The following is a 57,671-nucleotide window of genomic DNA, read 5'->3' on the forward strand; positions in this document are numbered from 1 at the left end:
GCAGAAGGGATCGATTTCACCGCCCATGTCGTCGGCTTTGACATGACGGATGCCGAACAGCGGCAGGTGGCCTGTCTTGCCACCGAAACCGGAGGAGTGTTCGTCGCGGCCGACGATGCACAAGGGCTTGGTCAGGCGTTGCGCGACACGATCCTGCGCGACACCGCAGGGCCTGCGGTCGTCGTCACACCGCCACCCCCGCCAGCGCCGGAACCGCAAGCAACGGCGCGTATGGTGGAATTCTACATCCGCGATGCTGTCGGAGCCGCCGTGCTGCAGGCCAATGCCTTTCGCGACATCCGCTTTGCCGCATTGGACGAGGGCGGGGCGGTCCCTGCCGCAGTCGCTTTGCGGTTGGGTGACAAGCCGTGGACGCTGGACGGTGCTTTCCTGCCCGGTCGCTATGAAATCCAGTTGGACAGAATTGACAGCCGGAACAATCTGATCCGCGTCGCGCTGATATTCGAGGTGCCCGAAGGGACGGGTTCGCATCAGGTCGACCTTGTGATTGCGGCGCGTCTGCGGCTGACCGCCATGGCTCATGCCGGCCTGCCGATGCCGGCGGGGACAGGCAACCTGCCGTCGGCAACCTACGGGTCTGCGTCGGGGCGCGCTGTGTTCCGCATCCATCCGATCATCGGTGGCGCAATTGATCCCAGCGTCGATTATGGTGGTGTGAACTCTCTGGATATCGCCTTGCCGCCCGGCAATTACTTCATTCGTGGCGAACTTGCGCAAACTTTCGCGCGCGAAAAGCTGGTTGATATTCCGGCAGGCGAGATTGTCGATCTGGCATTCGACTTCGCCGCCGGCCGGGTCTTTGTCGCTATGACAGATATGCAATCCGTGCAGGTGCCACGCCAGATCGCCAGCTTTTTCGACGGGATGCGGCGCGACTGGTTCATGTATGGCGGGGGCGGGCCACAAAACGGCAACTGGACCCCGTTCTACCTGCCGCAAGGCACATGGCGGATCGAGGCGCGCAACGACCAGCGTCAGGAAAATGCTGTGGCTGTCGCGACTGTGCCAGGGCCGGGGCAGGATGTCACCGTGACGCTGCGTGATGGCGATACCTTGTCCGAGGCACGCATCGCCGAACTGTCCGACGCTGCGACCGGCAATTGCCACGCGGTCGGCCCGCAGGGACGGATCTGCTATGTCGAAACCGTGTCACCGGCACGGATCGCCCGCGAACTGCCGTCGGCAGCCTTTGGCGGCGACGCGCTGGCGCCGCGCTTTACCGGCACATGGGATGTCGAGACCAGCATGATGACGCTGGTGCAAGACGGCCGCCGCGTCTGGGGAGAGGTGCGCCCGCTGGCAAACCAGTCTGTGCGTCGACTATATGGCGAGGTTGCTGCGGATGGTTTGACGATGCGCGGAACGATCACCGGCACCGGCATATTCGAATTCCGTCTGTCGCCGGACGGTCTGGGTTTCAGCGGCGGAGGGGCGCATTTCGGCGGCGGCGACACCGGCACGCGGGTCAGCCTGAGCCTGAACAACACTCGGTATGCCGCGCGCAAACTCAGCGCCGCGCCGCCGCCTCTTTCGGTCGCAGATGGCAGCGAAGCGGATCTGCATCCCGCCTTTCAGGGTGCGGCCGTTGCCGCGTTCGAGGATTTCATGGCTCCTGTCAGAACCCCGGCCCCCGCCGGAACCGCGGGTGATCTGGACGCCATGCAGTCGATGTCTCCTTTTGTTACATTCGGTGGTGCATGGAACACAGAACGGGGCTTTATCCAGTTTCAACAGGACGGCCGGCGGATCTGGGGAGAGCGCGACCAGGGTGTGCTGGAAGGCGAGCTATCGCCGGACGGGCTTTTAATGCGGGGGACATGGACCAATACCAACGGGCGCTGGGGGCTGTTTGAATTCGTGCTGGACCCCCTGATGCACAGTTTTTCGGGCAGATGGGGCTATGCGGTCGATCCCGCGCTTGCCGGCGGCGCATGGACCGGTGATCGCGCGAGCTGGCTTGCAGCGCAGCCGCAGCGCGCAACCCGCGACGGAACCCGCAACCCCGATGCGTCCGGACCGGATTTTGCGGCATTCATGACTGCCGTGCGCGCGCCCGACCTTGTACCCGCTGCGGAACCGGCAGAGCCGACGCAACCCCAGGCGATGGCACCGGACGGTGCTTTTGTCCCGCAGGTGCGCTATGATTATACCCATGCAGACGGCCGTGCAGCGATCAGTTTCGTGTTTGGCCCGCCGGAATCCATGCCGGGTCAGTTTGACAGCTACACGCGGGGTTTCGCGCTGATGCATCCGGGCTGGTGTGGCGGGACCGAATGTTCCGAACCCGAGGTCTATCCGATCGGCGGCCCGACATTGGAAGAGGTGCCTAACGCCTTCGATCGGCTGACCAAGGGCGGCGTCTTTCCGGCATTGGACCTGTTCGCGCAAGGTATTGCGGTGTTTGAAGGCGATGCCAATACAGGACCGGATTTGCAGGTCTTTGTCCATATCCTGTCAGAACCGTTCGAAGAAGCCGTCCAACTTGGCGCCGGCCGCGCGCTGGTGTCGCGCAGTTACGGACCTTTTCAGGGGGCCGTGACCATGCCGCCAACATTGCGCGGCTTTGGCGACCTGACGGGTTCGGGTCCGGCATTGCCGCTTTCCGAACCAGCCCCACCCATTGGCCGGATCGACGTGCTGCCCAGTGGTGTCTTTGCGATGCTGGATGTCGCGCCCGGGCAGATGCTACAGGACGCAATGCAAAGTCTGCTGGTCGCGCCGCTGGACATGATGGTGCAGGCACAATGCGCGACGCAGCCGACAGTGATCCACGATGACGGGCTGATCGCGGAACGAGACCTGCGGATCGGCCAGCGGGCCGATATCAACGCCTTGTTCGAAACCACAGCCTATCGCATCTGCGAACAGTCCGGACCACTCTTGTTTTGTGATGATTTTCAGGCACCTCTCGGGACTTCGCCGCACGCGCCCGCGCACAGCTTCTTGGGCACTATAGAGGTTGGACCGCAAGGTACCTTTGCGCTTGGCTCTGACAACCCGGCCGTTCCTGCGCGTGTCTACCGCAGTTGCCTTGCGCCGGTCGATCTGGCCGGTGCGGACCAGCCGGCGGGCGATGGCCGGACGCGGTTGCAACATATGCTGGACCGCGAGGACCAGCCGGCCCGGTCCGGCGCGCTTGCGCCAGCGCAAGACCCTCTTGGTGGGGACGGCCTGATCGATTTTGCGCGGTTGCAGGGGATCTGGGGTGAAACGCAGGGCGGTATTCCGGGATTGTCCTGTCAGACTTCGCCCATTGTGATCCGCGCGGATGGCCGGATCGGTGTGTGGGACGGTGACGGCAACGGCGGACTGGCCCTGATCGCCCGCTTTTCCTGCACACCCACAGGCGGCTGCGACGTGCTGGCGACCAACCTACCGCCCGAGAGAATGCCGCAGGCGGTGACGCTGGCAGATGCGGGAACGATGCTTGATCTGTGCGGTGACGGCAATTGTACGCGCCTTGCCAGCTGCCCTCTTGCGGCTTTGCCAGACAATCTCGAACCATACTTGCTGGCCGAACTGGACGCCGCCGACCAAGGTGCGACACCCGTAGCAGAAACGGCAGCGACACGCTTGCCGCCCGGTATCTGGCTGGCGGATTTCGAGACCGAGGGTCAGGGGATCACGCCCGGTAGCGCCGCGTTCGTCGAAGCCTGTTTCGATACACCTTCTGTGTCCTATCCTGACGGCTCGATTATCAGTCTTGAATTGCGTGAAGAAGCGAACGGGCCGGTCTATTCCGTCATTGCCGCCGAAACCTGCGCCGCGTCGGGTGATGCGCGCTGGCCGCTGACCTGCACGCTGGAGGATGCCAATGTGGGGGACCCTGCCGCCGCCGTGTTCGAGGTGCCGACCCAGCTATACAGCCGCAGCGCCGACACCTTCCGGCAGGTGGGCGACTATGGCGGCGGCTATGTGCAGTCGTTTTTCTGGCGCGCCTGCCAGCAGGGGGCAGGCATGAGGATCGATCTCGACACACATCCTTTGGGTCCGCTTCTGGCATCCACGCTGCGGGAACTGAACCAAGGCATTGCCCCCACCGTTATTCCTTCGCCGGACCCCGTACAAGGCGGCCAGCTCGCGCCGCCCCCCGACATGCGGCTTGCCTTGGCCGGTCTATGGTTTCCGCGGCTTGACGGGCGCGAGCTGTCGGCATGGTCAGACGCCGAAAAGCGGCACGCCTGCCGCACCACGCCCGGCTATATGCACGAGGATGGCCTGTTCGTCGCCTTCGAGACAAAGGCAGGCGATTATAGCCCCACGCCGAATGCCCATTTGCGCTGCGGGACCGATCTGACTTGCGACTTTTATCCGGGCGCGCCTTCGGCGGGGCTGGCGGCGACGTTGGTCGGCAATATCGCGCTATTGCCTGATGGCGATGGCCGGATCTGTCTGGATGGCATCTGTGTCGGACTGTCGCGCTGCGCCATTCCCGATTGGACGGCACAGGACAGGGCGATCGGGCTTGACCGCGAATGGGAAGCGACCGTGCTGGGGCGGAACTGACAGGACGTCACGGACCATGTCGCGCCGGTCGGGGATGCGTCGATTGTCTGGGGCGTGCGAGGGTCGCAAATGCGAGGTCAGTCGGGCAGTTGAAAACTGCCGCTGACTGACCTGTTGCCCCATCGGGCGCTGAAACTTGCATGCAGGCCCTGATGATCCCGCATGATTTGCACCACACCATCCGCGTTCTCAGGGCCGCCATAGCGCAACACCAGATCACGGCGGCTTTGGCCTTGCGCGACAGATACCAGACCGGACACCGCGTCTTGTGCCGTTTCGATCAGAACACCCAGACCGTTAAATTGCAAAAGATAGCCTGTCTCCGTCATGCTGACTTGTCCAAGAAGGGTCTGATCGGCACCACCACCGGTCAGGGTCAGCCGCGCCTCGTTCACCATGACTTGCGCGCAATCTTCGCCGCCTGTTGCGAAAGTCCAGTCCACCCGCCCTGACAGCGCTGTTCCGATCACATCGCGCAGGACACCCTCCGCGACCACCGGATAGCTGGCACAGGTCGGCAGGTCGGCAGACGCGGTCAGAACCAACTGGTCGTCAAGGACGGTGGCAAAAAGCGCAATCGGTCCCTCTGCAGTCAGCAGGCTGAAGGACGGCAGATCCTCTGACAGGGGGCGGTTGAACGTCACGATCATTTCCGGGTTGCCACTATCGGACATCAGCGTCTCGCTGACCCGCAGAACGGATGGCAGAGTGACCGGTACGATCGACTGCCAGCGTCCTGCCACCGTTTCCAGTGTCACGATCAAATCACCAGTCCCAACCAGCCCGGCAGCGGCTGTATCGATCACGGCCCCGTGGTGTGATGCCATGCCCAAAGGCACCGGTGTCATCTGTCCGGCAGGCAGAAAGGCAAGTTCCGGCGCTTGTGGCAAACCCGTATCCCATGCCAGCGTCAGCAGACCGCGCGGATCTATCGCCTGCGTGATCTGGATCGGCTCTTCCGGCAAGGTTGCAATGTCGAGCGAGGTCACCAATTCACCCTCATGATCCAGCAGCGCGATCCTGCGCAGCGTCCTGCGCTCTGCGTCATCCAGTGGCAGGAACAGGTCCAGATCAACAGCGACAAGTCGGTCCCCCTGCGTTGCCATCGCGCGCGCAAAGGAAGGCGCTGCAAATGGCACATCCCTATCGGCGCGATCCGCAAAAGACAGTCGCATCACCCCCACCGGCACACCCGTCGAAAGGTCCGTCGCTCTCTGTGTGCCCGCGCCGATGATGCGAAACGCCAATGGCAAGGCGGTCTCTTCTGTTTGCAACAGAACGAGCGACAGCGCGATCCCGTCGGCCTCTGGTTCGTCCAGCAGCGGCAAGCGCTGCGTCAGACGTGGCACGGATGGCAGCTCATCATCCTCGAACATGCTGATTTCGCGCGGATATGATAAGCGGTTCTGGATCTCGGCATACGGCAGCCGTTCCCAGCGATGCGAATAGACCTGCTCTGGTCCGAACACCGAGCCGCCGATCCCGTAGATGCTGTCCATCAACTGCGTGAACTGCGACGTCGGCATGAAGGCGACTGTCTCTCCGATGACATTGGGAAACATGACTGGTGCCAGAAAGCGCGGGTTGTCCGCATTGCCCGTTTCAGAGCTTTTCATCGCACCGTCGCGGCCTGACAAAGCCATCAAGATGCCGTCGATATCGGGAAACACCCCGCCGACCCGGGTGTAGGCCATGAAATCAAAATCATCACTCTGGCGGAGTGGCAGGTGGTTCAGTCCAAAACTATGCGCAATTTCATGCGTCAGTGCTTGCCCGTCTGTTGCAATCGGACTCACCCTGCCGACTGTCCGCTTCTCTGAATCGATCAGGCGCGCGGACACTTCGATCTGGCGCCGGCCCGGTGCGGAGCTGTCCCGCACCTTGCCGAATGTTGGCGGTGCCATCAGAAAACAGACTTGATGCGACGACTGGCAATACCTGTCGCCGAACGCCGCTGCTGCCATCGGGACGGTCATGTCGCGATGAAAGAAAGACGCCCTGCATTCTGGTTGGATCACATTGCGCCCGGGGTTGCTGCGGCTGTCGTCGCATCCGTTGATCCAGTCTTCGCGCTGCAACTTTGCGAAGTCGTCTTCGTCCGCCTCCGAGAAGCTGACGCCAAGTTCCTCCGGAGTAAAACCGCCGACATAACGGACAGTGACAGAGTTGATGGGCATCACCTGCCAGGCATAGCGACGCACACTGTTGAAGTTCTGCCGCCAGACCGCCATGTCGCCCTGCCAGCCCGCATCGGCGTAATCGTCGAACTCGACAAAGCCGACGATCAGTTCCAGATTGGCGGGCTGCTGTTCCAGAAACCGCACTGCGTGATCGACCGTGATCTCGGGCACATCATCGGGGTCGGCATCCAGACTGCGCCAATAGACCTGCGGCTTGACGGTGACAGTCACGCTGCCGATCGGATCTGCGGGACGCCAGTTGAAGAAATTCACCGTATGGCGCCCCATGCGCCGGTCGGTCTGCGTATAGTGATGGTCCGGCCGCAAGACCGTGTCGCGCGGCGGATAAAGTAACTCGTCCTGCTTTCCTGTCTCTGTCACCTCGACCGACATGCACAGGGCATTATTGACATAGGGCACGTTGTCCCCATAGCCGGGCCAGTCAAACCAGAGGCGCAGCGCCGTGGGCCGGTTGCGCAGCAATCTTTCGTCGCGCACGATCTGGTAAACACCGGCGCGGAACCTGTCCTCAATCCGCGTCAATGCCGGATTTTGCGACACCGGAGACACATGGAACCGCAGGACGGTGGTGAAATCTTCTTCGTCCGGCGGGCCTGGCACGATCAGGCTGACGGCGGGTGGTGCATCAAGGATGGCACCGGTTGCGCTTTTGATGCCGTTCTCTCCGCTTTTGACATCGAGCCAGTACAGACTGCCTGCAATCAGGGTTTCGGTCGGCTGCACCCGGATATGCCCGTTCTCCACCTGTGTAAACGTGAGCGGTATCGTCCAGACGCCCCCATTCCAGACGTTCACACGCAGGCGGATCAGGTCGGACAGCCTTTTCTCGTCAACCTCGCGGTTGAAGAAAAGATCGAAGGTCGGTTCTTCCGGCTCGACAAGCAGGCAGGATGACGTTGTGGGCAGGGCGGAAACAAAGGCAAAATCATCCGTGACGTTGAAACGCAGTTGGACGGTGTAGCCCTTGCAATCCGCGCGTTGATATTGGCCGCTATAGATGGCGCTGAACGTATAGGGCGTAGGGTCAAGAATCATCAGGCTGCCGCTGCCTCCGGCGCTGGCGATACAAGTGCCGAGTGTAGCATCGGCCTGTTGCGCCATGCCGCGCAGAAAACCGGCGCAGGCACTATCGACTTGCCGGTCACTGCCGTTGGCTGCGGCGATCTGCGGCGCGCATTCCTGCAATCTTGCAAGGGACTCTGGCGCAAGACCCAGGGAGCCAGCATAGTCGCGCTGCATGGCCACCAGCATGATGCAGGCCGGCGGCATCGGCACATCAGGATTCAAGGCCTGTACGCCCAGATCCTCGATTGCATAGACACAGGCGGCGTTCTGGCGCTGGATACGCGCGATGATTGCAGGCTCGGCAAGAGCGGGGTCTGCGAGCGGGCCGGGCCCGCAAGCCGCATTGATGAAACCGTCACCTGTGACAAACGGGGCCGGTTCGTCGCCCATGGCGGTTTCGACAAAATGCGCAATCTGCACGGCAGCGTCGCCGGATTGCAGATAGGCCGCGTCAAGCCCGGCCTCCACGACACCGAAGGCCACCTGCCAGCTGTCATTGCCCGTCCGCGTGCGGTCAAAGCGCAAGGTCACATAACAGGTGACGTCGTGATTTCCCCAATCGCCAGAGACGCTGACCTGCACAGGTACATGATTGAGGGTAATCCATTCCGTATCGCCAAACCGGATGGTTGTGCTTTTTGCATCACGGTTGCCGGTCGCCAATGTTACCAGTTCCTCGACTGCGGCGGCCCGTCTGGGGCCAGAGGCGCGCGAAAGGCGCTCCGTCGCGTCGATCACCACATGGTCAGGCTGCGCCTGTGCGCGGATTGCAGACGGCGAGACGGTCAGCCAGATCAGCGCAAGCAGAAGACGGAACATGTCGATCAGCCTCAGAACAGTTTGGGCAGGCGCGTCATGTCACCCGACAGGACGCGGTCGATGGTGAACCCGCCCGATATCGCGATGGCATCCGGGCTTTTGTCCATGTCCGGCAGGCCGAGACTATCGAGAAAAGTTGAACCGGCGCTTTCTTGTGCTGCCTTGGGTGCCATCCCGAAAACCGCGCCCGAAAACTGTCCTGTGACCCGATAGGCCCCGTCAGGCTGCGATGCGATTTCCGTGACCGTCAGGCCAAACGGTGCCGACGCCATGTCGGAGGTGTCCCAACTCCGGCTTTCGGCAAGAAAAGGCGGACCATCGGCCCCAAAAAGATGGGCCTCCATGATTTCCATCGGGCAAGGGCAGGTTATTGCTCCGGGATCTGTCGGGCCCGGAGAGCGGCCGAGCATCAATGCTTCCAGACGACGGTTCATTTCCGCAGGGTCGAGGGAGGGATCGGATACGATCGCCGCCATCTGCGCCTCTATCGCGCGGGCATCGCGCAGATTCGGGGCCGGCAGCCTGAAGTTCACAAGGAACACCCCGTCGCGCGGGGGCAAACGGCTTTCGAAGGCTGCAAGTTGCGCACGCGCGGCGGTCTCGGCAGCCAGCCGGTCAGGGTCGGTTTTGCCAGCCCTGCCAAACTGCAGATACCCTTGAATGACGGATTGCGACGGCGACAGGCTCACCATCGCCCCCGCCAGAGGGTCGCCATCGACGGACAAGACCCGCTGGGCGTCGATCGCATCAAGAATATCCTCACCGCACAGCTGTTGGCGCAATTCCGTCACCCAGCCTTCTGGATAGGCGGTGATCGACCATATCTGATAGGGTCCGCCCGCTGCATTTTCGCCCGACAGGACGGCAGCCGAGGATATGCTTTCCGCACCGTCGAACAACAGGTCATCGACCGTGACGGCAATGAAAACCAGCCGGTCCGTGCGGTCGTCGAGCGTGATCCACATCTCGCCTGTTTCGACAACTTCGACCGGGGTCAGGCATGCAGCCGATTGTGCGATGGCGGGCGCAACATGACCCGCAGCGAAAAGCGGACTCAGGGTGATTGCAGTGACCCACGGGCGACACATAGCGAAAGGACTGGGCATGGTGATCCGACGTTCTCCAAAAGCGCGGGGTATGTCCCCAAGGCTAGATTGGCGGCACCGGTCGTCGCATCCCCCATTTGAGGGACGCGGACTCCCAGCTTGGCAATCACTCTGGTTTTTGCACGACAGTTTGCGACAGGATTGCCCCCATGGTGCTTGATATCTTTCTTTACACGTCGATTGGCCTTCTGGTGGGTGCGGGCATTCTGGTGCCGATCCGGGAAAAGTCCCGGCGCCGGAAACGGCAGAACGCGCTGGTCGCCGATGTCGCCGCGGCAGGCGGCCTGACCATCGTAACCGACTTCGGATACAGAAAAGACCACGAGGCTTGGGTTTTGCGTTGTCGCAATGCGGGGCTGCAGGTGGAATTTGTGCCAAGCCGGTCTGCATCAAGGCGCCGCTATGATGTATCCGACGGTACCGTGGCCATCCATCTGCCGCAACTGCGCTTTAGCGGCGGGCTGCTGGTCGTTTTCCCCCGGCTCGCAGATCGTATGGGCGAGGCGCTGCAGACCATTGCCGGGGCGCTGGACAACCCTGTCGGCGCGCGGATTGCACGTGATCTGGTCGGGCTGGACATCGGCCACCAGATTGGCAGTTTGCGCGACTGTTCCGGTCCAGACGCTCCTGACGTCACAATCCTGTCAGTGGTCGATCCGCGGCCGTTCTTTGACATTCCGGCACTTGCGCAATGCGTCGGCGCTTTGCCTTGGCGTGAAAAGTCGACACCTGTGCCGTGCCTTGTCGTGTCCGAAAGCGGAAGCATCATCAAGACCGCGGGCTTTGCATGGGAACTGGACGTCATCCTGCAATTGATCGGCACTGCGCGCGCTGGCACGAAACGGAGCAGTCGCGGGCCGGATGCCTGGCGATTTGGCGTCAACCGTCACCTGAGGCGGGTGGCGAGCGCGCAAAAAGCCAAGATCGCGCAAGGCAACAAGACTTGGAGTCAGGGCGGCAACCAGCAGAACCTTCCGTAAAGCGGCGCCCCTCATGCGACAGGGTTGGCGCGCGCCGTCTGCCAGAGGTGTTGCGAGACCAGCGCCAGCGCCGGATAGAAACGCACAAGCCCGATAAACGTGCCAGCCCCGCAGCTCCCGACACCGTCATACCTGACAGCAAAGCGACCGTGCGGCTGGCAAGGATGCCGAACAACACCAGCCTACGCCAGAATTGCCGGCACAGGATCGCCGCGTGCGGCATGCCTTGTGGCATCCCCCAAATGCGGGATGCGGCGCAGGCCGGTCACCTGTCTGTTCGACTTTGACAGGTGCAAAAGCAACGAAGGGATACCGATGATAAAGCGATACATGCCGGCACTTGGCGTGACACTGGCAGCGGGCAGTCTGTTGATGCTGGCGCTCTTCGGACTGAAATCGCCACCTGCGGAAGCGGCCGATGGACTGCAGGTCCGTCTGGTCTTTGGGCCAGAACAGGACGACGTCACCGATCAGGTAGACTGGTTCGCGTCCCGCACGGGGCTTGTCGCGGCGGAACGGCGCAGTTCTGTTACGAATGCCCTGACCGGATACGACTTTGCCGAACGGATCAGAGGCGAGGAAAACTATCTGGGTCCGGTGTCCGGCGATCTGGGGCTGGAATTGCAGATTGGTCCCGTCATGCTGTTTTTCCGCGCCGACGTGACCGCCGACATGACCGAGCTGACCCTGCCGCTGGATGATTACGCAAGGATCGTGCTGGCATCGGACAGTATGACGGCTGATGATATCGTTTCGGTCAGCTTCGCCAATGAAACAACGGTGATCGACGTGCAATCGGCGTGGCTTCAGGCGCAGGGACCCTATTACCTGCCACCTGCGACCTACCGCATCGATGTACGCCGCGCGGATGGTGGCACCGGCGAACGCCATGACCTCGCTGTCGCCGCTGGCGATGATGTCGTCATCACCCTCGGAATGAACTAGGCCAGCATCGCCGGTGATGGATCGCAGGTCTGCTTTTGCAGGCTTGCCGGATCGACCGAACCTCGGCAAGATCGTCGTGCAAGACGCTTTGTGTGGGGCTTGCAGTGGTGCTGGTTGAGGTCTTGCATGAAGATCGAAAGGACAACCGTGGTGTCGGCGGACGGATGTCCTTTGATGCTGCAACGGGCGACTGGAAACCATCGAACGGGTGTCGTCGTGCTGCTTGGCCATGGACCTTCGGTCAATACGCGTCTGATGGCCCCCTGTGTCGCGACGCTCTGCGCGCAAGGCGCTGTCGTCTGGGCGGGTGATCTGCGCGGGCATGGCATGTCGATCTCTGGCAAGGCGCCCAAGGCGCATCTGGACCCCGAGCGCGGATGGGACCAGCTGCGCGACGATATGCGCTGTTTCGCGCGTCATGCCTTTGAGGATGTGCCACGTGACCAGCGCCTTCTTCTGGGCGGAAGCCTGTCAGGTCATGTGATGCTGGACCTCTTGCGCGACGATCATGATCTCGCGCGGCATCTGGTGCTTGCCGGACCAACATTGCCGCAGAAGGGTGTCGCGAAGGTGATGGACGGTTTCTTGCGTGTGCGGCGGCTGACACGGCCCATCGATTCACCGGACCCGCAGCTGCTGCATCATATTTACCGCTTTTTGCGGGCTCATATCCCGGGGCATCCCGACAGCGACCCTTGGACGATGCTGCAGACCGTGACTGCCGACCCTGACCAGATCGCGCGGATACGCGCTGACCCGACCGGATTTCCGACGCCGACACTGGGCTATTGGCTGGCGACGTTGCGCGGGATCCAGGGGTCATGGGTCAAAGCGGCAAACGGGCCCGATCTGGCACCGGATCTAAGGGTGATGGTCTTGACCGGGCCAGAGGATCCGCAAACCCGTGGCGGCAAGCAGGTGCCGACCATCACGGCAGCGATCAGCGGTCGCGGGGTGGCCGATGTGTCGGTCAGGTACCTGCCCAAGGTCAGAGCGAATATCCTGATCGATGCCGAACAGGTGCCGGTGGCTGACGTCTGTCTGGGCTGGATGCAGGACGGCGCTTCTGCCGCTGACAGCCCGCCGCCCGTATCCCGGCCCGCGCATCCCGCGCCTGTCGTGGTGCAGGAACCGGTCTCTGCGGCGGTTGGCGAACACAGGCCGCACCCTCTCGACCTGACTGCGATGATCGCGAAATGCTATGCGGCGATCGAAGATGACACCCACTGGATCGATCTCATCATCAGCATTGCCCATGCCGCCGAGACCGATGACCCCACGATCGACGCCTTGATCGAGACCCTGCACCCGCATTGGCACCGCGCCTTTGAGCTGCGCGAGGAATTGCGCTGGGCAGCCCATATGGGGCGGGTCTATCATGACGTGATCGACCGGCTGGACCTTGGTGTCGCTTTGCTAGATTCGGATTTGCAGCTTGGCCATGCCAATCCCGCCTTCAAGCGCATCATGGCACGCCTGATGTGTGCGGCCGAGGGCAATCTGGCCCGCATGACGGCGCGGCTTTTGGCCGAACAACCTGCCGGAACAGCTTTTCCCGCGCGCGTCGATCAGCCCTGCGAAACGCCGCTGGTGCTCGACGGCCGGATCATCGGGTTATGGATGCACCCCGGCCCTGCCCGGGTCGAGGCCGGATCGGGAGATCTCGTCGGCGGGTTGTTGGTGCTCCGCGACCCCGAGCTGGCGCATGATCTTGCGGAGAGCAAGGCAAGCTTGCTGATGATGGCCTACGGGTTGACTCACAAGGAAGGCACGGTCGCTTTGCTGCTGGCCGAAGGTATTTCAACCAGTGCTGCCGCAGAACGTCTGGGCATTTCCGAGCACACGGTGCGCAGCCATGTGAAACAGGTTTTTGACAAGATGCATATCACCAGCAGATCGGAATTGTCGCACCGGATATTGACGGGTCCGCTCGGGTGGTTGACGCGGCAGCAACCAACAGCACCTTCGCTCTTGCAGGATCGTCAGTTGTCCTGACCCTGATGACACCTCTGACAATCATTCTGTTCCTTGCCATTCCACTGGTGCATGCCTTGCTGCTGGCACCTCGCCAGACCGCAGAACTCTATCTGTTTAACGGCGGTAAAACCGGTTTTGCGCCGACGCTCGGCTCTGCCATCGCGGGCAATATCGGGATCGGGACATTTGTGCCGCTGTATCTTTTTGCCTCCGAAGCGCCACTGATCGCCTATGCCCTGTCGCTGACCTATGCAGCGGGTCTGTTGCTCTGCGCATGGCTTGCACCACGGATCCACCGGGAAACCCGGCAGGCGGGACATTACGGGTTGATCGACTATCTGCGCGAACGGCACGGCATTTCCAATCGCCTGCTCATCTGGCTCCCGTTCGGCATTGTGTTCGGTTTGCGGTCACTTGTGCAGATACTGGCGTTGAGCCTGATCCTGCAAATGGTGCTGGACCTGTCAGCCGCCGCCGCGATGGTCCTGGCTGTAGCTTCGGTCGCGGGATATGCCGTTTGCGGCGGATATCAGGCTGCGACGCAGACGGATATGGTTCAGGCCCTTATCCTCGTGGCCGGCATTGCGCTGATCGCTGGTGTTCTGATCTTCAATCCGGGCGAAGGGCGCGTCGATGCACCATCGGCCCTGTCGACCGGATCTTATGGCATTGTCTTTCTTGTTGCTGTCCTATTGCTGTTTCCGTTCTCGACTGTCTTGAGCGTGGACAACTGGCAGCGTATCGCCACAGCCGACAGCGCCAAAAACGCACGGCTGGCCTATGTGCTGGCGGCCATCATTTGCGGGCTTGTCAACCTGACGATTGCTTATCTGGGACATTACAACATCCAACCGGCGGATGCTGCACCTGTGACCGTCATGCGGGGTTTGCGCGATGCAATGCCGTCCGGCTGGGGCTGGTTGAGCGATGCCGTTCTGCTGGTGGCGGTGATGTCGTCCATCGACACATTCACCATGCCTGTCATTGGCGGGTTGGTCGGAAAGACAAAAGACCTGCGCAGAGCCCGCCTTGCCACGCTGTGCTATTTCCTGTCGCTCGGCGTTCTGGCGCTGGTGATGGGTGACTTGCTGTTGAATGTGATCGCGGCGTTTTCATCGCTGGTCGTATTTCTGCCTGCGGTCTTCGGGGCCTTGTTCCTGCGGGATCGCGCACCAAAGGCCGTTTTGTGGTCAACGGGCCTGGGGGTCGGCCTGACGCTTTTCCTGACACCCGTCGTGCCGTCACTGGCCGCATTGTCCGGTTTCGGGCTGAGCTTGGCGATTTACCTCGCCTTGCGCGGTCAAAGCGGGAAGGGGCACTAGCCCGCAGGATCGGCAGTTTTCCAGATAGGGTCGTTCCGCCCTCTGGTCGTGACAAGCTGTGCGCTTGCCGTTCATGCCGGCGCAGGGTCAGATGATCGCGTGGCGCACACGCGATGACACCCATTCACTAACCACGACGGTGCCAAGGATCAACAGAAGGATCACGCTGATCTGGCTCCAGGCCAGCGTGTTGAGCGAGGCTTCGAGTTTCAGCCCAAGGCCACCGGCACCGACCAGCCCCAGAATGGCGCTTTCGCGGATGTTGATGTCCCAGCGGAACACGGTGATCCCCCAGAACGTCGGCAGCACCTGCGGCACGATCCCGTAGCTGAGCACCTGCGCGCCGCTTGCACCCGTGGCGGTGATCGCCTCGATCTGCTTGGCATCGGTTTCCTCGATCGCCTCATAAAGCAGCTTGCCGATGAACCCGATGGACCGCAGCGCGATGGCGATGATCCCTGCCAAAAGGCCGGGACCGATGATCGCCACCAGCAAAAGCGCCCAGATCAGCGCGTTGATCGACCGCGAGGCCACGATGATGAACAGCGCGATAGGGCGCAGGACCAGCAAGGACGGCGAGGTGTTGCGCGCCGCCAGAAACGCCACCGGCACGGCCATGATGACCCCGCCCAAGGTGCCTAGCGTGGCAATGTTTATCGTATCCCACAAGGGACCCATCAGCTCGCCCAAGTAGCCCCAGCGCGGCGGCAGCATCCGGCCCCCGATATCGGCGGCCTGCTTGGGCGCGTCCCACACGAAAACCCACATCGTATTGGCCGTCATGACCTGCCAGCAATAGACGAACAGTGCCACCAGCGCGAACCAGCCCCCCCAGAGCATCAGCCGCGCGCGCGGGGTGCGATAGGTCCAGACTTGGGAATGATGCGTCAAATCGGTCATTGCAGAAACTTTCGCAGATAGCTGGAGCTGTATTCTGCCACCATCACGATCCCGATGATGATGAGCAGGATGGCGCCAGCGCTGTCGTATTCATAGCGGCTGATCGCGGTATTCAGCGTCGCCCCGATCCCGCCCGCGCCGACAATGCCGATCACGGCGGATTCGCGGAAATTGATATCAAGCCGGTAAAGCGACAGCCCGATCAGGCGCGGCATGACCTGCGGCTGCACGGCATAGTTCACGACCTGCCACCAAGATGCGCCTGTGGCGCGGATCGCTTCGGCCTGCGCTTCCTCGATCTCCTCGATATCGTCGGCCAGCAGTTTGGCGATGAACCCGATGGTGGCGAAGGACAGCGTCAGGAACCCTGCAAAAGGGCCGAACCCGAACATCGCCACCAGAAAGATCGCGATGATGATTTCCTGAAGCGCGCGGCTGACCGCGATGATCGACCGGCAGATGCGGTAGATCCAGACGGGCGCGATATTGCGTGCCGCCCCGATTCCGATGGGCACCGAGATGGCGACACCGACCACGGTTGATGTCAGCGTCATCGTCAGGCTTTCAATCAATCCGTTGGAGATATCGCGCCAGCGGCTGGTAAAATCGGGTTGCAGAAACCCCATGACAAACCGCTGCCCGCGTTCCAGCCCTTCATAGACACGGGTCCAGTTGACCTCGACCGTGCCAAGCGCCAGCACCAGATAGACGACGATACCGATCTGTAAAGCGACCCGCCAGCGGCGGTCGCGGATGATCTGCGGCGGGCGCTTCCAGCGCGTGGGGTAGGTCGCGCTCATTGCACCAGCGCCGCAATACGCTCGCGTGCGTCGGCTTCGGCGGCGGATTGTTCTTCGTCGCCCTTGCGCATCGCGTTCCAGTCTTCCTCGCCATAGATCGTGGTCAGCGCGTCCTGTGTTAACAGGTCGGGCGGGCCGTCGAACACGACGCGACCCGCGCGCAAGCCCACGATGCGCTGCATGAACTGCTGCGCCAAAGGCACGTCATGGATGTTGACGATGGCAGGCAGGCCGCGTTCGGCGCAAATTTCGATCAAAAGGCGCATGATCTGGCGCGATGTCTTGGGGTCAAGGCTGGCGGTCGGTTCATCGACCAGCAGCAATTCGGGGTCCTGCGCCAGCGCGCGCGCGATGCCGACACGCTGCCGCTGTCCGCCCGACAAAGCATCGGCGCGTTTGTCGGCATGTTGCAACAGCCCGACACGGTCCAGCAGCGCATAGGCACGGGCGATATCCTCGGCCGGAAAGCGGCGCAGATAGCTGCGCCAGAACGGCACATAGCCCAACCTCCCCGACAGGACGTTTTCCATCACGGTCAGCCGTTCGACCAAGGCATATTCCTGAAAGATCATCCCGATCCGGCGGCGTTGCTGGCGCAACTCGCGCTTGCCAAGACCTACAAGGTTCACGTCGTTCAGCAGCACCTTGCCGCCTGTCGGTTCGACCAGCCGGTTGATGCAGCGGATCAGCGTGGATTTACCCGCACCCGACGGTCCGATCAGCCCCATGATCTGCCCTTTGGGCACGGTCAGGGACACGTCGGACAGGGCGGTATCGCCAGTCTTGTAGGTCTTGGAAAGCGATTGGAGGATCAGCATCGGGATATCCTGAAAAAGGAAACGCGGGCGATAACTACCGCCCGCGTTTGCAAGTCGAAAAGGCGTTATTCGCAGGTGTATTGGGTGTTCATCGCCGCATCGATCTGGCGGATGACGGCCCAGTTTTCCTGGAAAGTGATCGGGATGAACTGGGCTTCGCCAGAGGCGCTGAATTCCGCTTCCATGCTGGTGCCGGTCCAGTCGAAGCTGAAGAACGCTTCTTTCACGGCTTCCTGCAGATCGGGGTGCAGGTTGTAGACCGTGCCATAACCCGTCGTCGGGAAAGTGTCCGAGGTATAGATGATCTCGAACTGGTCTGCCTGAACGACATCGCGGGCTTCCATGCGGATCCGGACAGAGTTGGCGATGGCGGCGGCGTCATAATCGCGGTTCGCCACGCCAAGGATCGAATTGTCATGCGCGCCCGAGAATGCGGTCGAGAAGTCGGTGCCCGCGACCAGACCGAATTCTGCTTCGAGCAGCGCGGATGGGGCCTTGAAGCCGGAATTCGATGTTTCCGATGTGAAGGCCAGCGTGCGACCGGCCAGATCGGCGATCTCGGTGATGCCGCTGTCGGGGTAGGTGATGATTTCCATCTCGTAGCCGAACGACCCGTCGGCGGCCGCCATCATGGCGAAAGGACGGAAACCGGCGCAGGCGACAGCCAAGGGGTTCGACCCTGTGTTGAAGCCCGCGACATGCAGACGGCCTGCGCGCATCGCTTCGATCTGGGCGGCGTTGGACTGGACGGGGAAGAACTGCACATTCTTGCCGGTCACTTCGGCCATGTGGTCAAGGAAGGGCTGCCAGACTTCGGCATAGACGGCAGGGTCTTCGACGGGCGTATAGGCAAAGACCAGCGTTGCGGGGTCAAGCCACTGGCTTTCATCGGTCGGAATGTCAGCGATCAGGTCGCCGTCGTTGTCGACAAAGCGGTCAGCGAGGGCGAATTCGGCAAAGCTTGGCGTGGCAAGCACAACGGTCATCGCTGTAAGTGTCGCAGTCAGTTTCATGGCAGGGATCCTTTGCATCGGCAGGGTGATGCCGCCGTCACTGACCGCGCAAAGCAACGTCCAAGTAAAATCAGGATGATGTTTTTGTAAAAAATCCGCGCTGCCGTCCGGCGCGATGCGGCGGGTGACTGGACGATAAGCGATTGGATTTCCAATAAAACAAGGACTTTTCACGGCGCTTGGTTGAAGCTTGGCGATGGATGCGTTAGGTGCAGCCCCTTATCTGCGTGACCCACAGTCAAGCAGAGCCAGAAAAGAAAGGACCGATATGACCGACATAGCTGCGCCCGGCCAAGAGCCGCCGGACATCGAAGCGATCCCCGAACCCGAAGGTGACACTGAAATTATCGAGACCGATTATGACATCGGTCAGGATAATTTCAGTGGTGCTGTCGCGCTGGAACTGGACCTGCACAAGATCGTGTTTTCCGTCTCGGCCATCGCGATCATGCTTTTCACCTTCCTCACGCTGGCCTTCCAGAACGAGGCCGAACCCCTGTTCATCGGCCTGCGCGACTGGCTGACAGGCAACCTTGACTGGTTTTTCCTCAGCGCGGGCAACATCTTTGTGCTGGTCTGTCTGGGGCTGGTCGTCTCGCCTTTGGGCAAGGTGCGCCTTGGCGGGCCGGATGCAACACCCGATTACGGCTATGTCGGCTGGTTTTCGATGCTGTTTGCCGCAGGCATGGGCATCGGGCTGATGTTCTTTGGCGTCTCCGAACCGATGGGCCATTTCGATGCGGCCTTGGGCGGGATCGTTGTGGGCGAAGACGGGCTGCGCACCGATTGGGCGCCGCTGGGCGGTGCCGAAGGCAATGTCGAGGACGCGCGCCGTCTGGGCATGGCGGCCACGATCTTTCACTGGGGTCTGCACCCTTGGGCGATCTATGCGGTCGTCGCCCTGGCGCTGGCGCTGTTCAGCTACAACAAGGGTCTGCCACTGACGCTGCGGTCCTGCTTTTACCCGATCTTCGGTGAACGGGTCTGGGGCTGGCCGGGTCATATCATCGACATTCTGGCGGTGCTGGCCACGGTGTTCGGTCTGGCCACATCACTGGGGATCGGCGCGCAGCAAGCCTCTGCGGGGCTGAATTTCCTGTTCGGCTTCGGCACCGGCAATTCGATGCTGATCCTGCTCATTATCGTGATCACGCTGATCGCCATCGGGTCGATCATTCGCGGCCTCGATGGCGGGGTGAAGGTGCTGTCCGAGGTCAACATGGGCCTTGCGATCCTGCTGTTGCTGTTCATCATCATCGCCGGACCAACGGTCGCGATCCTGACAGGGTTTTTCGACAATCTGCTGGCTTACGGGCAATACCTGCCTGCGCTGTCGATGCCTTTCGGGCGCGAGGATGCGAACTTTTCCCAAGGCTGGACCGCGTTCTATTGGGCGTGGTGGATCAGTTGGTCACCTTTCGTGGGCATGTTCATCGCCCGCGTCAGCCGTGGCCGGACAGTGCGTGAATTCCTGATCGGCGTGCTGATCGTGCCGACGCTGCTGTCGGTGCTGTGGATGACTGCGCTGGGCGGCACGGCCATCGGGCAGGTCGTGAATGACGGCTATACCGCAGTGCAGGATGCAGCACTTGAACTGAAACTGTTTGAGATGCTGACCCAATTGCCGCTGACGGCGATCACATCTTTTGTCGGGATCATCTTGGTCGTGGTGTTCTTCATCACCTCGTCGGATTCCGGCAGCCTTGTGATCGACACGATCGCAGCGGGTGGCAAGACCAACGCGCCGGTGATCCAGCGCGTGTTCTGGGCGAGCTTCGAAGGCGCGGTGGCTGTCGCATTGCTGCTGGGAGGTGGCTTGGCGGCCTTGCAGGCGATGGCGGTGTCGGCGGGTCTGCCGTTTACCATCGTGCTGCTGGCGGCCTGTTATGCCGTTGTGCGCGGGTTGATGAACGAACCGCGCTGACGGGGCGTTGCCCATAGCAAGATCCCAAAAGGGGCCGGAGCCGATCCGGCCCTTTTCTTTTGCCGTAGCGGCGCATTTGCGGTCTGCCACGGCGTGCCCCATATAAGCCTTCTCAGCCAGCGGTTGCGGCCGCCTGCGGCCTGATGTGAAAGTTGCCCCATGACTACAGCCCAAATCCTGATCATCGCCATTCTGACAGCCACGATGGCGATGTTCCTCTGGGGCCGGTTCAGGCACGATGTCACGGCGCTTGCCTCTCTTATGGCCTGTGTGGTTGCGGGGCTGGTGCCAGCCGATGCGGCCTTTGCGGGGTTCGGGCATCCTGCAGTCATCACCGTGGCCTGCGTGCTGATCCTGAGCCAGGGTCTGCAAACCACCGGTGCGGTCGACTGGCTGGCGCGGACGGTCCTGCCGCGCGCGGCGGGGCGCACGGCCAGCCTTGCGGCGCTGATGGGGCTGGGCGCCTTGCTGTCCGGATTCATGAACAACGTGGGCGCGATGGCGCTGCTGATGCCGGTCGCGGTGCAACTGTCCGGCAGGCTGGATATGACGCCGGGACAAGTGCTGATGCCGCTGGCCTTTGCGACGATCCTTGGCGGGATGACCACGCTGATCGGCACGCCGCCCAACCTGATCGTATCCGGTTTCCGCGCCGAGGCGGGGCTGGGCCAGTTCGCGATGTTCGACTTTGCCCCTGTGGGTGTGGCCGTGGCGCTTTGTGGTATTGCATTCATCGTCCTAATCGGCTGGCGGTTGGTGCCAAAGCGCAAATCGGTGGCGGACGGTGATTTCGCGACGGGTGCCTATATGACAGAGGTCCGCGTGCCAGACGACAGCAAGGCGGTCGGCCTGACCCTGCGCGCCTTTGAAAGCGAGATCGCGGATAGCGATGCGCAGGTGATCGCCATGGTCCGCAGCGATGTGCGGATCACCGCGCCGCATGGTGCAAGGCGCATCCGCGCAGGCGATATTCTGGTTATGGAAGCCGAAGTCGACGCGCTGTCGGAAACGCTGTCGGTGTTCGGGATCACGCTGGAAGAACAAAAGGCTTCATCCGCCGACGCGGACAAGACCGACAAGACCGATGACGAAAGCGCCAAGTCCAAACGCGACACCGATATCGTTCTGCGCGAACTGGCCGTGTTGCCGGCGTCCAGCATTGTCGGGCGGTCCGCGCGCGACCTGCGGCTGCGCACGCGCTACGGCTTGAACCTGCTTGCCGTGGCCCGCGAAGGGCATCCGCCGCGCGCGCGGCTACGCACGCTCAAGCTTAAATCAGGCGATCTTCTGATGATGCAAGGCCCCGCCGAGGCGCTGTCGGATTTCGCGAGCGAGACCGGATGTGTGCCGCTTGGCGCACGCGAATTGCGCATCCCCGACAAGCGCATGGCGCTGATCGCGGGGGCGATCATGCTGATTTCGGTCGCGGTGGTCACCTTTGGACTGTTGCCTGCGGCGGCGGCTTTCACCTTGGGCGTGATCGCCACGATGGTGTTCCGCACGGTGCCGCCGCGCAATATCTATACCGCGATCGACTGGCCCGTAATCGTGCTTTTGGGCGCGCTGATCCCCGTAGCCGGGGCATTGCAGACGACGGGGGCGGCAGAAGTTCTGGCGCAGTTCCTTGTCGGCACTGTTGCGCAGGGTAATGCGGTCGCGGCGCTGGCCGTGGTGCTGGTCACCACGATGTTTCTGTCGGACGTGATGAACAATGCAGCGACGGCCGCTGTCCTATGCCCCATCGCCATCGGGATCGCGGCGACCTTGGGCGTGAACCCCGACAGTTTCCTGATGGCGGTAGCCATTGGCGCGTCCTGCGCGTTCCTGACACCTATTGGGCACCAGAACAACACCCTGATCCTTGGCCCCGGCGGGTTCGGGTTCGGCGATTACTGGCGCCTTGGTCTCCCGCTCGAGGTGATGGTGGTCGCGGTCAGCCTGCCGTTGTTGCTGGTGGTGTGGCCTCTGTAACATCCGACAACAGCCGTTCAGGCGCGATCCCCCGCTTTTCGGCGCTGGCGCGCACCGCCTGCTGCAACCTGTCACTGCGTTTAAGTAAGCGGCGGAACCGTTCCTCGTCCAGCACCAGCAGTGTCGAGGGCGCGATTGCCCGTACCAAGGCGCGGCGCGGTTTTTGCATCAGGATCGCCATCTGGCCGAACATTTCCCCCGGACCAAGCCGCCATGTCTGGCCTGCGACCTGCAATTCGACAGCGCCTGATGCGATAAAGAACACCCGCTTGGCGGCATTGTCCTTGCGGATCAGGATGTCGTCGGCATTGGCGTAACGGGTCTGGAACGCGCGGCTCAGCTGGCGCAGGGTGGCATCGTCAAGATCGGCGAACAAAGGCAACTGCCGGACAAGGTCGGACCTTTGCGGCGCGATATCAAGCGGCGGGCGCGTTTCCGCCGCCGCCCGCCGCTGCGTAAGGTCCTGCGCCAGCGTGGTATAGACCTCGGCGCCGATCAGCCCGTCATCGCGCATCGCGGCATATTCGCGTTCTTCCAACCGCAAGGCCGTGCGCCGGATAAAACGGCGTTCGAGTTCTTCGGCGTAACCGGGATATTGCAGGCGCAGCCCTTCGAGCGCGGTTTCCACCAGCTCGATCCGTCGGGCCAGCAGTTCCTGCAACAGATCGGCGACACGGCGGCCGTGGATGCGGCGGATGCGCCCGTCGATGAACACGTCCAGATCGCGCAGGATCAGCCGTTGCGACAGCAGGTATTCGAACCTGTCGGCTGTCATCCGCGCTAGCGGCATCGAAAACTTCAGCCGGTTGTGCAGGAACACCGCCGCGCGGAACGCCCGCCCATAGGTGACGGACCGTTTCGCCGCGCGCTGATAGCCGCTGCGCCCGCCTTGGCGCGCGCTTTCAATCAGGCGTTCGGCATCGGCCAGCACCTGTTCGGCCATCCGTGCCGAGATCGTCCGGTCGCGCACGCGGTCAAGGATCGTGTCGCGTTCATGCCCTGCCAGCGCGATCAGCCCCAGCGTGATGCGGTCACGGTCCAGCAGGTCGGCGCTTTCCTCGGCCTGTTTGACGGCCTCGTCCAACCTCTCGCCGAAACGCTTTGCCTCGGACCGGACAATCTCGCGCGAGAGATCGTAGTTTTCGGTTGTGCGCGCCACATCCTCGCGCACGGTCTGGAGAGCGACGGCCACCACCTGCCGTGACAGCGCGTCGTCGATGGGCGACAGCCGGTCAAGGCCCAGCTTGGCGATCACCCAGCGCAGGCTCGACCCCTGCACGATCAGCGTGAACAGCGTGAAACCCGTGGCAAGGATACCGACCACGCGCTTGACCTCCAGCGGCACGCGCGCGCTTTCGGTGACGGCCAGCGCCAGCGCAAGCGTGACTGCCCCGCGCAACCCGCCCCACAGGATCGCGACGCGATATGGCCGGTCCACCGCAGGCGAGAGACGCAGCAAGGTCAACAGCGGCAACAGGCCGAACAGGATCACGACGCGCGCGGCAATGGCCGCAACGATCACTACGGCGATCAGGGCAAAATCACTTGGTCGGGCCTCTTCCAGCAGGCGCGGGATGAACAGCGCCGCCAGCACAAAGATCAGCGCCCCCGCCCAATGTGCCAGCAACCCCCACACTTCGCGCAGGTTGGCCCATGATTGCGGGGGCAGGCGGCTGGGTCCTGTCAGATTCAGCGTTAATCCAGCGACCACAACCGCGATCACGCCTGACGCACCGATCATCTGTTCGGCACCAATATAGGCCAGATAGGGCAGGGCGACGGACACCGAGATCTGCGCCAGTTCGAACCGCGCAAACAGCGACATCAGCCAGACTGCGACACGGGCCGCCAACCAGCCCGCTACAGCACCGCCGAAGATCAGCACCGGAAACCGCGTCAGCGCGTCACCAAGGTTTGGGTCGGGCACGCCCAGCATCACAAAACCCATGAACAGCCCAAACAGCGCGATGGCGGCGGCATCGTTCAGCAGGCTTTCGCCTTCGATGATCCTGCCCAGCCGCTGCGGCGCGGAAATCGACCGGAAATTCGACACGACAGCGGACGGGTCGGTCGTGGACACGATGGCCCCCACCAGCAGGCAGGCCGCAAGCGGCAAGGCGCTGACGAAGGACAAGGCGTAACCGACGCTGAGCGTGGCGACGACGACTGCCACCACCGCCAGCACCAGAATCGGCACCCAGTCGTCCAGCATCCGCCGCAGGTTCATGCCCAAGGTCGCCTGAAACAGCAGGGTCGGCAGGAACACGTAAAGGAACACGTTGGACCGGATCGGCAAGCCAAGGATCGCCTCGGCCATCGGGTTCAGCGCATTGGTCAGGTCCGTGCGCAAGAAGAACAGCGCCGCCGTGGCGATGGCCACGCCCAACAGCGCAAGGATCACCGTGAACGGCACGCGCAGCCGGTCGGCCAGCGGCTCTGCCACGCCGATCAGCAGAAACAGTGACGCGATCACTGTTGTGATGAGAATGATGTCCATGATCTTGAAATATCACACAGATCAGGAAACGCATGGGCAAACTTGGCTGATCGGCGGGATCGACGCGGTTTTGCGCCTTGCTTGGGCGGTTTATTTGTAGACTGCTCGCCTGTCACCAAACTGGCGCACGCGCTTGCGCCACGCGCGATAGCTGCCGGGGGCCAGTTCGCGCCGCATAAGTGCTTTGACTTGATCCGGCGACAGGCCGTGCAGCGCGCGGATTTGCGCAAAACTTGTGTGATCGCTTAGCGCCATTTCGATGATCTCGCTGATCGTGGCTTGGTCAGGATCGTCCGGTTTACCGGTCATGCGAACCGCGCCAGCACGACGCCCGCCAGCGCGATATGGGCCAGCGTGATCGCGACGCTGAAACCGTGGAGCGCCTTGAACCGGCCTTTGGCACCCGTATCCGTGGCGGTGTTGATCGCGGGCATCAGGATCTGCCGTGCCGGCACCGTGGTCACCGCGATCAGGGCAAGCAGCGCCGCGCCGACCGGATCATGCAATGCTAGCAAGGCCGCAGCCACACCTGCCGATCCGATGACGAACAGATAGAAATGCGGAAAGGCTTGCCTGAGGGCGGCACTGGCGACCGGTCCGGGCAAAGCGGAAAACAGGAACGCCGCAAACCCGAATGAGTAAAGCACCATGCCGCCGAACAGCAGTGCAGTGACAAGGATGGCAAGGGTCAGGGTCATGCAGGCTCCGGTTTGCGGGCATGGCCCATGTAAAGGATCGCCGTCAGCGGTAAGGGGCCAAAGGTCAGGTCAAGCCGTCGGTTTACTCCACGCGGCCCAAGTCCGGTGAAACGCGCAGGCACCAGCCCCGCCGTCACCATCGCCTTGCGCAATTCGGCGGGCTTGATGAACATGGCGGGGTCATGCGTGCCGCGCGGCAACAGGCGCAATATATCCTCGGCCACGGTGATCGTGGCCAGCCGCGCCAGCGGGTTGCGGTTGATCGTGTCGAACAGGAACAGCCCGCCGGGGCGCAGCACGCGCGCGACCTCGAACATCACCTTTTGCAGATCGGTGACATGTTCCAGCACATCGACGCAGACCACCGCATCGAAACTGGCGGCGTCATAGGGCAGCGCCTCGCCCATGCCGACATCATAGGCGATGTCTAATCCTTCCGATCTCGCATGCTGGCGCGCGGCGGTGATGGCCTCGGCGGCGGGGTCGATCCCGGTGACCTGCGCGCCGCGCTTGGCCAGCGCCTCGGCCATGAACCCGCCAGCGCAGCCCAGATCAAGCACATCCTTGCCCTGCCAGTCGATCACTTTATCAAAATGCTTTAACCGTCCGGGCACAAGGTTCTTCAGCGTCCTGACCCAGCGGATGTCATCGGACCACCATTTGTCGGCATAGGTGTCATAGATGGTCAGGTCATTGCGCATGGGGTTTGTCCTTTTTCAATCGTGGCAGTGCATAAGGCACCTGCGCGCGGTAACGGGCGAAATCTGCACCATACCGGCGGGCAAAGCGCCGTTCCTTCATCCGCGGGGCCAGCAGGCAATAGGCGGTGTAGCTGACCGCCAGCGCCAGTTGATCCGGCGTCCAGACCGGCACGGTCCACAGCGTCAGAGCGAAAGCCACGTAGATCGGCTGGCGGATCAGCGCGAACAATCCCCGCGTGGGCATGTCGGGAAACACCGGCCTGATCCGCGCGAGAAGCGACATCCAGCCCAACGCGCCCGACTGCACCTCGGCGCCCGCATCAAAACTTGCCTTCATCAGCAAAAGCCAGCTTGCGGCATAGGCGGTGGTGATGGCCCAGAAAGCAATGCCTTCGGCCCGCCACCAGATGACGCCGGACGGTGTCCAGAGCGTGAACAAGGCCAGCAATTGCACCGAAGCGATGATCGCATAGGTCGTTGTCGCCAGCGTCGCGCCATGCGGTCCGGGGATCAGCCGCGCGAGCCATTTGCTGCCGCGCGCCGACAGAAAGAACGAATGCGCCAGCGGGAATTGCGCGATCAGCGCGGCATTGGCGAGTGCCGCCCAAGGCCATGGCACGGCGCCGAAACTCTCGCTCAGGCCAAAGAACATCGCCGCAATCATCGCCAGCACGGCGGCGGCAAAGGTCGCGTGGCAGATCACGCCCAGCACCAGCGCCAGCGCGATCCGCCCCGCCCCTGCGGGCGGGTGCAAAGCCGCGCTGATCAAGGCGATCAGCCGTGCGATGCGCGGATCAGCCAGCATCGCGCGCCAGCAGATCATCGGCAATCGCGGTGCCACTGGTCCATGCATCCTCGACCTTCGGCCCAAGGCACCAGTCACCGCCCAGATAAAGCGTGCCGGTATCGTCGCGCAGGAAAGGCGCGCCCAAGGCCTGCGTCACCTGCCCATAGCGCCACCGGTGCGCGGCGGCATAGCGGACCTGCGCAAGCGTCGCGCCCAGCCGGTCCAGCAGCAACGGCAGCATCAGGTCCGCAATAGCGTCCTTCTCCAGTTCCAGATGCGTTTCGCTGAACGCGGTGCTGGCTTGCGCCACCCAAGCCACCGGCCCTTGCGGGCGGTCAGGCTTGGTGCTGTCCTGCGCGATCCATGCAAGATCGGCGTCCGGGTCCCGTTTGGTGATGAAAGGCGCTGGCCCGTCGATCGCCGCCATCAGCGTCAGGTTGGGCGCATAGGCAACATCCGTCAGCCGCGCGACCAGCGGATGATCCGCCCCGATGATCCCGGCCACCTGCGGGGTTGGGACGGTGCAGATCACCTGCGATGCGGGCAGCACCTCATCCCCCAGATGCACCCGCCAGCCTTTGTCCTCACGCGACAGCCCGGTGACGAGCGCCTCTTGCCGCACGCTCAGCCCTGCGCCGATCCCCTTGGCCAGCGCCGACATGCCGGGTGTGCCGACATGCCCCGTCTGCCATGCGCCAACATGGCCGCTTGCCGCGAGTTCGCCCAGCACGGCCGCAAAACCCGCACCCTTGGCGCTGACATATTGCGCGCCATGGTCGAAATGCAGGCCCATGGCCCGTCGCGTCGCCACACGCCCGCCGATGCCGCGCCCTTTGTCGAGCACGACAACACCCAGCCCCGCATCCGCCAGCTTGCGCGCCGCGGTCAGGCCCGCGATGCCCGCTCCGATGACAATGATGGTCATACCGGCACCAGATTGGCCAGAACGCGGGGGATCTGCTGGCGCACCTTGAAGAAACCGGCAGTCGCTGACGGCCATATGGCTGCATCCCAGTCGCGCCGCCATTCGGCCAGCGTGACGCCATTGGCTTGCAGATAGGGTTTGGCCTCTTGCAGCCAGTCATAGGTCGGGCCACGTGTCACGTATGGCGTGACGATCTGCGCCACCCCTGCCGCTGCCGCCCATTTCGCAAGCGCGTCGGGATGATCGGCGCGCAGCGGAACGGCGGTCATGCCCGCGCGGGCGGCGGTGTCGGCCAGCGCCCCCGCCTCGAACTGCATCACCGCATCGGCCACTGGCAAAGGGGATCGCAGATGGCTGGCGGCCAGTGTCGCGCAGGTGCGGATATCGAGGTCGGCCAGATCGAAATCCGCAATCCCGCAATCCTCCTCGGTGATAAGCAGCGCGGTCGGCACGCCCGACTTCGGGGCTATGATATCGCGCAGGGGCAGGACAGAGGGCAGGCCGTCCGGTTCCGTCGCTTCCAGCCCTTGCGTGACATCGGCCAGATCGCTTGCGCGCGGTGTGAACCGCCCGTTGGTGAAGGTCGCGATATTGTCGGCCCGCGCTGGATAGGGCTTGCCGCGCGTGTGCAGCCCCGCCACCCAGCGCCAGCCCAGCGTGTTGGACGCGGCATCGCCATCCAGCAGGTGCCGGTAAAAGAAATCCGCCCCCAACCGCCACGGCAGCCCCAGCGTAAAGATCCAGATCGAGGCGAACCACATCCGCGCGTGATTATGCAGATAGCCTGTCTCGACCAGCTCAGTGGCCCAGGCATCGAAACAGGCCAATCCCGTCTGCCCGTCCATCGCCCTTTCCAAATCGCGCCGCAGCTTTCGGTCGCGGTCGAGCGCGGCCAGATCACCCTGCAGCCCCTGCACATAGCTGTCCCAGACCTGCGGGCGGCGTTCCAGCCAGCCTTTGAAATAGCTGCGCCAGATCACTTCTTCGACGAACTTTTCGGCCTTGTCCGCACCATGCGCGGCAATGGCGGCCTCGACCACCTCTTGTTCGGTCACCAGACGGCGGCGGATATAGGGCGACAGCTGTGACACCGCCTTATGCGCCCCCGCCCCGTGGTCGTAGTTGCGACCGTTGGCATAGCGCTTGCCCATCGCGGGCACAAAGGCGGTCATCGCGGCAAGCCCTGCGGCGCGGGTGGGGGTAAACTCGATCATCTTGGAAACGTCCTGCTCTGTCACCCCTATGGTGTGGCGCAGGCGGGCAAATTCAATGCGTCCGGTAATTTTCCAGAAGCGCGCGCAGATTGACCCGTGCGCGCAGCTTGGTCGCCAGCAGATACATGCCGCCGATCTTGCGGTGCAAAAACAGCGTCTCGGCGGGTGGCACATGCATCAGGTCGCGGTCGTTGCCGATGACCATGCCCATATCGCGCAGGCGTTCCAGCAGGTCCGTCGTGCCGAAATCGAACGGCGCATCCTGCCGGAGCGGGACCATCGCGGTGTCGAACATCCGCTGGATCAGGTCCTGATGCGGCGGCGGTGTGGCTGTGCCGAAATAGCCGATGTCCAGCATCGCCTGCCTGATCGCCCCGCTGTCGTCATCCAGCCCCGCATTCATCAGGTTGCGGAACGTGGCCTGTTGCGCGGGATTGATGCTGCGCACTGCCCCGAAATCCAGCAGCACGATCCGGCCCGTCGCGCGGTCCACGCGGTAATTGGCTAAATTGGGGTCGGTCTGCATCGCGCCAAAGGTGAAGAGTTCGCGCAACACCAGATCGATCAGATCGCGCGCCGCACGGTCGCGCACGTCCTGCGGCGCATCCACCAGCACATCGACCGGATCAGCCTCGAGATAGGTCATCGCCAGCACCGCGTCGGTGCTGAAATCGTCCTGCACCTGCGGGACCATGAACGCGTCTGACCCCGCCAGCAGATCACCGAAACGGCGCAGATGCGCGGCCTCGGCGCTGTAATCGGCCTCTTCGTGCAACTGCGCTTTCGCGGCGGCCAGCAGCGGGGCAATATCCATGCCGCGCGGCAATAGCCCCGGCAGGCGCATCAGCCCGGCGATATTGTCCACATCGCTGTCGATGCTGGCGCGCACACCCGGATACTGCACCTTGATCGCCAGATCGCGGCCATCATGCGTGGTGGCGCGATGCACCTGCCCGATGGACGCGGCGGCGAAAGGGCGCACCTCAAACGAGGCAAAGCGCTTGCGCCAGCCTTCACCCCATTGTGCGTTCAGCGTGTCTTGGAGCTGTTTGGGCGGCATGTGGCGCGCATCGTCGCGCAGGCGCGCAAGGATCGCGGTCAGTTCCGGCGACAGTACGATGCCGGTGTCCATCGACAGCATCTGCCCCATCTTCAGCGCGGCCCCGCGCATCTGTGCCAGCCCGTCGGTCAGCCGCAGCGCATTGGACGGCGTCAGCAACAGGTCCGCCATGCCGGGGCGTCGCCCTGTTGCAAGTTGCCGCAAGCCACCCGCCGCAACGCCGCCTGCGATCCCTGCGGCGATCCCGCCCATGCGGAATAGACGGCTTGTTCGGCCGGTCGGCACGGGTGTGCCGCGCGCTCTGTCATCGGGTTGGGTCACTGGGCACCTGTGGTCTGCATCACCTGCTAAGTGGCGCGGCGCGCGGCTTCGTAAAGGGCGGCGGTCAGATCGGCACGCGCTGCGGCCTGTGCCGCAGCGTCGGTCAGGCGCAGGACGTAGGACGGATGCCATGTCACCAGCACAGGCCCGTTGTGCAGGCCTTGTTCGATCTTGCCCTGGCGGTCCGCCAAGGGTGCGGCATTGCCGGTCAGCGCATAGGCGGCAGTGGCCCCCAGCGCCACGGTCAGTTGCGGCTGCACGAACCCCAGTTCCAGCCCCAGCCACCAGCGGCAATGGTCGATTTCTGCGCGGTCAGGCGACTGGTGGATACGCCGCTTGCCGCGCGGGGTGAATTTGAAATGCTTGACCGCATTGGTCAGCCACGTGTCGGCGGGGACAATCTGCGCCTCGGCCATCGCTTGCCCCAAGACCTGTCCCGCGGGGCCGACAAAGGGCTTGCCTTCCAGATCCTCGCGGTCGCCAGGCTGTTCGCCCACGATCATCAGCGCGGCATCCGGCGCGCCCGCGCCCCAGACCGTCTGCGTCGCCTTTTCGCACAATCCGCAACGGCGGCAGTGCAAGGCGGCGTCGCGCGCCTGATCCAGGCTGTCGGGCAAGTCCACCGCCTGCGGCATCGCGGCCCGATACCGCGTGGAAATCGCCGCCGCACCGGGGCGGGCGGGGGTGCTGCCTGCCTCGCGCATCCGCTGCACGCGGGCTTCGGCGTCTTTCAGCATGGCGGGGATCAGTTGCGTTTCGGGCAGGTTCTTCCAATACTTCTTGGGCATTTCCGACCGCATCGCATCGAGCTTGATCCGCGCGGGGTTGAAGATATTGGCGAAATAGGTGGCCCAGAGGGTTTCCGAGGCATCATCAGGCAGATCGGGGCGGGCGGCGGCAGGGCCAAAGCGCAGCTTGCCGTCTTCGAAATGCGCGGTCAGCTCCGGCGTGGCAATCATCCAGTCCATATCGGCAAAGCGTTTGGCAAAGAACGGCACACCGGGTTCCAGCGTGTGATGCTCGGGTTCAAACCAAGCCGCGAAACGGCGGCGGGCGCTGTCGGTGGGCAATTCGCGGAATCGAACGAAGGCATGCATCTTGTGAATGTCGCGGCGGACGTTCTTGGCCAGTAGTTGCAATCGCCGGCCCAAAGGATCGGCGGCGGACAAAGGATCACCCTCGCGCCGGTCGATCCGCCAGAGCGCCTGATACAGCAGCGCCGCACGGTCGGGCGATTTATGCCAGATCGCGGATTTGGCGATGTCGAAGAAGACAGCGGGCACCTTCGCCTGATGCGGGCCTATCTCGTCGGGCAGGGGGCTGGCGGCGAACAACCCGCCACCCCCCGTCCAGTCGATTAGATCGGGTGCGATCCGGTGCGAAATGGCGATCCGCGCCGCCGCACGCCATGCGTCCAGCGTGCCAAGATCGGGCAGCGTGACGGCGTAGGTCAAATCAGCTGCAACTGCTGGGGCGGCGGCGCGAAACGCGCGCGCAAGTTCACGCTGTCGGTCATCGCGGCAGGCGTCCAGCCGGGCATGGTGACGAACGCCTTGGCCTTTTTCATCAGCGCACCCATGCGCACCAGATCCTCGTACCGCAGGGCACCATTGCGCCGTGCCGCGATGATCCGGTCCACGATCCGCGTCCCGAAACCGGGGACCCGCAGCAGCATGTCGCGACTGGCGCTATTCACGTTCACCGGAAACTGGTCGCGGTGCTGCAGCGCCCAAGCCAATTTCGGATCAAGCTCCAGATCCAGATGCCCCGCCTTGGTGCCTGTCGCGATCTCCTCGGCCGAAAAGCCGTAGAACCGCAGCAGCCAATCCGCCTGATAAAGCCTGTGTTCGCGCACCAAAGGCGGCTGGACCAGCGGCAGTGCGGCGGAGGCATCGGGGATCGGGGAGAAGGCGGAATAATAGACCCGCCGCAGTTTATAGCCCGAATAAAGCCGCGTCGCGCTGTTCAGGATCGTCACGTCATCGGTGCCATCCGCGCCGACGATCATCTGCGTGCTTTGGCCTGCGGGCGCAAAACGCGGCGGGCGTTTGCCGGTGTGGGATTTGTCCTTGGCGGCTTCCCCTTCCAGCCGCACCTGCGCCATGCTGGCGCGGATCGTCTCGGGGCGCTTTTCGGGGGCGAATTTGCGCAAGGATGCATCCTGCGGCAGTTCCACATTGATCGACAATCGGTCTGCGTAAAGCCCCGCCTCTTTGATCAATTCTGGTGCTGCATCGGGGATGGTTTTCAGGTGGATATAGCCGCGAAACCCGTGATCCACCCGCAGGCTTTTCGCGATCCGCGCCATGTCGCCCATGGTCTGGTCGGGCGATTTGATGATGCCGGAAGATAAAAACAACCCTTCGATGTAATTGCGCCGGTAGAATTCCAGCGTCAGGGTCACGACCTCTTCGACCGAGAACCTTGCGCGTTCCACGTTCGAGGACACGCGGTTGATGCAATAGGCGCAGTCGAAAATGCAGAAGTTGGTCATCAGGATCTTGAGCAGCGAGATGCATCGCCCGTCCGGTGTATAGGCATGGCAGATGCCCGCCCCGCCGGATGACCCAAGGCCGCCCTTCTTCGAATCCCGCCGCTCTCCCCCCGACGAGGCGCAGGAGGCGTCGTATTTCGCGGCGTCCGACAGAATCGCGAGCTTGTCTTGCAAGGTCATTTTTACCATGACCCCACATTAATGTTCTGCATTTGTTCGTCAATGGCGGGCGGCTGCGAGGGGCAATCCGCCGCAGTCAGATTTGCACGGATGGATGCGCCTTGCCCCAGATTTTCGGCACATCACGGGCGAGGGTCGCACGTTCAGCCCGTTCCAAGGATGCCAGTGCCGCCGCCGCATCCCCTTGATATTTCGCCCAGATCCGCCGCGCGGACCGTGGGCTCCACGGCAGGCGTGCGGTGGCAAGCCATTGCCGCAAGGGGGGCGGCAGGGCATCGAAATCGCGCATCGGGTCAGGGCGCGGTTTCCCGCGCAGGGTGGTCTGCAGGTTCCGCCGCATCATGCCGCCTGCCGTTTGCCCCATTGCGGAAACGGATCGGCCAGCCCTGTCCACGCGTCGGGCGTGAAATCCTGCGCCGGGATCAATGCTGCGTCGAGCATGGCGCGGATTGCGGCCTCATCCATCCCCGCGCCGATGAACACCAGTTCCTGCCGCCGGTCACCCCAAGGTTCCGCCCATTTACCCGCAACCTCGGCCAGCATGTCGGGGTGTGTGGGCCAGCGGTCGCGCGGCACCGACACCCACAAACCGCCCAAGGGCGTGACGGAAGACACCGCCCCCGCAAGGCTGTATTCCGCCACCCAGTTGGGCCGCGTCGCCAGCCAGAAATGGCCCTTGGCGCGGATCACGCCGGGCAGATCGCCGGTCAGGACGACATGGACCTTTGCCGGATCGAACGGCGCGCGGGCGCGGTAGACAAAGGACGAAATGCCGTATTCCTCGGTTTCGGGTGTGTGATGGGCAAAGCCGTAAAGCTCCTTGGCCCAGAACGGATGTTCATGCGCGCGGTCGAAATCAAAGAGGCCCGTGTTAAAGATCGCATCAGGATCAACGCGGGACTGGTCCGTCTCGATCAGCTTTGCATCAGGGTTCAGCGCGCGGATGATCTTGCGCGCGGCATCGACCTTGTCGGGGCCTGCGTCAGTTGTCTTGTTCAGGATCACGACATCGGCGAATTCCATCTGCTCGGTCAGCAGGTTGACCAGCGTGCGGTTATCCTCGTCCCCCAGACTTTCGCCGCGATCGGCCAGAAAATCATGGCTGGCAAAATCATTGAGCAGGTTGATCGCGTCCACCACCGTCACCATCGTATCGAGACGGGCGACATCGGACAGGCTGTCACCATCCTCGTCCCTGAAATCAAAGGTCGCGGCGACGGGCAGGGGCTCGGCAATGCCGGTGGATTCGATCAGCAGGTAATCGAACCGTCCTTCGGCGGACAGGCGTCGCACCTCTTGCAGCAGGTCGTCGCGCAGGGTGCAGCAGATGCAGCCGTTCGTCATTTCGACCAGCTTTTCCTCGGACCGCGACAGTTCCGCACCTTCGCGGATCAGATCGGCGTCGATGTTCACCTCGGACATGTCATTGACGATCACCGCGACGCGGCGGCCCTCGCGGTTGTTCAGGACATGGTTGAGCAGGGTGGTTTTTCCCGCACCCAGAAACCCCGACAAAACCGTGACGGGCAAGCGTGTGTCTGCCATGCTCTTCTCCTCTATGTAATGTTATAACATAACTAAAGGAGTCGCGCAGGCCTTGCAAGACCTAGGGCGCAGTGCCGCGCGTCATCCGCAAGGACCGGCCTGCGGTCATCGGCGGGGACGATCCGAAATGGCCGTCGAGTATCCGCACCATCCGGCGATAGGCCGCACGGTGCCGGTTGCGCAGGGTGACGCCTGCAAAGACCGGCTGGGTGATGACCGGCGCATCCGTCACCAGATGGCACTGGCCTGCCGCGATCAGCGCCTGTGCAGACGGAGCTAGCACATAGGCACTGCCCGCCAGCGATGTGACCAGATCGACCATCGCCGCGTTCTGCCCGATGGACAGCGACACATTCGTCAGGTCGGGTAGCAAGGCCGCATGGCTTTGCGCAAAAGCGGGGGCATAATTGGCAAGAATATAGCTGTCGGCGCGCACCTCGGTCAGGCGGGACGCGTGGGTCGAGACCATCAGATAAGGCACCTCGCCCAAGGTCTGGAAGTAAAGATCGGGGTGGATTTTGGGGGTGTAAAGCACCGCCACATCCTGCGCGCCTGTCACCAGATCGGCGCACATCTGCGCGGAATAATCGGCCTCGAAGAAAAACACCGTATCAGGCAGGGCGGCGCGAAACTGCCCGATCAGCGCGCTGATCGCCATGCCGACAAGGTCGTGTTGCAACCCGATCCGCATCGTGACCCCCGCGATCCCACTGTCGCGCGTGGCGTTCAGCGCGGTGATCCAGCTATGCCGCAAGCTGCGGGCATGGGGTTCGAACCGCAGCCCTTCGGTGGTCAGCGCCGTGCCTGCGCGCGAGCGGGAGAACAGCGGGCGGCCAATCGCCTTTTCCAGCGCCTTGATCCGGCCCGAGATCGTGGATTGCGTCACCCCCAGCCGTTCGGCTGTCTGGTTGAAGCTGCGCGTTTCGCACAGATCAAGGAAGGTTTCGATCAATTCGATTTGCATGGAAATCACTCTGCCCTGATCGGTGATCCCGATCAATAACAACCGGAATGCCTGATTGCCAGATGTCCGGTTTGGGCGCAGGATCGTCGCAAATCCGCCCTGTGGAGAGCCCCATGTCCGACACGATCCAACTGAAATCCCGCAGCGGCGGCCGCGCCGCGCGGGTTGCCTTGCGTTCTGCACCCTTGGCCGAGGATAAGCGCCCCGTGCGCGCGGGCATGCCCGGTGGCCGGCTCAAAGTGCTGACCGATGCCGAGGTGCTGCGCATCCATCACGCGGCCCTTGATGCGCTGGAACAGATCGGCCTGTCCCAAGCCCCGCAATCGGGGATCGAGATCATGACCCGCGCTGGTGCGATCCTTGGCGATGACGGGCGCCTGCGGTTTCCGCGTGCCTTGGTCGAGGATATGCTCGCCAAGGCGGCGCGCGATATCACCCTGTTCGGGCGCGATCCGAAATACGACCTGCATCTGTCCGGCACCAACGTGCATTTCGGTACGGCGGGGGCGGCGGTGCATATCGTGGACCTTGCGACCAACACCTATCGCGACAGCACGGCGCAGGACCTGTTCGATGCGGCACGGATCACGCATCACCTTGAAAATGTGCATTTCTTCCAGCGGGCGATGGTCTGCCGAGATGTTCTCGACAATCTCGAAATGGACCTGAACACGATCTATGCCTGCTGTTCGGGCACGACAAAGCACGTGGGCACATCGTTCAGCGACCCGTCGCATGTGGCCCCCGGTTTCGACATGATCCACCGGATCGCAGGGGGCGAGGCGGCATGGCGCGCGCGGCCCTTCATTTCCAATTCCAACTGCTTTGTCGTCCCGCCCATGAAATTCGCCGAGGAAAGCTGCATGGCGATGGAAAGCTGCATCCGTGGCGGTATGCCCGTGCTGCTGCTATCGGCAGGGCAGGCGGGGGCGACGGCACCGGCACCCATCGCGCTCGCCATCGTGCAGGCGGTGGCGGAATGTCTGGCAGGCGTCGTCTATGTCAACGCGATGGCACCGGGGCATCCGGCGATTTTCGGCACTTGGCCGTTTGTGTCGGACCTGCGCACGGGGGCGATGTCGGGCGGATCGGCCGAACAGGCGCTGCTGACGGCGGGTTGCGCGCAGATGCATCATTTCTACGGCCTGCCGGGGGGGGCTGCGGCAGGGATCTCCGACAGCAAGCTGCCCGACATGCAGGCCGGTTGGGAACAGGGGATCACCAATGTCCTTGCGGGCCTGTCGGGGCTGAACATGGTTTACGAGGCGGTGGGGATGCATGCGTCGCTGCTGGGGTTCTGTCTGGAATCGCTGGTGCTGGGCGATGACATTCTGGGGCAGGTCATGCGTTGCGTGCGCGGGATCGACGTGACCGAGGACAGCACGTCCATCGAGGCGATGAAGGCCGTCTGCCTTGACGGCGCGGGCCATTACCTAGGGTCCGACCAGACGCTGCAACTGATGCAGACGGAGTACATCTATCCGGTGCTTGGCAACCGCATGAGCCCAAAGGAATGGGTCGAGGCCGACCGGCCCATGCTGCTCGACAAGGCGATTTCGCGCAAGAACAGCATTCTGGCCAAGGCGGGGCGGCAGATCGACCCTGATGTCGACGCCGCAATCCGTGCGGATTATCGCATTTATTTCAATTAAGGGGCCAGCGATGCATTACGGCTATATCGGGCTGGGTAATCTGGGCGGGCATTGTGCCGCGAGTTTGCGGCGTGCGGGGATGGAGCTGACTGTGACCGACCTGAACCGGTCCGCGGGCGATGCGGTCTGCGCAGCCGGTGCGCAGTGGGCCGACACGCCAGAGGCGGTCGCTGCATCGGTCGATCATGTCATCACCTGCCTGCCATCGCCCGCCGTCACGGCACAGGTGCTGGCGCGTATCCTGCCCGTGATGAAACCCGGTGCGCATTGGATCGAAATGTCCACGCTGGGCCGCGACGATGTGCTGGCCTTTGCCGATCAGGCTGCGGCAGCGGGCGTGCGGATGATGGAACTGCCTGTCACCGGCGGCGTGCATCTGGCGGCCCAAGGCCAGATCACCATGCTGGCGGGGGGTGACAAGGACATGTTCGACCTGCACCTGCCCGCGCTGCAGGCCATCGGCAATCAGGTGTTCCATATGGGGCCGCTTGGGTCTGCGTCGATCATCAAGGTCATCACCAATATGCTGGCCTTTATCCATCTGAAAGCCTGCGGTGAGGCGCTGATGTTGGCCAAACGCGGGGGTCTTGACCTTGGGCAGGCGTGGCATGCGATCAAGGCGTCTTCGGGCAATTCCTTCGTGCATGAAACCGAAGGTGCGCTGGTGCTGAACGGGTCCTATGACATCGCGTTCAATATCGATCTGGCATTGAAGGATCTGGGATTTGCGCTGGATTTCGGGCGCGAATTCGGCGTTCCGCTGGATCTGGCGGGGGCGACCGAACAGACCTATGTCGCGGCGCGCGCGGCCTATGGCGGGGGCGCGCAATCGCCGATGATCGTGAAGCTGCTTGAGGATCTGTTGCAGACCGACCTGCGCGCTGAGGGCTTTCCAGCGCGGCTCTAGCGCTATTTTGTTATCATGCGCCACGATGCCAGAACGGCGCTGATCGCGGGAGGGTCATAGGCGAAAACGCTGGCCTCGTCGCCAGCAACGGCGATGGCAGCGGCCCGTCCGTCACCCAACGCATTGTCAAGACAGACCAGAAGCGGGTTGTCCTGCCGTGGAAAGATTGCCTTTTGCCGTTTGCGGAACGGGCCGAACTGGTCATGCCAGATCGGGTCAAGCTGTGCTGTATCGCCCTGTGTCGCGGTGATCGTGCCGTCCTGCGCCTGAATGAAGGCCGTGATCGTGGCGGCATTGACGGCCAGAAAGCGCGACATTTTCGACTGCGGGGCACCCACCTGCGCCACCTCCCAAAGACCGGCCAGCGCGGTTGCGGGCACACCCGCCTCGGACGGGTTGCCAAGGGGTTCGGCGGGTTTGGCCTGCACCGTCACCTGTTTGGCATCCTTGCACAGGTCCGCCAGCAGGGTGCCGACTGCCTTGGTCGTGGCGATGTCGTCCTGCGACAGAACCTTGCCCGTGACCGCTTGGGTCGATTGCGGGACACCGGCGATGTCGATGACCCCGCGCAGGCGGCGGCCCGCCACGGCCATGCGCAACACGACGCCGTCGATGTCGAACACCAGCGCGCGTTCCAGCACCGCGGTGTCGATTTCGTCAATGATCGCCGCGATCGGCCCTGGCACCCCCGCCAGCGAAATCACACGGGCGCTGCCGACAAAGCTGCTGCTGTCATCGGCCAGTGCCATAAGTTTCGTGACAAGCGCGCTCTGGTCACTCACGGTGCGAGGTCCTCATTTGGGGGATGTCATGCGCCATTGCTGATCTCGTGCAGGCAGGCGCGCGCATCTTTCAGGAAACTGTCGACTGCCACCTCATGGCTGCACACGCAGCACAGCGCGTCATGCGGTTCACGCGCATCGCGAATGTAAATCCGCAACTGGTCGCGGGTCGCAACAAAAGCTGTCATCGCCGCAGCATCGCCGATTGTACGCGTCCCGTCGGTGCCGAAGGCCAGCGCCGCTTCGCTGCATAGCGAATCGAGGCCTTCGCGGCGGAAGGTTGTGTTCGAATTCGTGATCAGGACCATATTGGTCGACAGATCCGCAAAGGCCAGCGTTTCGCAACCCGGATATCTGTCGTGCAATCTGTCCAGCGCGTCAGCGACCATTGGTCCTGCCCATTGTTTCTGCCAAGCCTGTGACTAAGGCAAATTCATGGCAGGGGGAAGTCCTGCCGTGCCGCCATCACGAGGATGCACGCACCGGCCCGTCGCTGTCATCCTCTGGCTCTTGGTCCTGACGGACGCGTTGCACACGGCGTGGCATGATCGTTGCGCGCACAGGCTCTGGGATCGGTGTGCCATTGGCGATGTTATAAAGGGGCTGGTCGGTGCGTGCCGCGATCTTGGTCAGCTTTTCGATCATGTCGATCAGATGGGTCACGAAAGGCCCTGCGCCGCTGGCGTCCCATTTTTCGTAATCATCGCCCGCCTGCAAGGCTTGCAGCAGCGAGATCGGGAAGGTCGCGGCGAATTGCCCGTCGGTCTCGCGGCGCACGCGCTGGAACACGCGGCGGCGATCCTTGTCGGTGATCAGCTTGTCATAGCGGGTGATCAGCAGAATGGAAAAATCCCTGACCGCGTCGGGCATCATGTTCCATACGGCCGCTTCGGATTGGCGCCAGGCCTGCGTCGCGTGGGTACACCAGATGACGGCGTCCACCTCTGGCAACATGCGTTCCCAGACCTCTGACGACATGTTCGGGTCCGAAATCCCGGGAAAGTCGATCAGGTCGCAAAGTTCAAGGATATCGCATTCCATGAACAGGCGGATCACATGGGTTTCCGCCACCGGAATGGATTCGAGCCGTTCCAGCGCCACAGGCTCTGTCGCGCCGTCGACCGTCACGCGGTAGGGCGCGGTTGTACCATAGGACATCCAGACGGGTGCCAGCCGTGTCGCTGTCACCTTTTCGGGCAAAGGCCGTGCGCCGAGCAGCAGATTGGACAGCGTGCTTTTGCCGGCGCTGAATTCCCCCATCAGCGCGATGCGGGGCTTGCGCGATCCAATGGATGCGACGGGTGCGTCGGTCATCATTCAGTTCCTTGCGGTGCGGCGCGGGTCTGGAAGGTCAGTTCTTCGATGATGTAATCGAACAGTTCTTCGCGTTCCTGCTGCGCCGTGATGCCAAAGATGTTTTTCAGATCGTCGATATGCACGGTGGATTTTTCGCTGATGTCCGTCAGCAAGCCGCGCTGTTCGTCAAGAAATTCGCGCAATTCGCGTTCGGCCATGGCGCGGATATCCATTGCCTGCCGATCCTTGAGTTCTTCGACAATGGGGGCTGTTTCGGCCTCGATCAGGTCGTAGAACCCGCTGGCGAAAGCACGGTATCCCTTGCGGCGTTTCCACCAGCCTTTCCACCACGACGTCTGCAGGTCCAGCGCGATCGTCTGGCCCAAAGTGACGGGGGCGGGAATTTCGGGCGCCGCCGGCGGTGTGATCTTGAAGTTCTCGACCGCGACGCCAAAGGCCGCCCGATAGGTTTCGGCCAGATCTTCCGAGGCCGCTGCAAAGACCTGATCGCAGGTCGCGGTCACATTGCGCCGCATCACCTGATAGCTGGTCCGCAGCAGCATCCGCAGCCCGTCGGGGCTGTATTGCCAGACCTCTTCTTCGCCCCTGCTTTCCAGATGTTGCAGCAGCGATTCCAGCGCGCGATCAAGAAAGCGTTTGTGCGATTGATCGACCCGCGACCCGAATTGCTGGAACACGATATCAAGGCGATCATTCAGCAGCTTGATGTTGGTTTCGGCGATCCGGTCCAGATGCTGGACAAGCTGGGCATGCGGCATGACTTCGACGGTGTCACCGTCCAGACGCATCGACACGATGGATGACGACGCGCGCACGCCGCCCACAAGGTTCAGCGCGCGTTTGCGGCACGCGGTCAGGATTTCGGCGCCCGGCCCTTCGGTGATGCGTTCGGACACGGCGCGGAACAGTTCGGGGACACCCGACAGGTGCCAGACCAGTTCCTTGGTTTCCATGCCCGCGGTTTCCGCGCTGAGCGAGGCTTCGGCCCAGTTGAACATCGCCTCGGCACTGTCGGCCACGATCGCATCGAGGTTTTCCGCAAGCGCGATATTCGCCCAATAGGCGCTGCCGAAAATCAGTTTCGGATTTTCGGGGCCGTTGTTGTCGAGCAGCGTTTGCAGGATGCTGTCGCGGATTTCGGGAACCTGTGCAGCGGGGTTGGCCAGTTCGTCAATCCGGTTCACGAAAATCACGACTTCGCGGGATTTCACGTTGGAAATCAGGCGGATCAATCCCATGTCCATGGAGCTGAGCGCCTGATGCGCCGACAGGACCACCACGCAGATGCGGCTGTCGCGCAAGGCGTTGATGGTGATCTGTTCGCGCATCATGAAGGTGTCGTTCACACCGGGTGTGTCACGCAGGCAGAGCGGCATCGGGATCGCCTTGGCGTCCAGATAGAGATCGGCGGATTTGGTGATATCGGCGAAACGGCCCTGCTGGTCGGGTTCGTCCAGATCGTCGAAATCGTCGCCCATACAGACATAGCGCTGCACAAGTTCGTCGTTCAGGTCAGCGTAATTGTGTTTCTGACCCAGCAAAAGCTCGAATTTGCGGCCAAGCCGGCGCTTGGTCTTGTCGCGCATTTCGGCAATTTGAAGGCGGATTTTCTCCATCTCCTCGTCGGCACCGGCGCGGGCGGACAATTCACCGATTCGCCCGCCGTTTTCGATAAGATGGTCCCATTCGTCCTTGTTGAAGAACTGGAAAGTCGCCGTTGGCGCGTCCTCTGGCAAAGGCGCGTTCAGATGCAGCGAGGTCACGACAGAGGTCCACGGGTTCACGTCGGCGGGCAATAAATCAGGGCGCCCGACCATGGCGTTGACCAGTGACGTCTTGCCGGATTTGATCTGGCCAATCATCGTGATGCTGGGTTCAAAGGCGCGTAACTGCTTGATAAGCTTTACAGATTTCTTTTCTGCATCCTGGCCGCCCAGCTTGACGACATCTTTCAATGTCGCTTCGAGATCGGCGATCTCTTCATGAAACAGGTCAAGCTTTTCCAGACCCAGGCTCATGAACGGGTGATGTGCTGCCGGGACCTTGTATCCGTCCACTTTTGCCAGCTCTTCCATCTTCATTCGTATCTGTCCTCAACACTGCGGTCGTCGCACCAATAGCAGGAGTTCGCCCCAGCGCCAAATCATGAGACTACACAAGATTTATTGCTGTAATGGAAACAAAATCACGCGGCTTTAGTATGACGGCATTTGGGCGATTTGTTCAACCGCCCGCCCGGTTTATGCTGCAAGGTCTGCCTGCAACTCGCGTTTCACCTGCAACAAAAGGCTGACAGCCTCAATTGCGGCACTGTCGCGTTTTTCCATCTGCATCAGCTGCACAAGGTCGGCCGCGTCGAACACGGTGTCACGCGCCCGTTGCAGCACAGGGTCGTGATCGTCGCCATGATCGTTAAGATGGTCGCACAACCATTGCAACTGGGCAACAGTCTGGGCCATGACCTTGGCGGGCGCGCTGCCGTCGCCTGATCTGGCCAGCGTCAGCAAGGCGCCGCTTTGCTTGGTGATATGGTCAAGCGCGACGCGGTAGGCCTCTGCGCTGGTGGGGTGCAGTGCAGGTGTCAAGGCGGCTGCCGGTGCAGGCTCCACCGGCCGAGAGACAGCATCTTTCACACGTTGCAGGATCACCTTTTCGTCGGGCAAGTCTGGCATCGGGGATGCTGGCGGTTCCGCTTTTGCCGGTTCGGCTGGTGTCGCCGCGGGAGATTGTTGGTCTGCAATCGCCTCGGGATGCTGGGCCAGCAGCACGTCGGCCATGTCTACCGCAGACTGCTTGCCAAGTTCGACCTGTTTCAGCACCGCGGCGATCAAGGCCATGCCCCCGCTTTCGCGCATCTGTTTTTTGTCCACAGTGCCGTCGATGTTGCGGGCCGCGACGGCATCCTTGGTTGCAATCGCAAGGATCTGGTTGAATTCGTCGCGCGCGACCGCGTTGGCATCGGCCAGAACACCATCGAGCGTTCCGTTCGCGCGCAAAAGGTCGGCCTTGGTGATCATCAGAAAGCCGTGATCCTTGATCAGGTCGGGCATTTGCGCCCAGATACCCTGTTCTTCGGCGTCAAACGACTGGCTACACCACAGCACGACATCTGTCCGCTTGGCCGCCCATTGGCTGGCACGGTGGATCGAGCCAGCATCGTTAGGCGATACGACTTCCAGCACTGAAATCTTGCCAAGGGCTGGCAAGGGCAGGCGCATCTCGATGAACACAGGGACAAGGTCCACGACATCGCGCAGGTCGTCACTGTCGATCTGTGTCTTGGTCCCGTCTGCCAGCGTGCAGATGATGCAGGGGGTATCGCCATGCGTGAGTTCAAGCGACGGCAATTTCGCGCCTTTGGGCGCCACATCCGTCCCGACCAGAAGGTTCAGCAAAAGGGACTTGCCCGCGCCAGAACGCCCCAAAAGCCCGATGCGAACGGGCTTTTCGATCCGTTCCATCAGGTTTTCGGCACGTATCTGTGCCGGTTCGGGCAAACGGCCCGACGCAATTGCCCGCGCCAGATTTTGCTGGACGCGGGCGGAAAGTGATTGATTCGACATTAACTGCCTCCGGCCGCGATCTTAGCTGCCGGTGCTGCCTCATCAACCTCCTCTTTGCCGTGGCCATCGCTGGCGGTGACATGTTTGACGGGCTTGACCTCTTTCACGACCGGCTTGACCTCGCGCCGGTCGTTGGACAGATCCGCGCGGGCGGCAGTTGTTGCAGCCACATCGTCGATCTCAACGACGCGCGTCGTCGTGTTCGTATGCGCATCCACATGGCCCACGGGCTTTGGACGCACAGCGCGGATCACGGGTTTGTTGTGATTGAGCTTGATTACCGAAAAGGTGCAATTGTCCTGATCGGGATCGGCCAGGGCCTCGATGGCTTCCAGAAGGTAGCCTGCGATCTCGGCCGCTTTCTTGCGCCGGTATTTCTGCAAGATCCGCTGGATTTGCGCGTCTTCGAGATATTGCAGCCCGTCACTGGAGACCAGAACGATATCGCCCACTTCGAGCTTGAACGGTGTCTTGGGGCAATCGGATTTGGCCACACGGTCGCCCAGAATGACCGAGGTCAGGCAGTTGCGGTCCGGATGGTTCTTGCCCGCAATCGGATCAAGAAGCCCCGATTTGACCATGAAATCGATCTGGGGGGCCATTGAATGGTCTTCGTTCAGCTGCTGCAATTTGCCATTGCGGAAATGATAAAGCGGCGAATCCCCGATCGACATCCAGAACATCCGGTTTTCGACCAGCACGAGCGACACCAGCGTCGCGCCCATGCCCCGCGTTTCGGGGTTCTGGGCGACATGCTGGCGGACGACATCATTGGCGTTCACGGCGGCAGCGGTCAGGTATTGCGGAATCTCGCCTTCAAAATCGGAAAAGTTCGCGCTTTGGAATTTCAGTTCGCTGAACACTTCGGTGACGACGATCTTGCTGGCGACATCGCCGGCGGCATGGCCGCCCATGCCATCGGCAAGCACCACGACACCGCTGTCCGCGCCGAACGGAAAATCAGTGACGATGGCGTCTTCCTGATAATCGCGGCCGCCCTGGCAGATCGCTGAAGCTACGTCAAAGCGCGGTTCAGGCGATCGCCACATCTTCGTCCTCCCCGGTTGCGCCGTCGGACCAGTTGAAAGACTTGTCGCACAGCGCCACGAAACGCAGCACGGTTTCGCCGATGCGGATCACGTCGCCTGTCGTCAGCGTCTCGTTGCTGATCACGGGCTTGTCGTTCAGGCGTACAATGTTGGACTTGCCGCCATGGCCAAGCAGGAATTCCTTGCCGTCGGTGTCATAGACGATCGCGGCATGGTTGGTGCGTGAAATCGCGTTGTCGCCGAAATCAAGCTGGACAGCCTGATCCTCGCCGCGACCGATGGAGTTCATGCCAGCCATCAGCGCAAAGCTTTCTCCGCGCCCGGGGCCGTCAGCGACGACGATCCAGCCCACCGGAAACTTGGCGCGTTGTGTGGACACGACCTTGGGGGCGTCGTTGAAAAGGTCGACAACATCACCGTCGGATTTCTCGAAGCCGATCAGGCGCGTCTTGGTCCGGCGCGACCGTGCGGACGAGCGCGCCGCTGCGGCAGAGGCCAGCGCGGGGGACGGTGTCGGCAGGACGGGTGCCGTGTCAGGCAGTGCGGTCGATCCGTCGTCGCCTTCCATGTCCCAGATATTCACGGCAGGCGCGCTGGGAGCTTCTGCTTCCTTTGCGACTGGCGCCGGAGGCTCGACAGGCCGTGTTTTGGCGTTGATGTTCGTCAGCATCGCGTTCACGTCGGCGGGCAGATCACCCCCGCGCTGTCGCGGCGCCGCGTCGTCGGCGATGGAACCGATGGTGTCACGATAAGAGTCTTCGAGCTTGTCCGACGCGCGGGGTGGCATGTCATCTGCCCCCGACTGCTTTCTGCCAATGAGATCACGAATGAACTTCATGTTTTCAACCTTTCAAATTACGCGCACACGCCCATTCCGTGGGAAAGACGTTCGCGCCTACTCTCCTGCACCTTCAAAGGTGACTGATGCCACCCACATGCTGCCGTCGCGTTGCACCGCAAACATGAAACGGTCGGTGCCGTTGTCGATTTCGCGGTTGAGGATCGTCAGAATACTGTCACGGTCCGTCAGGGTTTCGGCTGTCGGAATGTAGGATGTGACGATGTCACCCTCCTGCAGGCCGCTGCCCAGATCAGACGGGACGGCTGTTACCATGGTGCGCCAGGATGCATCGGCAAAGCTTGTCTCGAAGGCGACACCGTTGGGCAGGGCGACCGTCTGCACGACGGGCACGCTCAGCTGCCGCTCGATCCGTTCACCCGATGTCGGGTTCAGCGTGCCAAAAGTCACATCCACGGCGGTCGTGTTCGCAGATGTATCACTGACCCCGCGCAGCGCATCGGGTATGTCGCTGATCGCGGCAATCTCGACGCCGTTCACGTCGGTGACCACCAATCCGGGCTGCGCCCAGGCCGGTGCGCCGGGTGTGACGGATGCAATGATATTCGAACCGTCACCGGCACCAACAAACGGCACATCGACCGTCCAGTTGGCCATAACCGTAGATGCGGACACTTCGTTGCCGGGCACGATCGCGGCGATATCCACGACCGGGCCGGTGCCCACATCCGCCACCAGGTCGGGCGTCGCGGGCAGCGTCATCGCGGCAACATCGGATTCAGCGGCGGGGCGAAGGTCTGACGTCTCGGGCAATTGGGCCGTGACTTCTGGTTCTTGGGCCGTCTGGGGCATTTCGGCTGGCAAAGGCAACGGATCGATCACGGCAGCTTCTTCTGCCGGCTCGGGCGTCACTGCCGGCTCTGGCGTTTCGGTCACCACAGCGGCAAGCGCGTCTTCGACCGCGGTCGCGTCGGGTGCCAGCGGTGTGATTTCGGCTGCCGCGAAATCAAGCGTCGGTGCCTCTGCGGTCTGGTCGGTCACGGTCTGCGTCTCGGTGACAGGCTCTTGGGCCACCGTCGTATCGGCCACTGTCGGCAATTCGGTCTGCGGCTGTGCAGGTTCAGCCACACTGGTCGCGATGCTTGGCGCATCTGCGGTCACAGGTGCCGTGACAGGGTCGGTGCCCGATCCGCTCATGAAGATGCCCGCACCTACAAGTAGCGCGACAACCGCAGCAGACCCCAAAAGCAACGGCATTTTCGATTTTGGCTGGCTTGCCGTTGTCTGAACCGCTTCCTTTTTGGGTGTTGCGATCTTCAAAGGCGTCACGTTGCCCTGCGCACCGTCCATCATATCAAGCCATGCCTTGGCCGATTGCAGGCGGTCCTTGGGCAATACCTCGAGCGCCTTGTCCATCGCGGCAAGGAATGGTTCGTCATAGCCCGTGATGCGCCCCACCAGTTTCACATAAGGATCGGGGTCGCCGGATGCGATTGCTGCAAGACGCGCCTGCGAATTCGGCGGCACGTCCTTCGAGATCAGATGATAGAAAGTCGCCGCCAGCGCATAAAGGTCGCTGCTTGGCCCCTGTTCGGACCCGGCGATATAGAATTCCTGCGGTGAATAGCCGTCCTTGACCACGCGCAGCGCTGACAGCACGCGGCTTTGCTTGGTCGCTTCCTCGCGGGCGGCACCGAAATCGATCAGGACGGGGCGCATGTCCGTGCTGATCAGAATGTTGTCGGGCGAAATATCGCGGTGCAGGATGCCCTGCTCGTGGATAAAGCCGACCGCACCCAGAACGTCCTTGAGGATCGCCTTGATTTTGACGGGCGTCAGGTCGTGATTGGGGTCTTCGATCGTGTCGAGAAGATCGCGCCCTTCCACGAAATCAAGCGCCATATAGGCTGTGTCGTTATCCTCAAAGACCTGATGGACCCCCACGATATTGGGGTGGCTGAGCTTGGCAAGGCTGCGGGCCTCTTGCACGAAAAGGCGAACGATGGATTTCAATTCGTTCTGATGCGCCCGCGACCGCGCCTGCACCACATAGCGGCTGCGTCGGCAGAAGGCTCCCGGGAAGCATTCCTTGATCACGATCTTGCGGTCGAGACTGTCCCGCGCAAGGTAGGTGATCCCGAAGCCACCGGCATTCAGGAAGCTTTCGATCGTGTACTGGCCGTGCATCAACTTTGTGCCCGGCTTCAGCTCGTCGACGAAGCTGTCCTTTTCATCTGCGTTGTCTTGCACTAGCGGTTTGGCCATCGTTATTTCCAGCTCTCACACTCAACAGCAGGACGTAATGCGCCCGCCTTTGTTTTTTAGTCTCACTCAAATTAGGCCAAAAAGTGACGCTAACTTGTTGTTTGGTGGTCCTTAATCCCGCTCTTTTGGCGCGATTGTAGGAAGAAAACGAAACAGTGTCCGGCTCGTTTTCAGTTAAAACCCGCGCTTTTTCAGGATGACCTGCGATTTGTGGCCTTTTCAAGCGCGCAGTCGGCTTGCGACGACCATCGCACCCGATGCAACATATTTGTGCATCATTTCAGGTCATGCGCAAACCGGAAACTGAACTTTCACGATTTTTGCCGCCTGATTCTGGTGCAGTCAATGGGTGCGCTGCCTGATTCTGTCCTCGGGCGCACCGCCGTTGTCCCTTGTAGAGCATTCAGCAAAGATGCAGCATCCGGCAAAATTCCGGAGACTGGCATGACAAAGGTATTCATCAACGGCTTTGGCAGGATCGGGCGCACAGTGCTGCGCGCCAATGCTTTGGGTTACGGAACAGGGATCGAGGTTGCCGGCATCAACGATCTGGCGGCCAGTGACCTTTGCGCGCATCTGTTTGCCTATGACAGTGTCTTCGGGCCGTTTCCGGGGCAGGCGGAATTGCAGGGGGATGCCCTTGTCATCAACGGCAAGGCGATTCCGATCCACCGGACCGACGACGTGGCCTCTCTCGATCTGTCGGGTGTCGATGTGATGCTCGAATGCACCGGAAAGGCCGACACCCGCATGATGGCCGAGGCTGGCTTGCGCGCGGGCGCTTCCCGCATCCTGATCTCGGGGCCGTCGGCGGCGGCAGACGTTACAATCGTACTTGGTGCGAATGATGACCGGCTTGCGGATCAGAAGATCGTCTCGAATGCGTCCTGTACGACCAATGCATTGGCACCGCTGGTGCGGTTGCTTGACGACCGCTTCGGGGTTGAAACGGGCTGGATGACGACGATCCATTGTTACACCGGCAGCCAGCCGACGATCGACGCCCCGCGCGATGATTTCCTGCGCAGCCGTGCGGCAGGGCTGTCGATGGTGCCGACGACAACCTCGGCGCAGAAACTGCTGGGCGATGTGCTGCCGCAGATCGCAGGCCGGATCGAGGCGGCGGCGGTGCGTGTGCCTGTCGCCTCTGTGTCCGCCATCGACCTTGCAGTCGTGGTGCGCGACACGCCCGACCGCGCCGCGCTGCATGACCTGTTGCGCGCCCAGACCGGCGTGATCGGCCATACCGAGAAGTTGCTGGTGTCCTCGGACCTGCGCGCGCGGTCTGAAAGCCTGATCGTCGCCTTGCCCGAAACCCGCGTGACCCAAGGCGGGATGCTGCGGGTCTTCGGCTGGTACGACAACGAATGGGGCTTTTCCTGCCGGATGCTGGATATGGCGGCAAGGATGGGGTGAGGCTGTGCAAACCGGCCCAGCCCTGTCATGGATCAGCGCACGGTGCGGGCTCTTTTACTTCGGACTGTGCGGGGCTAGGTAATCAGCGACCAACACAAAGGCTGTCCCATGACTGCAATCGTTTCCGTCAAGAACCTGCGCAAAGCCTATGACGGCGGGTTCGAGGCGCTCAAATCTGTCAATCTGGAGATTGAAGAAGGCGAAATCCTTGCCCTGCTCGGCCCCAATGGTGCGGGCAAGACCACGCTGATTTCCACGATCTGCGGTATCACAACGCCGACCTCGGGGACGGTGACGGTGGGCGGGCATGACACCCAGACCGACTATCGCGCCGCACGCGCCATGATCGGGCTGGTCCCGCAAGAAATCAGTCTGGAACCGTTCGAGACGGTCAGGGCCTCTGTCCAGTTTTCGCGCGGCCTGTTCGGCAAACCCCGCGATGACGGCAAGGTGGACGCGATCCTTGCGCAGTTGTCGCTGGACGATAAGCGCGACAAGAAGATCATCACCCTGTCCGGTGGCATGAAACGCCGTGTGCTGATCGCCAAGGCGCTGGCGCATGAACCGCGCGTGCTGTTTCTGGACGAACCCAGCGCGGGCGTTGATGTCGAACTGCGCAAGGACATGTGGGATGTCGTAGCCCGTCTGAAAGCATCGGGCGTCACGATCATCCTGACCACGCATTATATCGAAGAGGCCGAGGCGATTGCCGATCGTGTCGGCATCATCGCCAAGGGTGAAATCCTGCTGATCCAGGGCAAGGCCGAACTGATGGCGCAGATGGGCAAGAAACAGCTGCGCATTGATCTGGTCGCCGCGACACCCGAGATCCCCGAAGCGCTGGCCAAATACGACCTGCACCGCGCACCCGACGGGCAAAGCCTGACCTATACCTATGACACCAAAGGGCCGCGCACCGGCATCACGACCTTGCTGAACGATCTGCAAAACGCCGGTTTGCAGATGAAGGACTTGCAGACGCAGCAAAGCAGTCTTGAAGACATCTTTGTCGGCCTTGTGAAGGAAGACCAATGAACCTGAATGCAGTCAAGACGATCTATGTGCATGAAATGCGGCGGTTCCAGCGCACGATCATGCAGTCGCTGGTGTCGCCCGTGCTGTCCACCTCGCTCTATTTTGTGGTGTTCGGTGCCGCCATCGGCAGCCGGATCGACCAGGTCGAGGGCGTCAGCTATGGCGCCTTCATCGTGCCGGGGCTGATTATGCTGTCGGTGATGACGCAGGCCACATCCAACGCCAGCTTCGGCATCTATTTCCCGAAATTCACCGGCACGATCTATGAACTGCTGTCGGCCCCTGTCAGCTTTCTGGAAATCGTGGCGGGCTATGTGGGCGCGGCCGCGACCAAGGCGCTCTTTATCGGCATCATCATCCTGCTGACGGCGTTTTTCTTCATCGACATCCAGATCGCGCATCCGTTTGCGATGCTGGCGTTGCTCATACTGACCTGCATCAGCTTTTCGCTCTTGGGGTTCATCATCGGCATCTGGGCGGGGAATTTCGAACAATTGCAGTTGATCCCGCTGTTGGTCATCACGCCCTTGGTGTTTCTGGGCGGGTCGTTCTATTCGATCACGATGCTGCCGCCTGTCTGGCAGACGATCACGCTGTTCAATCCGGTAGTTTACCTGATTTCGGGCTTCCGCTGGTCATTCTTTGGCGTCGCGGATGTCAGCATCGGGGTGTCGCTGCTGGCGATCACGGTGTTCACGGCGGCCTGCCTTGGTTTCATCTGGTGGATTTTCCGCACCGGCTGGCGCATCCGGCAGTGACCTTGCGGGGCGCGAGGATCGGTTTAAGTATGTGGGCATGAAATACATTCCCTTCATCAAGTCCGATCCTTTCGTCGCCGTGATCCGCCTGCAAGGCGCGATCAGCAATTCCGGCCGTGGTCTGGACAACCCCGGTCTTGCGCCGGTTATCGAAAAGGCCTTCAGCAAGGGTAAACCCGCCGCTGTCGCCCTTGAAATCAACTGTCCGGGCGGGTCGCCCGTGCAGTCTTCGCTGATCGCGTCGCGCATCCGGCGGTTGGCGGATGAAAAGAAAATCCCCGTTTTCGCCTTTGTCGAGGATGTGGCGGCCTCCGGCGGGTATTGGCTGGCCTGCGCTGCGGATGAAATTTTCATCGACGCATGTTCGATCACCGGGTCCATTGGCGTCATCAGCGCGGGTTTCGGCGCACACGAGGCGATCGACCGCGTGGGCATCGAACGGCGGGTGCATACGGCGGGCAAATCCAAAAGCCTGCTGGACCCGTTCAAGCCGCAGAACCCCGCCGATGTCAAAAAGCTCAAAGGCTGGCTCGAGGACCTGCACGGCACCTTCATCGCCTATGTGAAATCACGGCGCGGGCCAAAACTGTCCGACGATCCCGACCTGTTCACGGGCGAGGTTTATATCGGCCAGAAAGGCATCGACGCAGGGCTGGTGGATGGTATCGGCCACCTCGCCCCCGTGATGCGGGCGCGTTTTGGCGACAAGGTGAAATTCCGCCGCTACGGGCAGCGCAAGCCGCTGCTGGCGCGGTTCGGCGCGCAGATCGTCGATGACGCCATCGCGGGGGTCGAGGAACGGGCGCACTACGCACGGTTCGGCCTATGATCGTCAAATCGGTCCTGTTGTTTCTGGCCTTCATGGCAGTCCTGGGCATCTTCGGCAAATGGCGGTTCCCGGGGCAGGCAAAACTTGCGGCGGCGAAATGCCCCAAATGTCACCGCTACCGGATCGGCAAAGGGCCCTGCGCCTGTGAAAAGGGGCGGCCATGAAGGCACTGGTGACAGGGGCAGGGGCGCGGCTGGGGCAGGCGATGGCGCTTTACCTTGGGCAGCGCGGCTATGATGTGGCTGTGCATTACGCGGGCTCGCTGGCTGGCGCGCAGGATACTGTCGCGCAACTGCGCGCGATGGGGCGGCAGGCCGTGGCGCTGCAAGCCGATCTTTTGGATGAAGACGCAACCGCCGCCTTGGTCGGGCGCGCGCGGGATGCGCTGGGCGGTCCGCTGACTTGTCTGGTCAACAACGCGTCTATCTTTGAATACGACACGATCCACAGCGCCACCAAGACCAGCTGGGACCGGCACATCGGGTCGAACCTGCGCGCGCCTTTCGTGCTGACCCAAGCGTTTGCCGCGCAAGCCCCCAAGGCGCGGACCGACAGCATGGGCGAACCTGTGGCGCAGGCTTTGGTCGTGAACCTGATCGACCAGCGGGTGCAGAAACTGACGCCCGAATTCATGACCTATACCATCGCCAAGATGGGGCTTTGGGCGATGACGCGCACCACGGCGCAGGCGCTGGCCCCCGATGTGCGGGTCAATGCGATCGGGCCGGGGCCGACCTTGCAAGGGTCGCGCCAATCGGCCGACCACTTTGCCCGCCAGCGCGCGGCGACGGTGCTGGAGCGCGGTGCCAACCCTGACGAGATCTGCGCGGCCTTGGGATATTTCCTTGATGCCCCCGGCGTGACAGGGCAAATGCTGGCCGTGGACGGGGGGCAGCATCTGGCGTGGCAGACCCCCGATGTGCTGGGCGTCGAGTGACGGGTTCCGAAAGTTACGCACTGTCAGCGCCAGCCTTCACGAAACTGTCATAATCCCACGCTTTTTCAAAGCGTTAAGACGCAATTAAGAAATATATTGTGGAAAATCAATGGCCTGCGAATACGCCCATTTTTTAGGCAAAGAGACGAAGTGGGCCTGAAACAAAGGAAAAATCCCGATACCCGCAGTTCGTCCACCGACTTATCCACAGAAACGGTGGATGCCTTTCCTCTTGTTCCTGACGCGTTAGCATTGCAGCGCAGGTAGAATCAAAGAACCCGACGCATGACCGACACCGGACCCCAGACAGCCAGCAGCGGATATGACGTGATCCACGGCTATCTGCGCAGCCTCGATTCCTCGCCCGGGGTGTACCGGATGCTGGATGCGGAAAGCCGTGTTCTCTATGTGGGCAAGGCTCGGAACCTCAAGGCGCGGGTCAGCAATTACGCGCGCCCCGGGAACCATTCGCCACGGATCGCGCGGATGATTTCGGAAACCGCGACGATGATGTTCCTGACGACGCGGACCGAAACCGAAGCCTTGCTGCTGGAACAGAACCTGATCAAGCAGCTCAAGCCGCGCTACAATGTGCTGCTGCGCGACGACAAGAGCTTTCCCAATATCCTTGTCACCAAGGATCACGATTTTCCGATGATCCGCAAACACCGCGGCGCGAAAAGCCAGAAGGGGGATTACTACGGCCCCTTCGCCGGTGCCGGTGCCGTCAACCGCACATTGTCGCAGTTGCAGCGCGTGTTTTTGCTGCGCAATTGCTCGGATAGCGATTTCGAGACCCGCACGCGGCCTTGCCTGCAATACCAGATCAAACGCTGTTCCGGCCCCTGCTGCGGGATGATCAGCAAGGATGACTATGCCTTGTCCGTGAAAGAGGCGGAAAATTTCCTGCAAGGCCGCACCAAGGGGATTCAAGAAGCACTCGCCGCGCAGATGCAGGCCGCGAGCGACGACATGCTATTCGAACGCGCCGCGGCGCTCCGCGACCGGATCAAGGCGCTGACGCAGGTGCAATCGGCGCAAGGCATCAACCCCCAGAATACGGCAGAGGCTGACGTGATCGCGCTGCATACCGATGGCGGGCAGGCCTGCGTGCAGGTGTTCTTCATCCGCGCCAACCAGAACTGGGGCAACCACGATTACTATCCCCGCATCAGCGGTGAAGAGGATATGGCCGAGGTGATGGAAGCTTTCGTCGGCCAGTTCTACGCAGGCCGCGAACCGCCACGGATGCTGATCCTGTCGCATGGCTTGGACAATGACGATCTGATGGCGGCCGCACTTGCCGAAAAGGCGGGTCGCAAGGTCGAGATCGTGATCCCCCAGCGCGGCGAAAAGGCGGAACTGGTGCAGAACGCGCTGCGCAATGCCCGCGAGAGCCTTGCGCGCAAGATGTCGGAAACCGCCACGCAGAGCCGGTTGCTCAAAGGGCTGGCCGAGGCGTTCGATCTGCCCAAGGTGCCGCAGCGGATCGAGGTCTATGACAACAGCCATATTCAAGGCGCGCATGCCGTGGGCGCGATGGTCGTGGCGGGACCCGACGGGTTCGACAAGAACCAGTACCGCAAGTTCAACATCCGTGGCGACGACCTGACCCCCGGCGACGATTTCGGCATGATGAAAGAGGTTCTCAAACGCCGCTTTCAGCGCCTGATCAAGGAAGACCCCGAACGGACGCAGGGCACCTGGCCCGACCTGTTGCTGATCGACGGTGGCCAAGGGCAGGTGTCTGCCGTGCGCCAGATTATGGATGACATGGGCGTTAGCGACATCCCGATGGTCGGCGTGGCCAAGGGGCTGGACCGCGACGCAGGCAAAGAGGAATTCCACCGTACCGGCAAACCTGTCATGGCGCTGCGCCACAATGATCCGGTTTTGTATTTCGTGCAGCGCATGCGTGACGAGGTGCACCGTTTCGCCATTGGCACCCATCGCGCCAAACGGTCCAAGGCCATCGGCGCAACCCCGCTTGACGATGTGCCGGGCGTGGGGGCCACGCGCAAACGCGCGCTGCTTGCGCATTTCGGGTCGGCCAAGGCCGTTGCCCGCGCCAATCTGGCTGATCTGAAGGCAGTGGATGGGGTGTCGGCAAATATGGCGCAGGTGATCTACGACTACTTCCACGAGCAAGGGTAAGGACTTTTCTGCCTCCGGCGGGGATATTTGGGCTCGGAAGATGGGGGCGCTGGTGTCTTGGGCAAAGCCGGTTTATTGTGCACCCATCATGCTGTCATTGCCAAATATCCTGACGATCCTGCGTCTCGCCGCTGCCCCCGGTGTCGTGATCATGTTCCTGTATTTCAACCGGCCCGCCGCCGACTGGTTCGCGCTGGTCCTGTTCGTGACCGCGGCGCTGACCGATTTTCTGGACGGGTATCTCGCCCGCAAATGGAAACAGGAAAGCAAGCTGGGCGCGATGCTGGACCCGATCGCCGACAAGGCGATGGTGGTGATCGCGCTTTTGGTCATCACCGGATTTTCCGGCATGGACCCGTGGATCCTGCTGCCTGCGACTTTCATCATGTTTCGCGAAGTTTTCGTGTCGGGCCTGCGCGAGTTTCTTGGGGATACAGCAGGGACGCTGAAGGTCACGCAACTGGCCAAGTGGAAAACCACCGCGCAGATGGTCGCCATCGCCATCCTGTTCGCCAAGGGCGCATTCGAGCATTATGACGGGGTCGAGGCGATGTCGACTTTCGTGACATGGTGGGTGGGGATCGTCGCGCTCTGGATCGCGGGTTTCCTGACTTTGCTGACGGGCTGGGATTACTTTCGCAAGGCGCAGCCCTATCTGCGGGGACCCGTGCCATGAACGTGATGTATTTCGCCTGGGTGCGTGAACGGATCGGCGTGCCGCAGGAGGTTGTGCAGACGCAGGCCGCGACCGTAGCCGATCTGGTGGCGGAACTGGCCGCGCGCGAGGAACGCTATGCCGCGGCCTTTGCCGATACCAGCGCGTTACGCGTCGCGGTCGATCAGGAACTGGCGGATTTCGATGCGCCGCTTGCAGGCGTGCGCGAGGTTGCGTTCTTTCCGCCGATGACGGGCGGCTGATGCAGGTTCGCGTGCAGGAAGCGGCGTTCGACACGGGCGCCGAACTGGCCGGTTTCGCGAAGGACCGTCACGATATCGGCGCTGTCGTCAGTTTCACGGGTGTTGTCCGCGATACATCGGGTGATCTGCGGCACATGCTGATCGAACATTACCCCGGCATGACCGAACGCGCGATTGGCAAGATCCTGGACGAGGCCGTGACGCGCTGGTCGCTGGCCGATGCGCTGGTGATCCACCGTTTCGGCACATTGGCCCCCGGCGCGCCAATCATGATGGTCGCCACCGCCGCCGCCCACCGCGCCGAGGCTTTTGCCGCCGCGGATTTCCTGATGGATTACCTCAAATCCCGCGCGCCGTTCTGGAAGAAGGAAGTCACCCTGTCCGGTGCCGCATGGGTCGCAGCGAAAGACGCCGACGAGGCCGCGCTAGACCGCTGGTGAACGCGCAAGGGCCGCGCAGGCCGCGTGACGCGGGCAGGTTGTGACATGGTTGTTGATCAGCCCCGTCGCCTCCATGAAAGCATAGACGATGGTCGGGCCGCAGAATTTGAACCCCGCTTTTTTGAGGTCCTTCGAGATTTGCACCGACAGCGCCGATTGCGTGGGCATCGCGCGGCGGTCGGGCAAGGTTGTCTGCAAGGGCACGCCGCCCACATAGGCCCAGAGGAAGTCGGCAAAGCCTTGATCGGCCTCGATCCTTTGCCAGGCGCGGGCGTTGGTGATCGTGGCCTCGATCTTGCCGCGGTGGCGGATGATGCCGGAATCGGCCAGCAGGCGGCGCACGTCATCCTCGCCCCAGTCTGCGATGATATCGGGGTCAAAGCCCGCAAAGGCCGCGCGGAAATTGTCGCGTTTCTTCAGGATCGTGATCCACGATAGCCCCGCCTGAAACCCGTCCAGCACCAGCTTTTCCCACAAGGCGCGGCTGTCGTATTCGGGCACGCCCCATTCGGTGTCGTGATAATCGATGTATATCTGTTCGGGTCCGGCCCAGTCGCAGCGTGCCATGTGACTCCCTTAAGGCTTTGTTAGCGGCTGTTGGTGCAAGGTGCCTCTGTCACTATGGATGGGCCCGATGTCGAACGCCACGCTTTCCCGCACGGATATCACCGATTTGCCGGTGGCTGACCCGCTGCTTTATGCCTTGGCCAGCCGTGATGGCGATGTCGTGGCCCTCGTGCGTGACGCGCTGGCGGCGGACAGGGCCAGTCTGGCGTTCCACCAGATCGTCACTGCCGATGCGATCCCGCAGATTGCCTTTTATGAAGGGTTGATCCGTCTGCATGATGACGCGGGCCGCATCATTCCGGCGGCGCATTTCATGGCGCTGGTCGAAGATACGGCCATCGGGCGGGAAATTGATTGCGTCAGCCTTGCGCTGGCGCTGCGGCACCTGCGGCGCAATCCCGGCCTGCGCCTGTCGATCAACTTGTCGGCACGGTCGGTCGCCGACAGCGCATGGCGGCGCATTCTGGACGACGGGTTGCGCGACCGCGCCCGTCTGGGCGACCGGCTGATTTTCGAGATCAGCGAAACA

General features: G+C 62.1%; 47 protein-coding genes (2 of these 47 only partly in view). 19 read left to right on the forward strand and 28 right to left on the reverse strand.

Translation table 11 applies throughout. The features are described 5' to 3' along the window. Window positions 1-4,527, forward strand: the 3' portion of a protein-coding gene (locus tag VCK47_RS12905) for a vWA domain-containing protein (protein WP_322890470.1). It extends 474 nt beyond the left edge of the window; 4,527 of the gene's 5,001 nt are visible here — the last part of the coding sequence; its start codon lies off the left edge, out of view; its stop codon occupies window positions 4,525-4,527. A 77-nt stretch (window positions 4,528-4,604) separates the two neighbouring features. On the opposite strand, the gene VCK47_RS12910 is transcribed toward VCK47_RS12905, so the two are convergent. Together VCK47_RS12910 and VCK47_RS12915 are read right to left on the reverse strand one after the other, a co-directional pair. Beyond that, entirely contained in the window at window positions 4,605-8,612 is a 4,008-nt protein-coding gene (locus VCK47_RS12910) for a hypothetical protein (protein ID WP_322890469.1), read from the reverse strand. Window positions 8,613-8,623: 11 nt separating this feature from the next. Then, entirely contained in the window at window positions 8,624-9,718 is a 1,095-nt protein-coding gene (locus tag VCK47_RS12915) for a hypothetical protein (RefSeq protein WP_322890468.1), read from the reverse strand. Between the two features lie 149 nt (window positions 9,719-9,867). Here VCK47_RS12915 and VCK47_RS12920 point away from each other — a divergent pair, with 149 nt between their 5' ends. From VCK47_RS12920 to VCK47_RS12935, 4 genes are all read left to right on the forward strand, one after another. Beyond that, a complete protein-coding gene (locus VCK47_RS12920; protein ID WP_322890467.1) occupies window positions 9,868-10,698 on the forward strand; it encodes a hypothetical protein in 831 nt (276 codons plus the stop codon). 315 nt (window positions 10,699-11,013) lie between these two features. Next, a complete protein-coding gene (locus tag VCK47_RS12925; RefSeq protein ID WP_322890466.1) occupies window positions 11,014-11,643 on the forward strand; it encodes a hypothetical protein in 630 nt (209 codons plus the stop codon). Window positions 11,644-11,769: 126 nt separating this feature from the next. Further along, window positions 11,770-13,638, forward strand: coding sequence for a serine aminopeptidase domain-containing protein (locus VCK47_RS12930; RefSeq protein ID WP_322890465.1), 1,869 nt, complete (start codon window positions 11,770-11,772; stop codon window positions 13,636-13,638). Between the two features lie 5 nt (window positions 13,639-13,643). Further along, window positions 13,644-14,942: a sodium:solute symporter family transporter gene (locus VCK47_RS12935; protein ID WP_322890464.1), complete on the forward strand. Its 1,299-nt coding sequence runs from the start codon at window positions 13,644-13,646 to the stop codon at window positions 14,940-14,942. A gap of 87 nt (window positions 14,943-15,029) precedes the next feature. Here the strand turns inward: VCK47_RS12935 and phnE (VCK47_RS12940) are convergent, their stop codons facing one another. The 4 genes from phnE (VCK47_RS12940) to phnD form a co-directional block, all read right to left on the reverse strand. Then, window positions 15,030-15,842 carry a phosphonate ABC transporter, permease protein PhnE gene (phnE, locus tag VCK47_RS12940; protein WP_416236675.1) on the reverse strand — a complete coding sequence of 271 codons (813 nt, stop codon included), beginning with the start codon at window positions 15,840-15,842 and terminating at the stop codon, window positions 15,030-15,032. Then, window positions 15,839-16,642, reverse strand: coding sequence for a phosphonate ABC transporter, permease protein PhnE (gene phnE, locus VCK47_RS12945; protein ID WP_322890463.1), 804 nt, complete (start codon window positions 16,640-16,642; stop codon window positions 15,839-15,841). The genes phnE (VCK47_RS12940) and phnE (VCK47_RS12945) overlap by 4 nt, the downstream gene beginning before the upstream one ends. Then, window positions 16,639-17,460 (reverse strand): phosphonate ABC transporter ATP-binding protein, encoded by an 822-nt coding sequence (gene phnC / locus VCK47_RS12950; protein ID WP_322890462.1) that lies wholly within the window; start codon window positions 17,458-17,460, stop codon window positions 16,639-16,641. The genes phnE (VCK47_RS12945) and phnC overlap by 4 nt, the downstream gene beginning before the upstream one ends. A 65-nt stretch (window positions 17,461-17,525) precedes the next feature. After that, window positions 17,526-18,473: a phosphate/phosphite/phosphonate ABC transporter substrate-binding protein gene (gene phnD, locus VCK47_RS12955; RefSeq protein WP_322890461.1), complete on the reverse strand. Its 948-nt coding sequence runs from the start codon at window positions 18,471-18,473 to the stop codon at window positions 17,526-17,528. A gap of 268 nt (window positions 18,474-18,741) precedes the next feature. On the opposite strand from phnD, the gene VCK47_RS12960 reads away from it, so the two are divergent. Beyond that, on the forward strand, window positions 18,742-20,397 hold the full coding sequence (locus VCK47_RS12960; RefSeq protein WP_322890460.1) for a BCCT family transporter: 1,656 nt from the start codon (window positions 18,742-18,744) through the stop codon (window positions 20,395-20,397). 159 nt (window positions 20,398-20,556) lie between these two features. Continuing rightward, entirely contained in the window at window positions 20,557-22,368 is a 1,812-nt protein-coding gene (locus VCK47_RS12965; RefSeq protein WP_322890459.1) for an SLC13 family permease, read from the forward strand. On the opposite strand, the gene VCK47_RS12970 is transcribed toward VCK47_RS12965, so the two are convergent. The 13 genes from VCK47_RS12970 to VCK47_RS13030 all read right to left on the reverse strand — a co-directional run bounded on the left by VCK47_RS12970 (window position 22,331) and on the right by VCK47_RS13030 (window position 35,754). After that, on the reverse strand, window positions 22,331-24,865 hold the full coding sequence (locus VCK47_RS12970) for a cation:proton antiporter (RefSeq protein WP_322890458.1): 2,535 nt from the start codon (window positions 24,863-24,865) through the stop codon (window positions 22,331-22,333). The two genes, VCK47_RS12965 and VCK47_RS12970, sit on opposite strands and share 38 nt — an antisense overlap. 90 nt (window positions 24,866-24,955) lie before the next feature. Continuing rightward, window positions 24,956-25,174, reverse strand: coding sequence for a DUF2805 domain-containing protein (locus VCK47_RS12975; RefSeq protein WP_322890456.1), 219 nt, complete (start codon window positions 25,172-25,174; stop codon window positions 24,956-24,958). Next, complete coding sequence (locus VCK47_RS12980; RefSeq protein ID WP_322890455.1) at window positions 25,171-25,563, reverse strand: DUF4149 domain-containing protein; 393 nt, start codon at window positions 25,561-25,563, stop codon at window positions 25,171-25,173. Before VCK47_RS12980 ends, VCK47_RS12975 begins: the two co-directional genes overlap by 4 nt. Continuing rightward, window positions 25,560-26,264, reverse strand: a complete 705-nt coding sequence (ubiG, locus tag VCK47_RS12985; RefSeq protein WP_322890454.1) for a bifunctional 2-polyprenyl-6-hydroxyphenol methylase/3-demethylubiquinol 3-O-methyltransferase UbiG — start codon at window positions 26,262-26,264, stop codon at window positions 25,560-25,562. The genes VCK47_RS12980 and ubiG overlap by 4 nt, the downstream gene beginning before the upstream one ends. Then, window positions 26,254-27,069 carry an isoprenylcysteine carboxylmethyltransferase family protein gene (locus VCK47_RS12990; RefSeq protein WP_322890697.1) on the reverse strand — a complete coding sequence of 272 codons (816 nt, stop codon included), beginning with the start codon at window positions 27,067-27,069 and terminating at the stop codon, window positions 26,254-26,256. Before VCK47_RS12990 ends, ubiG begins: the two co-directional genes overlap by 11 nt. Then, window positions 27,059-27,976 carry an NAD(P)/FAD-dependent oxidoreductase gene (locus VCK47_RS12995; protein WP_322890453.1) on the reverse strand — a complete coding sequence of 306 codons (918 nt, stop codon included), beginning with the start codon at window positions 27,974-27,976 and terminating at the stop codon, window positions 27,059-27,061. Before VCK47_RS12995 ends, VCK47_RS12990 begins: the two co-directional genes overlap by 11 nt. After that, on the reverse strand, window positions 27,973-29,190 hold the full coding sequence (locus tag VCK47_RS13000) for an FAD-binding domain-containing protein (protein ID WP_322890452.1): 1,218 nt from the start codon (window positions 29,188-29,190) through the stop codon (window positions 27,973-27,975). Before VCK47_RS13000 ends, VCK47_RS12995 begins: the two co-directional genes overlap by 4 nt. 52 nt (window positions 29,191-29,242) lie before the next feature. Next, window positions 29,243-30,571, reverse strand: coding sequence for an AarF/ABC1/UbiB kinase family protein (locus VCK47_RS13005; protein ID WP_322890451.1), 1,329 nt, complete (start codon window positions 30,569-30,571; stop codon window positions 29,243-29,245). 26 nt (window positions 30,572-30,597) lie between these two features. Next, complete coding sequence (locus tag VCK47_RS13010) at window positions 30,598-32,025, reverse strand: UdgX family uracil-DNA binding protein (RefSeq protein WP_322890450.1); 1,428 nt, start codon at window positions 32,023-32,025, stop codon at window positions 30,598-30,600. Next, window positions 32,022-33,254, reverse strand: a complete 1,233-nt coding sequence (locus VCK47_RS13015; RefSeq protein ID WP_322890449.1) for a putative DNA modification/repair radical SAM protein — start codon at window positions 33,252-33,254, stop codon at window positions 32,022-32,024. The genes VCK47_RS13010 and VCK47_RS13015 overlap by 4 nt, the downstream gene beginning before the upstream one ends. Window positions 33,255-33,321: 67 nt before the next feature. Next, on the reverse strand, window positions 33,322-33,585 hold the full coding sequence (locus VCK47_RS13020; protein ID WP_322892291.1) for a DUF6525 family protein: 264 nt from the start codon (window positions 33,583-33,585) through the stop codon (window positions 33,322-33,324). Next, complete coding sequence (locus VCK47_RS13025) at window positions 33,585-34,790, reverse strand: GTP-binding protein (protein WP_322890447.1); 1,206 nt, start codon at window positions 34,788-34,790, stop codon at window positions 33,585-33,587. The genes VCK47_RS13020 and VCK47_RS13025 overlap by 1 nt, the downstream gene beginning before the upstream one ends. 61 nt (window positions 34,791-34,851) lie before the next feature. After that, window positions 34,852-35,754, reverse strand: coding sequence for a LysR family transcriptional regulator (locus VCK47_RS13030; protein ID WP_322890446.1), 903 nt, complete (start codon window positions 35,752-35,754; stop codon window positions 34,852-34,854). Between the two features lie 113 nt (window positions 35,755-35,867). On the opposite strand from VCK47_RS13030, the gene VCK47_RS13035 reads away from it, so the two are divergent. Both VCK47_RS13035 and VCK47_RS13040 read left to right on the forward strand, forming a co-directional pair. Then, a complete protein-coding gene (locus tag VCK47_RS13035; RefSeq protein ID WP_322890445.1) occupies window positions 35,868-37,406 on the forward strand; it encodes a trimethylamine methyltransferase family protein in 1,539 nt (512 codons plus the stop codon). A gap of 10 nt (window positions 37,407-37,416) precedes the next feature. Further along, on the forward strand, window positions 37,417-38,313 hold the full coding sequence (locus VCK47_RS13040) for an NAD(P)-dependent oxidoreductase (protein ID WP_322890444.1): 897 nt from the start codon (window positions 37,417-37,419) through the stop codon (window positions 38,311-38,313). A gap of 2 nt (window positions 38,314-38,315) precedes the next feature. Here VCK47_RS13040 and VCK47_RS13045 read toward each other — a convergent pair whose 3' ends face one another. The 8 genes from VCK47_RS13045 to VCK47_RS13080 all read right to left on the reverse strand — a co-directional run bounded on the left by VCK47_RS13045 (window position 38,316) and on the right by VCK47_RS13080 (window position 48,088). Beyond that, a complete protein-coding gene (locus VCK47_RS13045; protein WP_322890443.1) occupies window positions 38,316-39,095 on the reverse strand; it encodes a hypothetical protein in 780 nt (259 codons plus the stop codon). 26 nt (window positions 39,096-39,121) lie between these two features. Continuing rightward, the gene (locus VCK47_RS13050; protein ID WP_322890442.1) at window positions 39,122-39,484 is read right to left on the reverse strand and encodes a hypothetical protein; all 363 of its coding nucleotides are present in this window, start codon (window positions 39,482-39,484) and stop codon (window positions 39,122-39,124) included. Window positions 39,485-39,560: 76 nt separating this feature from the next. Further along, complete coding sequence (locus tag VCK47_RS13055) at window positions 39,561-40,409, reverse strand: dynamin family protein (RefSeq protein ID WP_322890441.1); 849 nt, start codon at window positions 40,407-40,409, stop codon at window positions 39,561-39,563. Continuing rightward, window positions 40,409-42,493 carry a dynamin family protein gene (locus VCK47_RS13060; RefSeq protein WP_322890440.1) on the reverse strand — a complete coding sequence of 695 codons (2,085 nt, stop codon included), beginning with the start codon at window positions 42,491-42,493 and terminating at the stop codon, window positions 40,409-40,411. Before VCK47_RS13060 ends, VCK47_RS13055 begins: the two co-directional genes overlap by 1 nt. Window positions 42,494-42,652: 159 nt before the next feature. After that, window positions 42,653-43,975 carry a hypothetical protein gene (locus VCK47_RS13065; RefSeq protein WP_322890439.1) on the reverse strand — a complete coding sequence of 441 codons (1,323 nt, stop codon included), beginning with the start codon at window positions 43,973-43,975 and terminating at the stop codon, window positions 42,653-42,655. Next, the gene (locus VCK47_RS13070) at window positions 43,975-45,024 is read right to left on the reverse strand and encodes a PP2C family protein-serine/threonine phosphatase (RefSeq protein WP_322890438.1); all 1,050 of its coding nucleotides are present in this window, start codon (window positions 45,022-45,024) and stop codon (window positions 43,975-43,977) included. The genes VCK47_RS13065 and VCK47_RS13070 overlap by 1 nt, the downstream gene beginning before the upstream one ends. Beyond that, window positions 45,008-45,862, reverse strand: a complete 855-nt coding sequence (locus VCK47_RS13075; RefSeq protein ID WP_322890437.1) for an FHA domain-containing protein — start codon at window positions 45,860-45,862, stop codon at window positions 45,008-45,010. Before VCK47_RS13075 ends, VCK47_RS13070 begins: the two co-directional genes overlap by 17 nt. 57 nt (window positions 45,863-45,919) lie before the next feature. Next, the gene (locus VCK47_RS13080; protein ID WP_322890436.1) at window positions 45,920-48,088 is read right to left on the reverse strand and encodes a protein kinase domain-containing protein; all 2,169 of its coding nucleotides are present in this window, start codon (window positions 48,086-48,088) and stop codon (window positions 45,920-45,922) included. Between the two features lie 444 nt (window positions 48,089-48,532). Here VCK47_RS13080 and VCK47_RS13085 point away from each other — a divergent pair, with 444 nt between their 5' ends. From VCK47_RS13085 to VCK47_RS13125, 9 genes are all read left to right on the forward strand, one after another. Further along, window positions 48,533-49,504: a type I glyceraldehyde-3-phosphate dehydrogenase gene (locus VCK47_RS13085; RefSeq protein WP_322890435.1), complete on the forward strand. Its 972-nt coding sequence runs from the start codon at window positions 48,533-48,535 to the stop codon at window positions 49,502-49,504. A gap of 108 nt (window positions 49,505-49,612) precedes the next feature. Continuing rightward, window positions 49,613-50,539 carry an ABC transporter ATP-binding protein gene (locus VCK47_RS13090; RefSeq protein WP_322890434.1) on the forward strand — a complete coding sequence of 309 codons (927 nt, stop codon included), beginning with the start codon at window positions 49,613-49,615 and terminating at the stop codon, window positions 50,537-50,539. Next, window positions 50,536-51,297, forward strand: coding sequence for an ABC transporter permease (locus VCK47_RS13095; RefSeq protein WP_322890433.1), 762 nt, complete (start codon window positions 50,536-50,538; stop codon window positions 51,295-51,297). Before VCK47_RS13090 ends, VCK47_RS13095 begins: the two co-directional genes overlap by 4 nt. Before the next feature lie 37 nt (window positions 51,298-51,334). Then, window positions 51,335-52,126, forward strand: a complete 792-nt coding sequence (locus VCK47_RS13100; RefSeq protein WP_322890432.1) for a S49 family peptidase — start codon at window positions 51,335-51,337, stop codon at window positions 52,124-52,126. A 160-nt stretch (window positions 52,127-52,286) separates the two neighbouring features. Then, a complete protein-coding gene (locus VCK47_RS13105; RefSeq protein WP_322890431.1) occupies window positions 52,287-53,063 on the forward strand; it encodes an SDR family oxidoreductase in 777 nt (258 codons plus the stop codon). Between the two features lie 285 nt (window positions 53,064-53,348). Next, the gene (gene uvrC, locus VCK47_RS13110) at window positions 53,349-55,217 is read left to right on the forward strand and encodes an excinuclease ABC subunit UvrC (protein ID WP_322890430.1); all 1,869 of its coding nucleotides are present in this window, start codon (window positions 53,349-53,351) and stop codon (window positions 55,215-55,217) included. A gap of 88 nt (window positions 55,218-55,305) precedes the next feature. After that, window positions 55,306-55,893, forward strand: a complete 588-nt coding sequence (gene pgsA, locus VCK47_RS13115; RefSeq protein WP_322890429.1) for a CDP-diacylglycerol--glycerol-3-phosphate 3-phosphatidyltransferase — start codon at window positions 55,306-55,308, stop codon at window positions 55,891-55,893. Further along, on the forward strand, window positions 55,890-56,135 hold the full coding sequence (gene moaD, locus VCK47_RS13120; protein ID WP_322890428.1) for a molybdopterin converting factor subunit 1: 246 nt from the start codon (window positions 55,890-55,892) through the stop codon (window positions 56,133-56,135). The genes pgsA and moaD overlap by 4 nt, the downstream gene beginning before the upstream one ends. Next, window positions 56,135-56,575: a molybdenum cofactor biosynthesis protein MoaE gene (locus VCK47_RS13125; RefSeq protein ID WP_322890427.1), complete on the forward strand. Its 441-nt coding sequence runs from the start codon at window positions 56,135-56,137 to the stop codon at window positions 56,573-56,575. Before moaD ends, VCK47_RS13125 begins: the two co-directional genes overlap by 1 nt. Here VCK47_RS13125 and VCK47_RS13130 read toward each other — a convergent pair. Further along, entirely contained in the window at window positions 56,561-57,142 is a 582-nt protein-coding gene (locus tag VCK47_RS13130) for a DNA-3-methyladenine glycosylase I (protein WP_322890426.1), read from the reverse strand. The genes VCK47_RS13125 and VCK47_RS13130 overlap by 15 nt on opposite strands. Before the next feature lie 67 nt (window positions 57,143-57,209). Here VCK47_RS13130 and VCK47_RS13135 point away from each other — a divergent pair, with 67 nt between their 5' ends. Then, window positions 57,210-57,671: the 5' portion of an EAL domain-containing protein gene (locus tag VCK47_RS13135; RefSeq protein WP_322890425.1), read on the forward strand. 345 nt of this gene lie beyond the right edge of the window; the window shows 462 of its 807 coding nt (coding positions 1-462); its start codon is at window positions 57,210-57,212; the stop codon falls past the right edge of the window.

The organism is Yoonia sp. 72 (genome assembly GCF_034652275.1).
Lineage (GTDB): Bacteria > Pseudomonadota > Alphaproteobacteria > Rhodobacterales > Rhodobacteraceae > Yoonia.

Bases quoted from the DNA above. Each gene is read 5' to 3' on its own strand.
- VCK47_RS12910 (WP_322890469.1), bottom strand. From the start codon at position 8,612: ATGTTCCGTCTTCTGCTTGCGCTGATCTGGCTGACCGTCTCGCCGTCT.
- VCK47_RS12915 (WP_322890468.1), bottom strand. From the start codon at position 9,718: ATGCCCAGTCCTTTCGCTATGTGTCGCCCGTGGGTCACTGCAATCACC.
- VCK47_RS12920 (WP_322890467.1), top strand. From the start codon at position 9,868: ATGGTGCTTGATATCTTTCTTTACACGTCGATTGGCCTTCTGGTGGGT.
- VCK47_RS12925 (WP_322890466.1), top strand. From the start codon at position 11,014: ATGATAAAGCGATACATGCCGGCACTTGGCGTGACACTGGCAGCGGGC.
- VCK47_RS12930 (WP_322890465.1), top strand. From the start codon at position 11,770: ATGAAGATCGAAAGGACAACCGTGGTGTCGGCGGACGGATGTCCTTTG.
- VCK47_RS12935 (WP_322890464.1), top strand. From the start codon at position 13,644: ATGACACCTCTGACAATCATTCTGTTCCTTGCCATTCCACTGGTGCAT.
- phnE (WP_416236675.1), bottom strand. From the start codon at position 15,842: ATGACCGATTTGACGCATCATTCCCAAGTCTGGACCTATCGCACCCCG.
- phnE (WP_322890463.1), bottom strand. From the start codon at position 16,642: ATGAGCGCGACCTACCCCACGCGCTGGAAGCGCCCGCCGCAGATCATC.
- phnC (WP_322890462.1), bottom strand. From the start codon at position 17,460: ATGCTGATCCTCCAATCGCTTTCCAAGACCTACAAGACTGGCGATACC.
- phnD (WP_322890461.1), bottom strand. From the start codon at position 18,473: ATGAAACTGACTGCGACACTTACAGCGATGACCGTTGTGCTTGCCACG.
- VCK47_RS12960 (WP_322890460.1), top strand. From the start codon at position 18,742: ATGACCGACATAGCTGCGCCCGGCCAAGAGCCGCCGGACATCGAAGCG.
- VCK47_RS12965 (WP_322890459.1), top strand. From the start codon at position 20,557: ATGACTACAGCCCAAATCCTGATCATCGCCATTCTGACAGCCACGATG.
- VCK47_RS12970 (WP_322890458.1), bottom strand. From the start codon at position 24,865: ATGGACATCATTCTCATCACAACAGTGATCGCGTCACTGTTTCTGCTG.
- VCK47_RS12975 (WP_322890456.1), bottom strand. From the start codon at position 25,174: ATGACCGGTAAACCGGACGATCCTGACCAAGCCACGATCAGCGAGATC.
- VCK47_RS12980 (WP_322890455.1), bottom strand. From the start codon at position 25,563: ATGACCCTGACCCTTGCCATCCTTGTCACTGCACTGCTGTTCGGCGGC.
- ubiG (WP_322890454.1), bottom strand. From the start codon at position 26,264: ATGCGCAATGACCTGACCATCTATGACACCTATGCCGACAAATGGTGG.
- VCK47_RS12990 (WP_322890697.1), bottom strand. From the start codon at position 27,069: ATGCTGGCTGATCCGCGCATCGCACGGCTGATCGCCTTGATCAGCGCG.
- VCK47_RS12995 (WP_322890453.1), bottom strand. From the start codon at position 27,976: ATGACCATCATTGTCATCGGAGCGGGCATCGCGGGCCTGACCGCGGCG.
- VCK47_RS13000 (WP_322890452.1), bottom strand. From the start codon at position 29,190: ATGATCGAGTTTACCCCCACCCGCGCCGCAGGGCTTGCCGCGATGACC.
- VCK47_RS13015 (WP_322890449.1), bottom strand. From the start codon at position 33,254: ATGGTAAAAATGACCTTGCAAGACAAGCTCGCGATTCTGTCGGACGCC.
- VCK47_RS13020 (WP_322892291.1), bottom strand. From the start codon at position 33,585: ATGCGGCGGAACCTGCAGACCACCCTGCGCGGGAAACCGCGCCCTGAC.
- VCK47_RS13025 (WP_322890447.1), bottom strand. From the start codon at position 34,790: ATGGCAGACACACGCTTGCCCGTCACGGTTTTGTCGGGGTTTCTGGGT.
- VCK47_RS13030 (WP_322890446.1), bottom strand. From the start codon at position 35,754: ATGCAAATCGAATTGATCGAAACCTTCCTTGATCTGTGCGAAACGCGC.
- VCK47_RS13035 (WP_322890445.1), top strand. From the start codon at position 35,868: ATGTCCGACACGATCCAACTGAAATCCCGCAGCGGCGGCCGCGCCGCG.
- VCK47_RS13040 (WP_322890444.1), top strand. From the start codon at position 37,417: ATGCATTACGGCTATATCGGGCTGGGTAATCTGGGCGGGCATTGTGCC.
- VCK47_RS13050 (WP_322890442.1), bottom strand. From the start codon at position 39,484: ATGGTCGCTGACGCGCTGGACAGATTGCACGACAGATATCCGGGTTGC.
- VCK47_RS13055 (WP_322890441.1), bottom strand. From the start codon at position 40,409: ATGACCGACGCACCCGTCGCATCCATTGGATCGCGCAAGCCCCGCATC.
- VCK47_RS13060 (WP_322890440.1), bottom strand. From the start codon at position 42,493: ATGAAGATGGAAGAGCTGGCAAAAGTGGACGGATACAAGGTCCCGGCA.
- VCK47_RS13065 (WP_322890439.1), bottom strand. From the start codon at position 43,975: ATGTCGAATCAATCACTTTCCGCCCGCGTCCAGCAAAATCTGGCGCGG.
- VCK47_RS13070 (WP_322890438.1), bottom strand. From the start codon at position 45,024: ATGTGGCGATCGCCTGAACCGCGCTTTGACGTAGCTTCAGCGATCTGC.
- VCK47_RS13075 (WP_322890437.1), bottom strand. From the start codon at position 45,862: ATGAAGTTCATTCGTGATCTCATTGGCAGAAAGCAGTCGGGGGCAGAT.
- VCK47_RS13080 (WP_322890436.1), bottom strand. From the start codon at position 48,088: ATGGCCAAACCGCTAGTGCAAGACAACGCAGATGAAAAGGACAGCTTC.
- VCK47_RS13085 (WP_322890435.1), top strand. From the start codon at position 48,533: ATGACAAAGGTATTCATCAACGGCTTTGGCAGGATCGGGCGCACAGTG.
- VCK47_RS13090 (WP_322890434.1), top strand. From the start codon at position 49,613: ATGACTGCAATCGTTTCCGTCAAGAACCTGCGCAAAGCCTATGACGGC.
- VCK47_RS13095 (WP_322890433.1), top strand. From the start codon at position 50,536: ATGAACCTGAATGCAGTCAAGACGATCTATGTGCATGAAATGCGGCGG.
- VCK47_RS13100 (WP_322890432.1), top strand. From the start codon at position 51,335: ATGAAATACATTCCCTTCATCAAGTCCGATCCTTTCGTCGCCGTGATC.
- VCK47_RS13105 (WP_322890431.1), top strand. From the start codon at position 52,287: ATGAAGGCACTGGTGACAGGGGCAGGGGCGCGGCTGGGGCAGGCGATG.
- uvrC (WP_322890430.1), top strand. From the start codon at position 53,349: ATGACCGACACCGGACCCCAGACAGCCAGCAGCGGATATGACGTGATC.
- pgsA (WP_322890429.1), top strand. From the start codon at position 55,306: ATGCTGTCATTGCCAAATATCCTGACGATCCTGCGTCTCGCCGCTGCC.
- moaD (WP_322890428.1), top strand. From the start codon at position 55,890: ATGAACGTGATGTATTTCGCCTGGGTGCGTGAACGGATCGGCGTGCCG.
- VCK47_RS13125 (WP_322890427.1), top strand. From the start codon at position 56,135: ATGCAGGTTCGCGTGCAGGAAGCGGCGTTCGACACGGGCGCCGAACTG.
- VCK47_RS13130 (WP_322890426.1), bottom strand. From the start codon at position 57,142: ATGGCACGCTGCGACTGGGCCGGACCCGAACAGATATACATCGATTAT.